The 41,201-nt window shown below is 57.0% G+C and carries 48 protein-coding genes, 1 tRNA gene and 6 pseudogenes; 29 read left to right on the forward strand and 26 right to left on the reverse strand.

The window, feature by feature from the left end:
• Window positions 1-140: pseudogene (locus D6877_RS29890) on the forward strand (SPOR domain-containing protein); the annotation flags it as partial.
• Between the two features lie 82 nt (window positions 141-222).
• On the opposite strand, the gene D6877_RS13160 reads toward D6877_RS29890, so the two are convergent.
• The 3 genes from D6877_RS13160 to D6877_RS13170 form a co-directional block, all read right to left on the reverse strand.
• The gene (locus D6877_RS13160) at window positions 223-912 is read right to left on the reverse strand and encodes an endonuclease I family protein (RefSeq protein WP_130911073.1); all 690 of its coding nucleotides are present in this window, start codon (window positions 910-912) and stop codon (window positions 223-225) included.
• 4 nt (window positions 913-916) lie between these two features.
• Window positions 917-1,186: a DUF1654 domain-containing protein gene (locus D6877_RS13165; RefSeq protein ID WP_016774035.1), complete on the reverse strand. Its 270-nt coding sequence runs from the start codon at window positions 1,184-1,186 to the stop codon at window positions 917-919.
• 197 nt (window positions 1,187-1,383) lie between these two features.
• Window positions 1,384-2,472, reverse strand: a complete 1,089-nt coding sequence (locus D6877_RS13170) for an asparaginase (RefSeq protein WP_130911074.1) — start codon at window positions 2,470-2,472, stop codon at window positions 1,384-1,386.
• Window positions 2,473-2,807: 335 nt separating this feature from the next.
• Here D6877_RS13170 and D6877_RS13175 point away from each other — a divergent pair, with 335 nt between their 5' ends.
• The 8 genes from D6877_RS13175 to D6877_RS13210 all read left to right on the forward strand — a co-directional run bounded on the left by D6877_RS13175 (window position 2,808) and on the right by D6877_RS13210 (window position 10,420).
• Window positions 2,808-3,257 carry a hypothetical protein gene (locus D6877_RS13175; protein WP_130911105.1) on the forward strand — a complete coding sequence of 150 codons (450 nt, stop codon included), beginning with the start codon at window positions 2,808-2,810 and terminating at the stop codon, window positions 3,255-3,257.
• Between the two features lie 197 nt (window positions 3,258-3,454).
• Window positions 3,455-4,411: a sugar ABC transporter substrate-binding protein gene (locus tag D6877_RS13180; RefSeq protein WP_130911075.1), complete on the forward strand. Its 957-nt coding sequence runs from the start codon at window positions 3,455-3,457 to the stop codon at window positions 4,409-4,411.
• 55 nt (window positions 4,412-4,466) lie between these two features.
• Window positions 4,467-6,020, forward strand: a complete 1,554-nt coding sequence (locus D6877_RS13185) for a sugar ABC transporter ATP-binding protein (protein ID WP_130911076.1) — start codon at window positions 4,467-4,469, stop codon at window positions 6,018-6,020.
• Window positions 6,017-6,994: an ABC transporter permease gene (locus D6877_RS13190; RefSeq protein WP_130911077.1), complete on the forward strand. Its 978-nt coding sequence runs from the start codon at window positions 6,017-6,019 to the stop codon at window positions 6,992-6,994. Before D6877_RS13185 ends, D6877_RS13190 begins: the two co-directional genes overlap by 4 nt.
• Before the next feature lie 3 nt (window positions 6,995-6,997).
• Window positions 6,998-8,017, forward strand: a complete 1,020-nt coding sequence (locus tag D6877_RS13195; protein WP_071171731.1) for a LacI family DNA-binding transcriptional regulator — start codon at window positions 6,998-7,000, stop codon at window positions 8,015-8,017.
• Window positions 8,018-8,041: 24 nt separating this feature from the next.
• Entirely contained in the window at window positions 8,042-8,959 is a 918-nt protein-coding gene (gene rbsK / locus D6877_RS13200) for a ribokinase (protein ID WP_130911078.1), read from the forward strand.
• Window positions 8,956-9,360, forward strand: coding sequence for a D-ribose pyranase (gene rbsD / locus D6877_RS13205; protein WP_130911079.1), 405 nt, complete (start codon window positions 8,956-8,958; stop codon window positions 9,358-9,360). The genes rbsK and rbsD overlap by 4 nt, the downstream gene beginning before the upstream one ends.
• A gap of 31 nt (window positions 9,361-9,391) precedes the next feature.
• The gene (locus D6877_RS13210) at window positions 9,392-10,420 is read left to right on the forward strand and encodes a nucleoside hydrolase (protein WP_130911080.1); all 1,029 of its coding nucleotides are present in this window, start codon (window positions 9,392-9,394) and stop codon (window positions 10,418-10,420) included.
• A gap of 33 nt (window positions 10,421-10,453) precedes the next feature.
• Here the strand turns inward: D6877_RS13210 and D6877_RS13215 are convergent, their stop codons facing one another.
• Window positions 10,454-10,654 carry a hypothetical protein gene (locus D6877_RS13215; protein ID WP_130911081.1) on the reverse strand — a complete coding sequence of 67 codons (201 nt, stop codon included), beginning with the start codon at window positions 10,652-10,654 and terminating at the stop codon, window positions 10,454-10,456.
• Window positions 10,655-10,785: 131 nt separating this feature from the next.
• Here D6877_RS13215 and D6877_RS13220 point away from each other — a divergent pair, with 131 nt between their 5' ends.
• The gene (locus D6877_RS13220) at window positions 10,786-11,088 is read left to right on the forward strand and encodes a hypothetical protein (protein ID WP_130911082.1); all 303 of its coding nucleotides are present in this window, start codon (window positions 10,786-10,788) and stop codon (window positions 11,086-11,088) included.
• A 166-nt stretch (window positions 11,089-11,254) separates the two neighbouring features.
• Window positions 11,255-11,572, forward strand: coding sequence for an I78 family peptidase inhibitor (locus tag D6877_RS13225; RefSeq protein WP_130902656.1), 318 nt, complete (start codon window positions 11,255-11,257; stop codon window positions 11,570-11,572).
• A 64-nt stretch (window positions 11,573-11,636) separates the two neighbouring features.
• On the opposite strand, the gene D6877_RS13230 is transcribed toward D6877_RS13225, so the two are convergent.
• Entirely contained in the window at window positions 11,637-11,849 is a 213-nt protein-coding gene (locus tag D6877_RS13230) for a cold-shock protein (RefSeq protein WP_003179963.1), read from the reverse strand.
• 290 nt (window positions 11,850-12,139) lie between these two features.
• Window positions 12,140-12,442 carry a hypothetical protein gene (locus D6877_RS13235; protein ID WP_130911083.1) on the reverse strand — a complete coding sequence of 101 codons (303 nt, stop codon included), beginning with the start codon at window positions 12,440-12,442 and terminating at the stop codon, window positions 12,140-12,142.
• Between the two features lie 369 nt (window positions 12,443-12,811).
• On the opposite strand from D6877_RS13235, the gene thrS reads away from it, so the two are divergent.
• The 9 genes from thrS (at window position 12,812) to D6877_RS13280 (ending at window position 20,264) form a co-directional block, all read left to right on the forward strand.
• Window positions 12,812-14,734, forward strand: coding sequence for a threonine--tRNA ligase (thrS, locus tag D6877_RS13240; protein WP_130911084.1), 1,923 nt, complete (start codon window positions 12,812-12,814; stop codon window positions 14,732-14,734).
• A complete protein-coding gene (gene infC, locus D6877_RS13245; protein ID WP_169432615.1) occupies window positions 14,734-15,285 on the forward strand; it encodes a translation initiation factor IF-3 in 552 nt (183 codons plus the stop codon). Before thrS ends, infC begins: the two co-directional genes overlap by 1 nt.
• Before the next feature lie 60 nt (window positions 15,286-15,345).
• Window positions 15,346-15,540, forward strand: coding sequence for a 50S ribosomal protein L35 (rpmI, locus tag D6877_RS13250; protein ID WP_002553160.1), 195 nt, complete (start codon window positions 15,346-15,348; stop codon window positions 15,538-15,540).
• Between the two features lie 27 nt (window positions 15,541-15,567).
• The gene (rplT, locus tag D6877_RS13255) at window positions 15,568-15,924 is read left to right on the forward strand and encodes a 50S ribosomal protein L20 (protein WP_002553161.1); all 357 of its coding nucleotides are present in this window, start codon (window positions 15,568-15,570) and stop codon (window positions 15,922-15,924) included.
• Window positions 15,925-16,033: 109 nt separating this feature from the next.
• Window positions 16,034-17,050 carry a phenylalanine--tRNA ligase subunit alpha gene (gene pheS / locus D6877_RS13260; RefSeq protein WP_003226365.1) on the forward strand — a complete coding sequence of 339 codons (1,017 nt, stop codon included), beginning with the start codon at window positions 16,034-16,036 and terminating at the stop codon, window positions 17,048-17,050.
• 26 nt (window positions 17,051-17,076) lie between these two features.
• Entirely contained in the window at window positions 17,077-19,455 is a 2,379-nt protein-coding gene (gene pheT / locus D6877_RS13265) for a phenylalanine--tRNA ligase subunit beta (protein WP_130911085.1), read from the forward strand.
• Window positions 19,456-19,458: 3 nt separating this feature from the next.
• Window positions 19,459-19,761: an integration host factor subunit alpha gene (ihfA, locus tag D6877_RS13270; RefSeq protein WP_002553164.1), complete on the forward strand. Its 303-nt coding sequence runs from the start codon at window positions 19,459-19,461 to the stop codon at window positions 19,759-19,761.
• The gene (locus D6877_RS13275; protein ID WP_003179985.1) at window positions 19,742-20,098 is read left to right on the forward strand and encodes a MerR family transcriptional regulator; all 357 of its coding nucleotides are present in this window, start codon (window positions 19,742-19,744) and stop codon (window positions 20,096-20,098) included. Before ihfA ends, D6877_RS13275 begins: the two co-directional genes overlap by 20 nt.
• A gap of 89 nt (window positions 20,099-20,187) precedes the next feature.
• A tRNA-Pro gene (locus D6877_RS13280) sits at window positions 20,188-20,264 on the forward strand.
• A 69-nt stretch (window positions 20,265-20,333) separates the two neighbouring features.
• On the opposite strand, the gene D6877_RS13285 is transcribed toward D6877_RS13280, so the two are convergent.
• The 8 genes from D6877_RS13285 to D6877_RS13320 form a co-directional block, all read right to left on the reverse strand.
• Complete coding sequence (locus tag D6877_RS13285) at window positions 20,334-21,044, reverse strand: hypothetical protein (protein WP_130911086.1); 711 nt, start codon at window positions 21,042-21,044, stop codon at window positions 20,334-20,336.
• Window positions 20,957-21,328, reverse strand: coding sequence for a hypothetical protein (locus D6877_RS13290; protein ID WP_130911087.1), 372 nt, complete (start codon window positions 21,326-21,328; stop codon window positions 20,957-20,959). Before D6877_RS13290 ends, D6877_RS13285 begins: the two co-directional genes overlap by 88 nt.
• 46 nt (window positions 21,329-21,374) lie before the next feature.
• Window positions 21,375-21,707, reverse strand: coding sequence for a hypothetical protein (locus D6877_RS13295; RefSeq protein WP_130911088.1), 333 nt, complete (start codon window positions 21,705-21,707; stop codon window positions 21,375-21,377).
• 30 nt (window positions 21,708-21,737) lie between these two features.
• The gene (locus D6877_RS13300; protein ID WP_130911089.1) at window positions 21,738-21,965 is read right to left on the reverse strand and encodes a hypothetical protein; all 228 of its coding nucleotides are present in this window, start codon (window positions 21,963-21,965) and stop codon (window positions 21,738-21,740) included.
• Between the two features lie 354 nt (window positions 21,966-22,319).
• A complete protein-coding gene (locus D6877_RS13305; protein WP_130911090.1) occupies window positions 22,320-23,048 on the reverse strand; it encodes a hypothetical protein in 729 nt (242 codons plus the stop codon).
• Entirely contained in the window at window positions 23,045-23,389 is a 345-nt protein-coding gene (locus D6877_RS13310) for an HNH endonuclease (protein WP_130911091.1), read from the reverse strand. Before D6877_RS13310 ends, D6877_RS13305 begins: the two co-directional genes overlap by 4 nt.
• A gap of 146 nt (window positions 23,390-23,535) precedes the next feature.
• On the reverse strand, window positions 23,536-24,279 hold the full coding sequence (locus D6877_RS13315) for an HNH endonuclease (protein ID WP_130911092.1): 744 nt from the start codon (window positions 24,277-24,279) through the stop codon (window positions 23,536-23,538).
• 238 nt (window positions 24,280-24,517) lie between these two features.
• The gene (locus tag D6877_RS13320) at window positions 24,518-25,048 is read right to left on the reverse strand and encodes a hypothetical protein (protein WP_178083678.1); all 531 of its coding nucleotides are present in this window, start codon (window positions 25,046-25,048) and stop codon (window positions 24,518-24,520) included.
• A gap of 45 nt (window positions 25,049-25,093) precedes the next feature.
• Here D6877_RS13320 and D6877_RS13325 point away from each other — a divergent pair, with 45 nt between their 5' ends.
• The gene (locus tag D6877_RS13325; protein ID WP_130911093.1) at window positions 25,094-25,747 is read left to right on the forward strand and encodes a hypothetical protein; all 654 of its coding nucleotides are present in this window, start codon (window positions 25,094-25,096) and stop codon (window positions 25,745-25,747) included.
• 40 nt (window positions 25,748-25,787) lie between these two features.
• Here the strand turns inward: D6877_RS13325 and D6877_RS13330 are convergent.
• Window positions 25,788-26,712, reverse strand: a pseudogene (locus tag D6877_RS13330) (DNA cytosine methyltransferase).
• A 49-nt stretch (window positions 26,713-26,761) separates the two neighbouring features.
• Here D6877_RS13330 and D6877_RS13335 point away from each other — a divergent pair.
• Window positions 26,762-27,442, forward strand: coding sequence for an SLATT domain-containing protein (locus tag D6877_RS13335; protein ID WP_130911094.1), 681 nt, complete (start codon window positions 26,762-26,764; stop codon window positions 27,440-27,442).
• Here the strand turns inward: D6877_RS13335 and D6877_RS13340 are convergent.
• Both D6877_RS13340 and D6877_RS29895 read right to left on the reverse strand, forming a co-directional pair.
• Window positions 27,406-28,074 carry a hypothetical protein gene (locus D6877_RS13340; RefSeq protein WP_241662896.1) on the reverse strand — a complete coding sequence of 223 codons (669 nt, stop codon included), beginning with the start codon at window positions 28,072-28,074 and terminating at the stop codon, window positions 27,406-27,408. The two genes, D6877_RS13335 and D6877_RS13340, sit on opposite strands and share 37 nt — an antisense overlap.
• Window positions 28,071-28,268, reverse strand: coding sequence for a hypothetical protein (locus D6877_RS29895; protein WP_241662897.1), 198 nt, complete (start codon window positions 28,266-28,268; stop codon window positions 28,071-28,073). The genes D6877_RS13340 and D6877_RS29895 overlap by 4 nt, the downstream gene beginning before the upstream one ends.
• Before the next feature lie 100 nt (window positions 28,269-28,368).
• On the opposite strand from D6877_RS29895, the gene D6877_RS13345 reads away from it, so the two are divergent.
• Window positions 28,369-28,911, forward strand: coding sequence for a hypothetical protein (locus D6877_RS13345; protein ID WP_130911095.1), 543 nt, complete (start codon window positions 28,369-28,371; stop codon window positions 28,909-28,911).
• On the opposite strand, the pseudogene D6877_RS13350 reads toward D6877_RS13345, so the two are convergent.
• The 4 genes and pseudogenes from D6877_RS13350 to rtcR form a co-directional block, all read right to left on the reverse strand.
• Window positions 28,908-29,287 (reverse strand): annotated as a pseudogene (locus tag D6877_RS13350) (hypothetical protein). The gene D6877_RS13345 and the pseudogene D6877_RS13350 overlap by 4 nt on opposite strands.
• 75 nt (window positions 29,288-29,362) lie before the next feature.
• Window positions 29,363-29,825, reverse strand: a pseudogene (locus D6877_RS13355) (hypothetical protein).
• Window positions 29,822-30,057, reverse strand: a pseudogene (locus D6877_RS29900) (hypothetical protein). Before D6877_RS29900 ends, D6877_RS13355 begins: the two co-directional pseudogenes overlap by 4 nt.
• Before the next feature lie 760 nt (window positions 30,058-30,817).
• A complete protein-coding gene (gene rtcR, locus D6877_RS13370; RefSeq protein ID WP_130911106.1) occupies window positions 30,818-32,416 on the reverse strand; it encodes an RNA repair transcriptional activator RtcR in 1,599 nt (532 codons plus the stop codon).
• Between the two features lie 195 nt (window positions 32,417-32,611).
• Between rtcR and D6877_RS13375 the strand changes: the two genes are divergently transcribed.
• The 4 genes and pseudogenes from D6877_RS13375 to D6877_RS13390 all read left to right on the forward strand — a co-directional run bounded on the left by D6877_RS13375 (window position 32,612) and on the right by D6877_RS13390 (window position 35,496).
• Window positions 32,612-33,838 carry an RtcB family protein gene (locus tag D6877_RS13375; RefSeq protein ID WP_130911097.1) on the forward strand — a complete coding sequence of 409 codons (1,227 nt, stop codon included), beginning with the start codon at window positions 32,612-32,614 and terminating at the stop codon, window positions 33,836-33,838.
• Between the two features lie 34 nt (window positions 33,839-33,872).
• Window positions 33,873-33,956: pseudogene (locus D6877_RS29905) on the forward strand (nucleotidyltransferase); the annotation flags it as partial.
• Window positions 33,957-34,010: 54 nt separating this feature from the next.
• Window positions 34,011-35,036, forward strand: a complete 1,026-nt coding sequence (rtcA, locus tag D6877_RS13385) for an RNA 3'-terminal phosphate cyclase (protein WP_130911098.1) — start codon at window positions 34,011-34,013, stop codon at window positions 35,034-35,036.
• Between the two features lie 172 nt (window positions 35,037-35,208).
• Entirely contained in the window at window positions 35,209-35,496 is a 288-nt protein-coding gene (locus D6877_RS13390; protein WP_130902651.1) for a hypothetical protein, read from the forward strand.
• A gap of 80 nt (window positions 35,497-35,576) precedes the next feature.
• Here D6877_RS13390 and D6877_RS13395 read toward each other — a convergent pair whose 3' ends face one another.
• The gene (locus D6877_RS13395) at window positions 35,577-35,792 is read right to left on the reverse strand and encodes a hypothetical protein (protein ID WP_016774063.1); all 216 of its coding nucleotides are present in this window, start codon (window positions 35,790-35,792) and stop codon (window positions 35,577-35,579) included.
• A 127-nt stretch (window positions 35,793-35,919) separates the two neighbouring features.
• Entirely contained in the window at window positions 35,920-36,195 is a 276-nt protein-coding gene (locus D6877_RS13400; RefSeq protein WP_130911099.1) for a hypothetical protein, read from the reverse strand.
• A 186-nt stretch (window positions 36,196-36,381) separates the two neighbouring features.
• Here D6877_RS13400 and D6877_RS13405 point away from each other — a divergent pair, with 186 nt between their 5' ends.
• Window positions 36,382-36,711, forward strand: a complete 330-nt coding sequence (locus D6877_RS13405; protein ID WP_130911100.1) for a hypothetical protein — start codon at window positions 36,382-36,384, stop codon at window positions 36,709-36,711.
• A gap of 29 nt (window positions 36,712-36,740) precedes the next feature.
• On the opposite strand, the gene D6877_RS13410 is transcribed toward D6877_RS13405, so the two are convergent.
• From D6877_RS13410 to D6877_RS13420, 3 genes are all read right to left on the reverse strand, one after another.
• Window positions 36,741-37,685, reverse strand: a complete 945-nt coding sequence (locus D6877_RS13410; protein ID WP_130911101.1) for an alpha/beta hydrolase — start codon at window positions 37,683-37,685, stop codon at window positions 36,741-36,743.
• A 113-nt stretch (window positions 37,686-37,798) separates the two neighbouring features.
• Window positions 37,799-38,797: an NAD(P)H-quinone oxidoreductase gene (locus D6877_RS13415; protein WP_130911102.1), complete on the reverse strand. Its 999-nt coding sequence runs from the start codon at window positions 38,795-38,797 to the stop codon at window positions 37,799-37,801.
• A gap of 61 nt (window positions 38,798-38,858) precedes the next feature.
• Window positions 38,859-40,058 (reverse strand): YbfB/YjiJ family MFS transporter, encoded by a 1,200-nt coding sequence (locus D6877_RS13420; protein WP_130911103.1) that lies wholly within the window; start codon window positions 40,056-40,058, stop codon window positions 38,859-38,861.
• 112 nt (window positions 40,059-40,170) lie between these two features.
• Here D6877_RS13420 and D6877_RS13425 point away from each other — a divergent pair, with 112 nt between their 5' ends.
• Entirely contained in the window at window positions 40,171-41,046 is an 876-nt protein-coding gene (locus tag D6877_RS13425) for a LysR family transcriptional regulator (RefSeq protein ID WP_130911104.1), read from the forward strand.
• Window positions 41,047-41,201: the final 155 nt, after the last annotated feature.

Here is a 41,201-nt window from a genome sequence, read left to right on the forward strand (position 1 = left end):
GTAAAACACGAATTCTGATCGGTCCGTTCAATTCCCAAGCTGACGCCGAGGCGCGAAAGGTGCAGGTCGATGCAGCGCTGGTAAAAGCCAAGAAACAAAATATCGAATCAGTGGTGATCGAGCATCCGCTCACGCCATAAGCGAAGCGCCTTCAAAACAGGTTGAAGAGACATGAAAAAGGCCTCGAGCATAACGCTCGAGGCCTTTTTATTTATGCTGCAATCAGCCGCAGGCTTTCAGATTCACCGAGCCGACAAATTCGTTGCCGCGCCCCATCACACACGCCACGCTTTGGTTGCGCTGACGCTCCCAGTCCTGCACCGGATAGGTCTTGTCCCACGCCTCGTACAACTGTCGATCCTGTTTGGACAGGCGCAGTCCGTATTGTTTGCTCATATAAAAATATGTGCGGGCGATCATGCCGCGAATCGAAGGGCGGGGCATGACCTTCTTCGCCTTGAAGTCGACCTGCGTCAGGCAGGAACCGTACTGACCGGACTGCACCGGCAACCAGCCGTAACTGAAGTTGCTGCGGTCACCGTTGACTTCACCGATGCTCGGTACCAGGTTATGCAAGTCAGCTTCGGCCTTTTGATACACCGGATCGTAGCGTGTGCAATTCTTGCGTCCGCCTTGCTGCCAGCACTGTCGCTGATGTCCGATCTGCCACGCCGGCACGATGTGCTCCCACTCGATTCTCGACGCACGCTTGGCGTTTTTGCGCGGCACATAACCACAAGCCTTCAGATCGACTTTGTTGCCGGTGTATTTGCAGCCGCAGTAAAACTCGGTGGACTGCGGCGCGTAGAGTTTCCACGCGGCTTTCTTGGCTTCGGAAAAGGTTCGTGGCGCGCCAGCCTGGGCGCTCACAGCGAAAATCAGCAACAGCAAAGCAATACACCGGACACTCATTGAATCAATCTTCCTTCGGCACAACCCAAAAAATCTGCACGCCGCCGTCATCGCGATAAGCGAGGGTAACGTTGTCGTTCTCGTCGATTTCCTCAAGCAGGCGCTCCCAGTCATCCATCGGCTCATCCGGCAAACGGAAAATAAGTGCGGCCTTGGCTTTTTGTGCGGTGGGGGAATTGATGATTTTCTGAACGCGCATACCCATGCGTTCGTAGGCGTCAGGAGCAGCAGGAGAGGTGGCCACGAGGTTATCCTTATTAAGCTGTACGTGCATACAGTATTTAACTGTAAGCGATTTCGCAACTGCTTAAAATTCAAGAAAATCCTCTGACAGCGGGTTTCCGGTTTTGGTGTAGGGCTTGTCGAGATTTTTGTGGGAAAAGTATTGGAAGGGTGTAAGCGGGGCACCACCTGCCAAGCTGACAGGTGATGCGCAATTGCCTGATCGAGAAGTGATCAGGCGATGTTCAATCAGTATTCCCAGAACATCCGTTGCAGTTCTTTGCTGTCGTTGGTCTTGGTCAGCGCGACCATCGCCAGGATGCGGGCTTTTTGCGGGTTCAGATCGTGAGCGACAACCCAGTCGTATTTGTCGTCAGGCTGTTCGGCGTTACGCAGGACAAAACCTCCGGCGTTGACGTGGGACGAGCGAATGATCTGCACGCCATCCTTGCGCAACGCTTGCAGCGATGGAACCACGCGGGACGATACCGAACCGTTGCCGGTGCCGGCGTGGATGATCGCTTTGGCGCCGGCTTGCGCCAGTGCCTTGTAGGCGGTATCGCCGACGTTGCCGTAGGAATAGGCGATTTCTACATCAGGCAGGCTCTTGATGTCCTTGATGTCGAATTCCGAATCCATGGTGTGACGCTTGGCTGGCAGGCGGAACCAGTAGGATTTGCCTTCGACAACCATGCCCAGTGGACCCCAGGCGCTTTTGAACGCTTCGGTCTTGATGTTGATCATTTTGCTGACGTCGCGACCGGACTGGATCTCGTCGTTCATGGTGACCAGCACACCTTTGCCGCGTGCTTCTTTGCTGCTCGCCACGGCGACGGCGTTGTACAGGTTGAGCATGCCGTCTGCCGACATGGCAGTGCCCGGACGCATCGAACCTACGACGATGATCGGCTTGTCGGTCTTCTCGACCAGGTTCAGGAAGTAAGCGGTTTCTTCGAGGGTGTCGGTGCCGTGGGTGATAACGATGCCGTCAACGTCCTTGCTGTCAGCCAGTTCGGAAACGCGACGACCCAATTGCAGCAGGTTGTCGTTGGTAATGCTTTCCGAAGCGATCTGCATGACTTGTTCGCCACGCACGTTAGCCAGTTTGCTCAACTCGGGGATGCCGGCGATAAGTTGTTCGATACCGACTTTCGCTGCCTGGTAAGTGGCACTGTTTGCGGCACTGGCGCCAGCGCCGGCGATGGTACCGCCCGTGGCGAGAACAACGACGTTGGCCAGTTTGGTCTGGGTTTCGACTTCTTTTGCCTGAGCGGCGCTCGGCAGGAGCAGGAGGAGGGCCAATGCGCCCGGAATCAAGGTATTGAAAGCAGATTTCATTATTTTTCTCTCTAGTCGTGAGACGGTGCTGATGCAGGTTCATCTAGATGCGCCCCAAGCCGATCTGAATGCTTGAGGTGCAAGGAGGGGAGCAGGATTCATACCATGCGTAATGTGCCCACGGAAAATGTTTAAGCCGATGATTTAAATCAATATTTGTCGATAGTCGAAGTATTGTTTCCGCCTTGCCCATCCGGGATTCCGAACGACAGGCGGATTCTCGTTCGGCTCACCGATGGCGATTTTTTGAAATGCCGACCCGTGACAAATCCCCGCTAAAGAAATGTGCTTTCAGGCCGATGCGTCCTCAAGGAAACCAAATCTTAGGAGTTCACATGTCACTGACGGTCGGTTTTGCCAATCCCGCTGCAGTCACCATCGGCGGTAAAACAGCAGCGACTATCAACACCCTGAACGACGCGACCAATGAGGCATCGGCGCAGGCGCTGGGTACCGAGAAGACTGAGAAGAATCAGGTCAGAACCGGTGGTGGTCCTGTGCAGGAAAACAGTGAAACGGAGGCTGACAGCAATCTCAGCATCACCGTCAAGACGTTGCTCAAGCGGATGAAGGAATTGCAAAAGCAACTCCAGGAGCAGCAACAGCAACTGGCTGCCGCTCAGGCTGCTAGCTATCCGACGCCTGAAGCGAAAACCCAGGCAGTAATGTCGATCCAGGGCCAGATTGCGCAAACCAGCGCGGCACTGGCGGAAGTAGCGGGTGCATTGGTCAAGGAAATGTCGAAAAGCGCTACCAGCGGGGGCTTGGTCAACACGACCGCCTGAAGCGTCAGATGGCCAACTCAGCGATTCGGCCTACAACAAAAGACGATTTCTGATTGTTGACAAATGTCGGCGGTATTCTCATAGTTCGATCTACGCAAACGTTTGCGCGGCTTGAAGGGCATCTGGTCCCGAAGCCGTGACGTAGGTTACGTCAGCGCAAACGTTGCTCACAATAATCATAAGATCGGAGTGAACCCATGAAGCTGCCCTTCGCCGCACGTCTTCTTGCTGTCGCTATGCTGGCTGCCACAGCCGCCGCACTACCTGTCTCCTCGGCGTTCGCCGAATCCGCAGAAAAACCCAAAGTCGCGCTGGTCATGAAATCTTTGGCCAACGAATTCTTCCTGACCATGGAAGACGGCGCCAAAGCCTACCAGAAAGAACACTCCGCCGATTTCGATCTGATCTCCAACGGCATCAAGGACGAAACCGACACCGCTGGCCAGACTCGCATCGTCGAACAGATGATTCTGGCCAAGGTGAATGCGCTGGTGATCGCGCCTTCTGACTCCAAGGCCATGGTGCCAGTGATCAAGAAGGCCGTAGACGCCGGTATCACGGTGATCAACATCGATAACCAGCTCGATCCTGCTGTGGTCAAAAGCAAAAACATCAACGTGCCTTTCGTAGGTCCGGACAACCGCAAGGGCGCACGTCTGGTGGGCGAATACCTGGCCAAGCAACTGAAGGCGGGCGACGAGGTCGGCATCATCGAAGGCGTGTCCACCACCACCAACGCGCAGGCGCGTACGGCCGGCTTCAAGGACGCGATGGAAGCCGCACAGATCAAAGTGGTCTCGCTGCAATCCGGTGACTGGGAAATCGACAAGGGCAACAAGGTTGCCGCTTCGATCCTCAGTGAATACCCGGATGTCAAAGCACTGCTGGCTGGTAACGACAGCATGGCGGTCGGTGCCGTTTCCGCAGTCCGTGCCGCTGGTAAGGCAGGGCAGGTGAAAGTCGTCGGTTACGACAATATCAACGCGATCAAGCCAATGCTCAAGGACGGCCGCGTACTGGCGACGGCTGACCAGTTTGCAGCCAGGCAGGCCGTGTTCGGCATCGAAACCGCGCTGAAGATCATCAAAGGCGAGAAAGTCGACAGCGGTGCCAACGGCGTGATCGAAACACCGGTCGAGCTGGTCACCCAGTAAGTCATCTGGCGACACAACGGCGCTCGTCCGTCCGGGCGAGCGCGTGGAGATTCCTATGTCAGTTTCCGCTCCGAACGCTGTCCTCTCGGTCAGCGGTATCGGCAAGACCTATGCGCAACCGGTGCTCACCGGCATCGATCTGACGCTGATGCGCGGTGAAGTACTGGCGCTGACCGGCGAAAATGGTGCCGGCAAAAGTACCCTGTCGAAGATCATTGGTGGTCTGGTGACGCCGACCACCGGCCAGATGCAATTCCAGGGCAAGGACTATCGTCCGGGCAGCCGTACCCAAGCCGAAGAGCTTGGCGTGCGCATGGTCATGCAAGAACTCAATCTGTTGCCGACGCTGTCGGTGGCGGAAAACCTGTTTCTGGATAATCTGCCGAGCAGCGCGGGCTGGATCAGCCGCAAGCAATTGCGCAAGGCGGCGATCGAAGCCATGGCGCAGGTCGGCCTCGATGCGATCGACCCGGACACGCTGGTCGGCGAGTTGGGCATCGGTCATCAGCAAATGGTCGAAATCGCGCGCAACCTGATCGGCGATTGCCACGTATTGATCCTCGATGAGCCGACCGCGATGCTCACCGCGCGCGAAGTCGAAATGCTCTTCGAGCAGATCACGCGACTGCAGGCTCGCGGCGTTTCCATCATTTATATCTCTCACCGCCTCGAAGAACTGGCGCGTGTGGCGCAACGCATTGCTGTGCTGCGTGACGGCAATCTGGTCTGCGTCGAGCCGATGGCCAACTACAACAGCGAGCAACTGGTCACCTTGATGGTCGGTCGCGAACTGGGCGAACACATCGACATGGGGCCGCGCAAGATCGGCGCTCCGGCGCTGACGGTCAACGGCCTGACGCGTTCTGACAAGGTCCGCGATGTTTCCTTCGAGGTGCGCGCCGGCGAGATTTACGGCATTTCCGGATTGATCGGGGCAGGGCGCACGGAGTTGCTGCGGCTGATCTTCGGTGCCGATGTTGCCGACAGCGGCACCATCGCGCTCGGCTCGCCGGCCAAGGTTGTGAGTGTTCGCTCGCCTGTCGATGCGGTACGCAACGGCATTGCGCTGATCACCGAGGATCGCAAGGGCGAAGGGCTGCTGCTCAGTCAGTCGATCAGCGCCAACATCGCCTTGGGCAACATGCCGGAAATCTCCAGTGGCGGTTTCGTCAACAACGGCGACGAAATTTCCTTGGCGCAACGTCAGATCGAGGCCATGCGCATCCGCAGCTCGAGCCCTACGCAGTTGGTTTCGGAGCTGTCCGGCGGCAATCAGCAGAAGGTCGTGATCGGTCGTTGGCTGGAGCGCGACTGTTCAGTGCTGCTGTTCGACGAGCCCACTCGCGGAATTGATGTCGGTGCCAAGTTCGACATTTACGGTTTGCTCGGCGAGCTGACCCGTCAGGGCAAGGCGCTGGTGGTGGTGTCCAGCGACTTGCGCGAGTTGATGCTGATCTGTGATCGGATCGGCGTGCTCTCGGCGGGGCGGCTGATCGACACCTTCGAGCGCGACAGCTGGACCCAGGATGATTTGCTTGCCGCCGCATTCGCCGGCTACCAAAAACGTGATGCGTTGCTCAATGAAGCAGCGCCTAGGGATCTCCCATGAAAACTGCATCTTCTGCCAGTAAACGTAGTGGCAATTTCTTCGGTCTGGGTACTTATCTGGGCCTGGCCGGTGCGTTGCTGGCGATGATTGCGCTGTTCTCGATCCTGAGCAGCCATTTTCTCTCGTACAACACTTTCAGCACCCTGGCCAACCAGATTCCCGATCTGATGGTCCTGGCGGTAGGCATGACCTTTGTGCTGATCATCGGCGGTATTGATTTGTCCGTCGGCTCGGTGCTGGCGCTGGCCGCATCGACGGTCAGCGTTGCGATTCTCGGCTGGGGCTGGAGCGTTTTGCCGGCGGCCCTGCTCGGCATGGCGGTGGCGGCTCTGGCGGGCACCATCACTGGCTCGATCACCGTGGCCTGGCGGATTCCGTCGTTCATCGTCTCCCTCGGCGTGCTGGAAATGGCCCGTGGTGTGGCATATCAGATGACCGGGTCGCGTACTGCGTACATTGGCGATGCGTTCGCCTGGCTGTCGAATCCGATCGCGTTCGGCATTTCCCCGTCGTTCATCATCGCTTTGCTGGTGATCTTCATTGCGCAGGCGGTTCTGACCCGCACGGTTTTTGGTCGTTATCTGATCGGCATCGGCACCAACGAAGAGGCCGTGCGTCTGGCCGGGATCAATCCCAAGCCCTACAAGATTCTGGTGTTCAGCCTGATGGGGCTGCTGGCAGGTATCGCTGCGCTGTTTCAGATTTCCCGTCTGGAAGCAGCGGACCCGAACGCAGGTTCCGGACTGGAACTGCAAGTGATCGCGGCCGTGGTTATCGGCGGCACCAGCCTGATGGGCGGGCGCGGTTCGGTGATCAGTACTTTCTTTGGCGTGTTGATCATTTCCGTGCTCGCGGCCGGTCTCGCGCAGATTGGGGCGACGGAGCCGACCAAGCGCATCATCACCGGCGCGGTAATCGTTATCGCTGTGGTGCTCGACACCTATCGCAGTCAACGCGCCAGTCGCCGGGGCTGAACCATGGCAACGATCAAGGATGTAGCGGCGCTTGCGGGTATTTCCTACACGACCGTGTCGCACGTGGTGAATAACACCCGCCCGGTGAGTCAAGAAGTGCGGCGCAAAGTCGAGGCGGCGATCAAGAGCCTCGACTACGTTCCCAGTGCCGTGGCGCGCTCGCTGAAAGCCAAGACCACTGCGACCATCGGTTTGCTGGTACCTAATAGTCTCAACCCGTACTTCGCTGAATTGGCGCGGGGAATCGAGGATTACTGCGAGCGCAACGGTTACTGCGTGATTCTCTGTAACTCCGACGACAATCCGGACAAGCAGCGCAGTTATCTGCGCGTGTTGCTGGAAAAACGCATCGACGGTTTGATCGTCGCCTCTGCTGGCGGTGACAGTGGTCTGGCGCAAGGGCTGGCAGGCGTGAAGACGCCGATGGTCATCGTCGACCGGGGCCTGGAAGGTGTGAATGCCGATCTGGTGCGCATCGACCACGAATACGGCGCTTATCTGGCAACCCGCCACCTGCTCGAGTTGGGGCATCGCGACATCGCCACGATCGGCGGTCCAGCCAGTACCAGCGTGGCGCAAATGCGTCAGGCCGGTTATTGCCGAGCGCTGCAAGAGGCGGGAATCGAGGTGCGCGAAGAGCGCATGCTGGAAAGCGACTTCACCAGCACCGGTGGTTACAACGCCGCGGCCCGGCTGCTTGAAAGCAATCCGCCCAGCGCGATTTTTGCCGGCAACGACATGATTGGTATCGGTGTGCTGCGTGCGGCGGCGGAACGGAATGTCAGGGTGCCGGCTGAATTGTCCGTGATCGGCTTCGATGACATCCAGATGAGCCGTTATGTCTATCCGGCGCTGACCACGGTCGGCCAGTCGATCCTGCAACTGGGCGAGATGGCCGCCGAAGTGCTGTTGCGCAGAATTGCTGCGCCGGACTCGGGCACCGATCAACGCATCGTGACCCCGAGCATTGTCCTGCGCGAATCGACCGCGCCGCTGTCCGGCGTGTTTACCGAATATCGCTGAAACCGAATTGATGAGTAGTGATGTATGCCAGCAAATGTAGTGGTAATAGGCAGCCTGAACATGGACCTGGTCACCCGGGCGCCACGACTGCCGCGCGGCGGTGAAACGCTGATTGGTCATTCCTTTGCCACGGTGTCGGGCGGCAAGGGCGCCAATCAGGCAGTTGCCGCTGCTCGTCTGGGCGCGCAGGTGGCAATGATCGGCTGCGTGGGCCATGACGACTACGGCGTGCGATTACGCGATGCCTTGCTCGCCGAGGATATCGACTGCCAGGCTGTCAGTGTCGTAGAGGATTCCAGTGGCGTCGCGCTGATTGTGGTGGATGACAACAGCCAGAACGCCATCGTGATTGTCGCTGGTGCCAACGGCGCGATGACGCCGGCGGTAATCGAGCGCTTTGACGCGATTTTGCAGGCCGCCGATGTAGTGATCTGTCAGCTCGAGATTCCCGATGCGACGGTCGGGCATGCGCTCAAGCGTGCACGTGAACTGGGCAAAACCGTGATTCTTAACCCGGCGCCAGTCAGTCGCCCTTTGCCGGCAGACTGGTTTGCCGCGATCGACTACCTGATCCCCAACGAGAGCGAAGCCGCTGCATTGAGCGGGCTCGCTGTCGACTCGCTGCAGTCGGCAGAAACGGCTGCCAGCCAATTGATCGCCATGGGTGCCGGTAAAGTCATCGTCACCTTGGGCGCGCAGGGTTCTTTGTTCGCCAATGGCAAGGGATTCGAACACTTCCCCGCGCCGACCGTGAAGGCGCTGGATACCACGGCGGCGGGTGACACCTTTGTCGGCGGCTTCGCCGCAGCGCTGGCCAATGGCAAATCCGAAGCCGAGGCGATCCGCTACGGTCAGATCGCTGCGGCACTGTCGGTTACCCGTGCCGGTGCACAACCGTCGATTCCAACCATGTCCGAAGTACAGGCGTTCAGACCCGCATGAAAAAGACTCCATTACTCAACGTCGCGCTGTCGCGACTGATCGCTTCTCTTGGCCACGGTGACATGGTCGTGATTGGCGATGCCGGTTTGCCCGTGCCGCCGGGTGTCGAATTGATTGATCTGGCGCTGACCCATGGCGTCCCTGATTTCGTCAGCACGCTGAAAGTCGTGCTCAGCGAGATGCAGGTGGAAAGCCATGTGCTGGCCAAGGAGATCTTCGACAAGCAACCCACGGCGCTGGCCGATCTGGACGCGTTGAACGAAGAGGGCGCGCTGGGCCGTAGGGATCTGCTCACTCATGAGCAGTTCAAGGTGCTTAGCCGACAGGCCAGGGCGATCATTCGTACAGGAGAATGTCAGCCGTACTGCAACATCGTTCTGGTCGCCGGAGTTACATTCTGATTTCCGATTTCACCTGCACAAGGAATGCGCTATGCAACGCTATGCTGAAAAACTCCATCAACTGCTTCGGGGTCTGCTGCTTTTGTCCGTGATTACTGCGACCGGCGCACAGGCGGCGGAAAAGATCGACCTGATCATCGACACCGATCCAGGCGCTGACGACGTGGTCGCCTTGCTCTTTGCCCTGGCTTCGCCGGATGAATTGAATATCCGTGCCTTGACCACCGTCGCGGGCAATGTGCGCCTGGACAAGACCTCGCGCAACGCGCGGCTGGCTCGCGAATGGGCAGGGCGCGAAGACGTGCCGGTTTACGCTGGCGCACCGAGGCCGCTGATGCGCACGCCGATCTACGCCGAGAATATTCATGGCAAGGAAGGCCTGTCGGGCGTGACGGTTCACGAACCGAAGAAAGGCCTGGCGAAAGGCAATGCGGTCAATTATCTGATCGACACTCTTAAATCGGCCAAACCGCACAGCATCACCATCGCCATGCTCGGCCCGCAGACCAACCTGGCTCTGGCGTTGATCCAGGAACCGGAAATCGTTCAGGGCATCAAGGAAGTGGTGATCATGGGCGGGGCGCATTTCAACGGTGGCAACATTACCCCTGTCGCTGAATTCAACCTGTTCGCTGATCCGCAGGCTGCCGAGGTGGTGCTCAAGAGCGGGGTGAAACTCACCTATCTGCCGCTGGACGTGACCCACAAGATCCTGACCAGCGATGCACGCCTGAAGCAGATCGCCGCGCTGAACAACAATGCGAGCAAAATCGTCGGCGACATTCTCAACGAATACATCAAGGGCGATATGGAGCACTACGGCATTCCCGGCGGCCCGGTGCATGACGCGACCGTTGTGGCATACCTGCTCAAGCCTGAGCTATTCACCGGCCGTGCGGTCAACGTCGTGGTGGATAGCCGTGAAGGACCGACATTCGGCCAGACCATCGTTGACTGGTACGACGGTTTGAAAGCACCAAAAAACGCGTTCTGGGTCGAAAATGGCGATGCCCAGGGATTCTTTGATCTGCTGACCGAGCGCTTGAAGCGTCTGAAATAAGTCGTCAACCCGCAGGCTGTTGTCTGCGGGTTTTCACTGTGCCTGTTCGGCCTGACCGATCGGATAGCGTTCGAATACCTGATTGATGAAATGTTGCGCCGCTTCTATTCCCAACTCCTTGACCAGTAAATCGATGCCGATCAACGCCAGTTCTTCCGTCGTGCCGGGGCTGTAAGAGCTGTGTCCTTCGGCCCATCTGGCGTTGATGGCGGCGTCGATGCTTACACTGGTCATGAGGAGGCTCGAAAGGTCAGGATGTCTGTTTTTCGAGTTAACCATTTTGCGCGGCGTTTGGCACTGCGACTTAGGCATGAGCGGAGTGCTATGCGACACTTGGTCTTTTCCGGCTTGCCAAGGACCCTGTTGTGCACATCGATCTGAATAGCCCTGACGGCCTCACACTCGAAGCAGTGCGCCAATTGCTCGCCTCGGCCAGTGACGACGTACACAACCAATTGCGCGTGACCAAAGACGGCATCGCCTATCTGTCCACCGTGACCGGTGGGCAGGATATCGACGGTCTTCTTTTTCGCCTGGAAACCTGGGCAAAGGGCTCCGGCTATGTGGGTAACGTCGCAGCCAGCGATGAAGTCTGGGTGATGCAGATTTACAACGCGCTCAGGGACAACTGGCCGAATCCGCCTTATGACTACATCGACGTTTATTGATGTCGTTAATATTCAGTCACGATTGTTTGCTGAGTCGCTGCGCGCAGCTCAGGCACACTCGGCATTTTTCCGCTCGTGGGCCAGGGCATGGCTTGAGCCTTGAAACCAAACGCCGCATTGGCGGTCGCACGATCTCTGCTTAAACATTTGAAAACAAGGAGGCTTCATGCCTTTGAAGTTCGCGACACTGGGTGCACTTATGGCCGCTGCGCTATTGGCTGGTTGCAGCACAACCTCCAGCGAGTCGGCAAAGGAGCCCGTGGCGGCTGAATCGGGAAGCAGCCGCTGCGAAGCATCGGCAGCGCAATTCGCCATCGGCAAGAAGGCATCCCCTGAATTGCTGGATCAGGCACGTGCCAAGGCTGGGGCGCAAAATGCGCGCTTCCTCAAGCCAAACGACATGATCACCCTGGAATACCGCTCCGATCGCCTGAATCTGAACACCGACAACAACCTGGTGGTTACCCGCGTCAATTGCGGCTGAACACTTTGTTCAAGACATAAAAAACCCCGTCACTTGGACGGGGTTTTTTTAGTGCGCCGAGAAATTACTCTGGGCGAACCTGTGCAGCTTGCATACCCTTTTGGCCTTTCTCAGCCACGAAAGAGACGGTCTGGCCTTCTTTCAGGCTTTTGAAACCGTCGGATTCGATAGCTTTGAAGTGTACGAACAGGTCGTCACCGCCACCTTGAGGAGTGATGAAGCCGAAGCCTTTTTCATCGTTGAACCATTTAACGGTGCCGGTTTGGCGATTAGACATGGTGTATCTCCAAGAAACATATATTTTCAGTAGTACTGTGCTGCTCAGGCCAACTGGGCACACCCGGGTATCATAGTCGAAATGTTCGCTTTGGGAGCCCCCCGGACGTGCTGTTTGCCAATCAGTCGTGTTTTCTTTACCACCCGTTTCTGCTGAAAGCCCCGGATTGAAAGGCTTTCAGCGAAACGTAAAGACGATAAAAAAACCTGTAAAACCTGCATAAATCGTCTGAAAAGGCTCATTTCCAGCACTTTTTTCCGTCTTTCAGCCGATGTTAATACCCGGTTTTCTTATTTTTTCGGGGCGGTATTTGCCTTGCATTTGGCGATCTGGCCAAGGGCTTTCTGTTGCAATTCAGGAGTCGCCTTGTTGTCCATCAGCGCCTGAATGTCGCTGGCCGGATAGGACTTGATGGCGTCAGCACCACAAGCGCAGTGGGATTTCGCTGCGGCAGCACCAATTTGCTGGGTGGCAGCCTGAGTGCACTGGGCCATGTACTTCTCGCGCTCGCCTTTCGGCCAGTCGGCATGGGCGCTCAATGGCAGCAGCATAACGACGGGGGCGACGACGGCGAATAAGCTTTTCAGACGCATGCGAGGATGCTCCTTGTGGGTCAATGTCTTGTTATCTGAGGGCGCAACGGCCTATCAAGTTCAGCACTCTGGCATAAAAACGGACATTTCGCCTTCTGCCAAATCAGGGCGTAAGCGACCGCTCATCTGTGCTAGCATGCCGGGCTCAAGCGTTCTCAGGCTTCGGATGACCTTCAGTCCCGAAGCGGTCGGCGTGCGAATTTTCCGATTTGAATCCCAGTCACTCTGGTTCGGTTTTCCGGTTGGCCGCAAGGCTCCTGCCGCTGTAAGGCAGGCGTTCGTCATTGAATGGCCTGGATCGGATCTTGTACTGGCTCATCCCAACCCACGTGACCTTTGGTAGGGGTCACCACTAGGAGAGGAGGCGCCATGCCAACTATTACTCTTCCCGACGGCAGTCAACGTTCATTCGATCACCCGGTTTCCGTAGCCGAGGTCGCCGCATCCATTGGTGCAGGTCTGGCCAAGGCGACGCTCGCGGGCAAGGTCAATGGCCAACTGGTCGACGCCAGCGACATCATCAGCAGCGACGCGACCCTGCAAATCATTACGCCAAAGGATGAAGAGGGGCTGGAGATCATTCGCCACTCTTGCGCGCACCTGGTTGGCCACGCGGTCAAACAGCTGTACCCGACCGCGAAGATGGTCATCGGCCCGGTCATCGACGAAGGCTTCTATTACGACATCGCCTACGAGCGTCCTTTCACGCCGGAAGACATGGCGGCCATCGAACAGCGCATGCAGCAGCTGATCGAGAAGGATTACGACGTCGTCAAGAAAGTCACTCCGCGCGCCGAAGTGATCGAAGTGTTCAAGGCCCGCGGCGAAGACTACAAGCTGCGTCTGGTCGAAGATATGCCGAACGAGCAGGCCATGGGTCTGTACTATCACGAAGAGTACGTCGACATGTGCCGCGGTCCGCACGTGCCGAACACGCGTTTCCTGAAATCCTTCAAGCTGACCAAGCTGTCGGGCGCCTACTGGCGTGGCGACGCCAAGAACGAGCAATTGCAGCGCGTCTACGGCACCGCCTGGGCGGACAAGAAACAGCTGGCGGCGTACATCCAGCGCATCGAAGAAGCCGAGAAGCGCGATCACCGCAAGATCGGCAAGCGCCTGGGCCTGTTCCACACTCAGGAAGAGTCGCCGGGCATGGTGTTCTGGCACCCGAATGGCTGGACTCTGTACCAGGTGCTCGAGCAGTACATGCGCAAGATCCAGCGCGACAACGGCTACCTTGAGATCAAGACTCCTCAAGTCGTCGACCGCAGCCTGTGGGAGAAATCCGGGCACTGGGCCAACTATGCCGACAACATGTTCACCACTCAGTCGGAAAACCGCGACTACGCCATCAAGCCGATGAACTGCCCGTGCCACGTGCAGGTGTTCAATCAGGGCCTGAAAAGCTACCGCGAGTTGCCGATGCGTCTGGCCGAGTTCGGTGCCTGCCACCGTAACGAACCGTCGGGTGCGTTGCACGGCATCATGCGTGTGCGAGCGTTCACCCAGGACGACGCGCACATTTTCTGCACCGAAGAGCAGATGCAGGCCGAGTCCGCTGCGTTCATCAAGCTGACCATGGACGTCTATCGCGATTTCGGCTTTACCGAAGTCGAGATGAAGCTGTCCACTCGTCCGGAAAAACGTGTCGGCTCCGATGAGCTGTGGGATCGCGCTGAAGCAGCATTGGCTGCAGCCCTTGATTCTGCTGGCCTGCCGTACGATCTGCAGCCGGGCGAGGGTGCTTTCTACGGGCCGAAGATCGAGTTCTCGCTGAAAGATTGTCTCGGTCGCGTCTGGCAGTGTGGTACCTTGCAGCTCGATTTTAACCTGCCTGTCCGTTTGGGCGCTGAATACGTCTCTGAAGACAACAGCCGCAAACACCCTGTGATGTTGCACCGAGCGATCCTCGGTTCTTTCGAGCGTTTCGTCGGGATTCTGATCGAGCACTACGAAGGTGCTTTCCCTGCGTGGCTCGCGCCGACCCAGGCGGTGATCATGAATATCACTGATAAACAGGCAGATTTTGTTGCAGAGGTTGAAAAAACTCTCAACGAAAGCGGATTTCGTGCCAAGTCCGACTTGAGAAATGAAAAGATCGGCTTTAAAATCCGCGAGCATACTTTGCTCAAGGTTCCCTATCTTTTGGTTATCGGAGATAAGGAAGTCGAGATGCAGACTGTCGCTGTGCGTACTCGTGAAGGTGCTGACCTGGGCTCGATGCCCGTCGCCCAGTTCGCTGAGTTTCTCGCGCAAGCGGTTTCCCGGCGTGGTCGCCCAGATTCGGAGTAATTATTATTAAGCGTGAAATGAGACAAGATAAACGAGCTGCACCGAAAGCCCCGATCAACGAGAATATCTCGGCACGCGAGGTTCGGTTAATTGGCGCTGATGGCGAGCAGATTGGCATCGTCTCGATTGATGAAGCGCTTCGTATCGCTGAAGAAGCAAAGCTTGATCTGGTGGAAATTTCCGCCGATGCAGTCCCGCCTGTTTGCCGGGTGATGGACTACGGCAAGTCGATCTTCGAGAAGAAGAAGCAGATTGCCGCGGCGAAGAAAAACCAGAAGCAGATTCAGGTTAAAGAAATCAAGTTTCGTCCAGGGACGGAGGAAGGGGATTACCAGGTAAAACTGCGCAACCTGGTACGTTTCCTGAGTGACGGGGACAGGGCCAAGGTATCCTTGCGATTCCGCGGCCGTGAGATGGCCCACCAGGAGCTGGGGATGGAACTCCTCAAGCGGGTTGAACAAGACCTGCTCGAGTACGGTTCGGTCGAACAGCATCCTAAGATGGAAGGACGCCAGCTGATCATGGTCATCGCCCCGAAAAAGAAGAAGTAATCAACAGGGCACGGCAGGCCTTCTGATTATGTTTATCAACTGAATGCGGAGTATCCGAACATGCCAAAAATGAAAACCAAAAGTGGTGCTGCCAAGCGGTTTCTGAAAACTGCTAACGGCATCAAGCACAAGCACGCTTTCAAGAGCCACATCCTGACTAAAATGTCGACCAAGCGTAAGCGTCAACTGCGCGGTAGCAGCTTGCTGCATCCGTCTGACGTGGCAAAAGTCGAGCGCATGCTGCGCCTTCGTTAATTTAGTCAAGAATAGAGGAAGTAACTCATGGCTCGTGTAAAGCGTGGCGTCATTGCCCGTAAGCGTCACAAAAAAATTCTGAAACTTGCTAAAGGCTACTACGGCGCACGCTCCCGCGTATTCCGTGTTGCCAAGCAAGCGGTAATCAAGGCAGGCCAGTACGCCTACCGTGACCGTCGTCAGAAAAAACGTCAGTTCCGCGCTCTGTGGATCGCTCGTATCAACGCTGGTGCTCGTGTTAACGGTCTGTCCTACAGCCGTTTCATCGCTGGCCTGAAAAAAGCGTCCATCGAGATCGACCGCAAGGTTCTGGCTGATCTGGCAGTGAACGAAAAAGCGGCGTTTGCTGCGATTGTCGAGAAAGCTAAAGCCACCTTGGCTTAAGTACCCCCGACAGTCACCCGGCCTCACCTCTGTGGGGCCAGGTGTTAAACGTCATAAATAGGGGAAGAGCCTTCAAGCTCTTCCCCTATTTTGTATCTGGAGTCTGTACATGGAAAACCTGGATGCGCTGGTCTCTCAAGCACTAGAGGCTGTGCAAAGCGCTGAAGATATCAATGCCCTGGAGCAAATCCGGGTTCAATACCTTGGCAAAAAGGGCGAATTGACTCAGGTGATGAAGACCCTGGGGAATCTGCCGGCAGAAGAGCGTCCGCAAGTCGGCGCGCTGATCAACGTTGCCAAGGAACGTGTTACAGGCGTTCTCAATGCGCGCATGGCATTGTTTGAAGAAGCCGAACTGGCTGCCAAACTGTCTGCCGAATCCATCGACGTGACGTTGCCGGGCCGTGGCCAGACCTCTGGCGGTCTGCATCCGGTCACCCGGACTCTGGAGCGCGTTGAGCAGTTCTTCACCCGCATTGGCTACGGCATTGCCGAAGGCCCAGAGGTCGAAGACGACTACCACAACTTTGAAGCGCTCAACATCCCAGGCCATCACCCGGCCCGGTCGATGCATGACACCTTTTATTTCAATGCCAACATGTTGCTGCGCACCCATACCTCGCCCGTCCAGGTCCGCACCATGGAATCCAAGCAGCCGCCGATCCGCATCGTCTGCCCGGGCCGCGTCTATCGCAGCGACTCCGATATCACCCATTCGCCGATGTTCCACCAGGTCGAAGGCCTGCTGGTCGATCGCGATATCAATTTTGCCGATCTCAAAGGCACCATCGAAGAATTCCTGCGGGTGTTCTTCGAGAAAGAACTGGCCGTGCGTTTCCGTCCTTCGTACTTCCCGTTCACCGAGCCATCCGCCGAAGTCGACATGGAATGCGTGATGTGCAGCGGTAAAGGCTGCCGCGTCTGCAAACAGACTGGCTGGCTGGAAGTGATGGGCTGCGGCATGGTTCACCCGAACGTGCTGCGCATGTCCGGCATCGACCCGGAAGAGTTCTCCGGCTTTGCCTTCGGCATGGGCGTCGAGCGTCTGGCCATGCTCCGTTACGGCGTGAACGACTTGCGTCTGTTCTTCGACAACGACTTGCGGTTCCTCGCGCAATTTCGCTAGTCGTAACGAATTCTTAGGAGAGCAGGATGAAATTCAGTGAACAATGGCTGCGTGGCTGGGTTAGCCCGCAGGTAGAGCGCGACGAGCTGGTTGCCCGTCTGTCGATGGCCGGTCTTGAGGTCGATAGCGTTACGCCGGCCGCCGGTGTATTCAGCGGCGTGGTTGTGGGTGAGGTGCTGAGCACCGAGCAGCATCCGGATGCCGACAAGTTGCGCGTGTGCCAGGTCAGCAATGGCGCGGAAACCTTCCAGGTCGTGTGCGGAGCGCCAAACGTGCGCCCGGGCCTGAAGATTCCTTTCGCCATGATCGGCGCAGAACTGCCGGGCGACTTCAAGATCAAGAAAGCCAAGCTGCGCGGCGTCGAGTCGAACGGCATGCTGTGCTCGCAAGCCGAGTTGCAGGTCGGTGAAGGCAACGACGGTCTGATGGAACTGCCGGCCGATGCGCCGGTGGGCGAAGACTTCCGTGTGTACCTGGATCTGGAAGACGCCAGCATCGAGGTCGACCTGACCCCGAACCGTGGTGACTGCCTGTCCCTGGCCGGTCTGGCCCGTGAAGTCGGCGCGCTGTACGCCGTGCCGGTAACCCGTCCTGTGGTGGCTGCGGTTGCAGCGGTACACGACGAAGTCCGTTCGGTCGAGGTGCTGGCCCCAGCGGCCTGCCCACGTTATCTGGGCCGGGTCATCCGTAACGTCGACCTGTCCAAGCCAACCCCGCTGTGGATGGTTGAGCGTCTGCGTCGCGCCGACGTGCGCAGCATCGACGCTGCCGTCGACATCACCAACTACGTGATGCTCGAGCTCGGCCAGCCACTGCACGCTTTCGATCTCGCCGAAATCCATGGCGGCATTCGTGTGCGCATGGCTGAAGAGGGCGAGAAGCTGGTTCTGCTTGATGGTCAGGAAGTCAGCCTGCGTAGCGATACGCTGGTCATCGCTGACCACACTCGTGCACTGGCGATCGCCGGCGTCATGGGTGGCGAGCACAGCGGTGTTTCCGCGACCACGCGCGATGTGTTCCTGGAATCTGCGTTCTTTGATCAGATTGCTGTTGCCGGCAAGGCACGTTCCTACGGCTTGCACACCGACGCTTCGCATCGCTACGAGCGTGGCGTTGACTGGCAGCTGGCCCGTGAAGCCATGGAGCGCGCCACTGGCCTGCTGCTGGAAATCACTGGTGGCGAAGCTGGCCCGATCATCGAGACCGTCAGCGAGCAACACCTGCCATCGATTGCACCGATCACTTTGCGTGCTCAGCGCATCGCGCAGATGCTAGGCATGGAGATGGATTCGGCACAGGTCGAGCGTCTGCTCAGTGCCTTGGGCCTGAGCATTACCGCTGACGGCGAAGGTCAATGGCGCGTTGAAGTGCCAAGCCACCGCTTTGATATCAGTCTGGAAGTCGACCTGATCGAAGAGCTGGCTCGTCTGTACGGTTACAACCGTCTGCCGGTTCGCTACCCGCAAGCGCGTCTGGCACCCCAAGCCAAGGCCGAAGCGCGTAGTGATCTGCCTGAGCTGCGTCGTCTGCTGGTTGCTCGTGGTTATCAGGAAGCGATCACTTACAGCTTCATCGATCCGCGTCAGTTCGAATTGTTCAATCCAGGCGTCGAGCCGCTGTTGCTGGCCAATCCGATCTCCAACGATATGGCAGCCATGCGCTCGTCGCTGTGGCCAGGTCTGGTCAAGGCGTTGCAGCACAACCTCAATCGTCAGCAGGATCGCGTGCGTCTGTTCGAGAGCGGCCTGCGCTTCGTTGGTCAGCTTGAAGGCCTGAAGCAAGAGCCGATGTTGTCCGGCGTTGTTTGCGGCAGCCGCTTGCCGGAAGGCTGGGCTCAGGGCCGCGACACCGTCGACTTCTTCGACGTCAAGGCTGACGTGGAAGCGGTATTGGGTTTTGCCGGTGCCTTGGATTCGTTCACGTTTGCTCCGGGCAAACACCCAGCGCTACATCCGGGCCAGACCGCGCGCATCGAGCGTGATGGTCGCGAAGTGGGCTTCATCGGTGCAATTCACCCTGAGCTGTCGAAGGCGCTGGGGCTGGATCGTCCGGTGTTCGTCTTCGAGCTGGTTCTGGCGGAAGTGGCGCTCGGTAAAATGCCGAAATTCCACGAGTTGTCGCGCTTTCCTGAAGTGCGTCGTGACCTTGCACTGATCGCGCACAAAGACGTCGCGGCCTCGGCTGTGCTGGACGTAATCCGTGAAAATGCAGGCGAATGGCTCACAGAGCTCAGGCTGTTTGACGTGTATCAGGGTAAAGGTATTGATCCTGATAGAAAAAGCCTTGCAGTTGGCTTGACCTGGCAGCATCCATCGCGCACTCTTAATGACGATGAGGTGAATTCGACGACGCAAAATATCCTCACCTCGCTCGAACAAAGGTTGAACGCCACGTTAAGGAAGTGACGTATGGGGGCTTTGACGAAAGCTGAGATGGCGGAACGTCTGTATGAAGAGCTGGGCCTGAACAAGCGGGAAGCCAAGGAATTGGTAGAACTGTTTTTCGAGGAAATCAGGCACGCTCTTGAAGACAACGAGCAGGTCAAATTGTCCGGTTTCGGCAATTTCGACCTTCGGGACAAACGCCAGCGGCCTGGCCGCAACCCGAAAACGGGGGAAGAAATCCCGATCACGGCTCGCCGTGTGGTCACCTTTCGTCCAGGGCAGAAGTTGAAGGCCCGAGTTGAGGCTTATGCTGGAACCAAGTCATAACGACGAACTACCCGTCATCCCGGGCAAACGCTACTTCACCATTGGTGAAGTCAGCGAGCTGTGTGCCGTAAAGCCACACGTGCTGCGCTATTGGGAGCAGGAGTTTCCTCAGCTCAACCCCGTCAAACGCCGCGGGAACCGCCGGTATTATCAGCGCCAGGACGTGCTGATGATCCGGCAGATCCGCGCGCTCCTTTACGATCAGGGTTTCACCATCGGCGGCGCACGTCTGCGTCTGTCCGGCGACGAAGCCAAAGACGATACCACCCAGTACAAACAGATGATTCGGCAGATGATTGCCGAATTGGAAGATGTCCTGGTGGTGCTCAAGAAATAAAAAGCGGCGTTTGAATACTTCCAGTTTTCAAAAGCTTGCGATATATTCTTGAGCGTTCTTCGAGGTGAAGAACGAGATGCAACATCAGTCGGGGCGTAGCGCAGTCCGGTAGCGCACTAGCATGGGGTGCTAGGGGTCGAGTGTTCGAATCACTCCGTCCCGACCATATTTTTCAATGACTTAGCCCAACTCTAGCCAGTTGGGCTTTTTCATTGGTGGGGAGTTTTTCAGGACTTCATCCAATTTTCCTTTTCAAGATCGTCAGCACCGGTCCGCGTGAGTCTGTTGCTGATACCATATTCGCAGCCTCAATCAGATGCCCGAGCTCAGCGCCCGACGGAATCGTTTGCAGGTGAGCCGGCAACTCTCCGAAAAGTATCGACTGCTCCTCCCATGTCATGGGGTAGGGCTCGCGAACCTTCTTCTTCAAATCCAGCTTGGCCAGCATTGGCACCGAATCAAGCCAAGGCCTGCGCTCCTCGTCCCGCCACTTCCTTGCGCAAAGCGATAGAACCCGAATCACCCGCTCGATTGAAATGTTTATCGTGCGCGGCGCTACCGGCTTCAACTGCTTGCCGCACGGCAACACCATTCCCTTCAAACGATCCTTTACGAACGGCTCAAGCGCCTGGTCATCGATGTGCGTCAATGGCAGGTCTTTGAGATAAGGGTGCAATTGCTTCAAGTGGTGCGCCGTCAGCTTGATTGATGGCTGATCCTTGCGCTCAATTAGAAACTTCGTCGCCGCTTCTTCCCACGTTCTGGTTCGGCGTACGCCATATACCTTTTGCTGCCGAAGCTGCTCAAGGCGATGAATCAGGTACTGCTCTGCTTCTTGCCTGTCACCAGTTCCAGTGCTTACTCGAAGTCGCTCACCTCGGAAAACCTTGTCGATTTGCCAGACTCCACCTTTCTGGTAGAGACCGGAGATCGCTTTTCTCGCCATGGTTTGCCTCCTTTGGCTTCACACTGGCGTTCGCTGCAGGGGTGATTGTTGTCCTGATTCGCTGCCTTTTCAACCGACTTGCTTTCGACGTAGGCGTCAGCCCACTCATCGAGCTCTATTCGGTCGAAGGCCACCCCCTGTTTCCTAATCGGGAATTCTCGAACGCTTGGGCGCACCGTTTTGTTGAATTCGTCCCGGCACATGCCGAGATAGCCAGGAGCATCGCCAAACCTGATGAAGCGCGGTTGAATGCTGATGGCCTTTGCCGCTGTGGCGTTTGCCATGAGGTGATGCTCCATGCCGCGCGTGGCGGCAGAAGTTGGTGATGGGCTACAGGCTGGCGCGGAGGGCGCTGATCCAGGCATTACGTTGCTCAGTCCGAGCAACCTCTTCTGAATATCCTTTCTTGTGGTAGGCCATGCTTGTGATGGTCTTTTCCTTCGCCGCTTCCAGCCATTCAAGGTCAAACAGCACAGGTGTTGGCTTGGCGTAATAGCTGATGTCGCAGTCCCATCTGATGGAGTCCGTGATCTGCTGAATCATGAATTCCTTCAGGCCGACATGCTCTTCGGTCGGCGGAACCCAAGATTGTGCGCACTTCAGCATTTCTTCGTAGCTCTGGCGCAAGGCGTTGCGCTCTTTGATCCACTCAAGGCGCTGCACTTCCGACGCGGTGTGCTCTGATGCAGCCTTCTATTCGCATGCGGCCAAAGTCATCGACTCAAGTGCGGCCAGTTTCTCCCGGTCCGAATTCAGTGCCTTGGAGTGATAGCTGTCTGGCTCGAATCGCTGTGGGATTTTGTCGCCACCGCCCGACTCATCTCGAAGGGTGATGGTTGCGCCAAATTCGCGAGCGCAGTTCATGGCAAAGGTGGAAAAGCTGATGCCATTTTTTATTTCGTCTGTATATGCGGTAGGCATAGGGAATCCTCGCCCGCCGTACACCGGCAGGATTTGTGGATTTAAGGGAAAGGTCTACGGTTATTGCATTCGAGCCAAAGTGATGAGGATGTTTTTATGCGTGAGACGATAGATCTGGAATTCGAAGGGAAGACCTACAGAGTCTGGTACTCAGTGGAAAAGGGCATGATCAATGTAGGGTGTGACTTCGACTCGAAATGGGCTTCGCTTGGTGCATTGCCCCCCGAAGTTCTTGCGCGAATGATTGGGTTAGAGTTGTTAACGGACGCGAAGAGGAAGGGGCAGTTGTATTAACGGTTGTTTATCGCCTCGGCCCCTTGTAACAGTACACGTAGGCGAACCAGGCGAGGGCGATCATGGCGTCACCCTTTTGAACTCAACGTCCCAGACCCACGGGTCCGCGTCCCAGTCTCCGCCGTTGGCGTTCCACAAGTTGGCGAACGCCCAGCGCGGTGTCCCAAGGCATTCCTCATGGCTGGTGGTTTTGTCCCAGGCCCAGCCGGTGCGCTGCCGATGGCCTACCTGCGCTGGACAGATGCCTACGTCTTTCCAGCCAGTGCCACCGTGAAAGCACTCCTGGCCGTAATCGGTGAAGAAGCAGCCTTCAGCCTTGGCCTGGTCTTCGCTGATATCCTGCAACCGCTCCACGCGCACGTTGGTGATCTCCAGCAAGATGCGGCTGGTCCAACGCGGCATGTGTATAGAGGGGCGGCCTTTCCCTGGCGTGATCATCGAGCATCCGGTCTGCCTGACCGCTCCATCTGCCGGGTACTGGATCGGCTCGCCTTGGCTCAGGTCTCGCGGCGCTACCGCATCAACCTGTGCGTCCGCCACCCAGGTCTCGCGCACCCACAGCCGGTCGCCGGGCTTGCCATAGGGGCAGCAGTCTTTGATGAAGTGCTTGGTCACAGGTTTGCCGTGACCGTCCTGGCCGTAGTTGGGGCGTCCTACACAGAAATTGCCACTGGCGTCGATATGCGGCTGAACCTTGACCGGCCGCCGCGTTACCGTCTTCCGGCCATCCGGAATGGCGCGCACCATCGGCGCCGAGAACAGGATCGACCGTTCCTTGATAGCGATCATGGGTTCACCTTTTCGAAGTAGAAGACCACCGGCGCGCCAGTCTCGGCGATCAAGCCGTACGACTTGGCGAGCCGGTAGATGGGGTGGTAGTTGTTGAGGCTGTTGACGTGTCCGGCGATCCACTCGCGCCAGGGTTCCAGCGGCATGGCGTGCTTGCTCGAGTTGCAGGGGACGCAGGCCGGCATCATGTTGGCGAGATTGTGGTTTTCAGGGCTCAGCGCTGGTGCAAGCTTCGCTTCCTTTCCCCAGTTGCGGCGAACTGCTTCGAGGTGATCGGCATGCCAGCGGTCACCCAGCAGCACGCCGCAATACGCGCAATGCCCGCCATACTTCAGCCGCACTTTTCGCGCTCAGCTTTCTTCAGGCGCCTAGGTATCCTTGCCGCTATAGCGGCTGACTTTGAAGGGGGAGGGAGGAAAGCGTTAGATGTTGTTTTAAAGTTGTTTAAGCGTGCTAACGGCACGCTTATTAGCAAGGTTGATTAGTACTAAAAATTCCCTATCACCATTCCTACCTCGCAGCCGTCAGTCATACCTCCACTCATTCGGATTTTTGAGCCTGACGGTCCTGTTATTTCATAGAGTAATGGTGTTACGAAGAAGGTGAACTTTCCAAATCTCATATTGAGAGTTTCTACGATTATTTTATTGGGTGGGTCGACTTTCAGAACTAAATGTGTCTGTCCCTTATTTTCCTTAATGGTTATTTTTCCTCCGATAACAGTTACATCCCAGTTTGTACTTTGTGCAGTCCATTCGTTGTTTTCGATTTCGAGAGATATTCGACCTTGAGAATCGCAAAACATTGCGGACAAGAGAAACGGCCCACCTTCTATTTCTGGTGGTGCGATTTTTATTAGCGGAATGTGAAATAGTTTTATTGGTATTGAACAATTGTAAAACGTTGTACCTCCAAATACTAAAATCGGATGGCCGCCACTAAAATCAAGCATGGATTTGGGATTGCCTGCCTGCTTGCAAAAAGGTTTTTCGTTAGCTTTTCTTACTTTTTCTTTTGACCAGAATTTTCTAGTTACGTTGGCGTGGCATGTTGGACATAGGAGCGTTATCTTATCAGCACTGTGTTCTTCAGCGTCAGCGAATATAGGGTTGACATGTTCGTATTCAATCAGCCCTGATCCGCATATAACGCATCCAAACCCACATCGCTGCCTTACCAGCAGTTTTATGGCTGGTGGTATTTCCCTAGATAGACCATGTTTATTTTGCATCCTACGCCCCCCATTCTCGGTTGATCTCAGTCGTCTCTTAGCATGCCAGAAAAGGATACAAAATTTTTGGGTCTTGAGATGACTGCTTCTAGTTAGCTGCGCAGTTGATGATCAACGTAACGATATCTGGACGGGCAATAAGTCTGGCGACCAATCTCCATAAGATTTATCGTGCCTCCACCTACTGCTCCTGGCTAAGAGCCTGCTGCACCGCTGCGATAATGCGGCACAGGTGATTCTAGGCGGGATTCGGCTCGACGGCTTTCTCGTCCACCAGATGCCACCACTCTGGGCCGAACAAGTTGGTCAGAAGTTCACCCTGCTGGTGTCCCATCGAAATCGACTCAACTCCGCGAAGTTCGTCGATCTGGTCGTAGAGGTCGCGGGCATCTTCCTGATCTAGGCTGTCGCCAAACTCCCAATACCCTTTGCGCATCCGGCGCGGGTCGATTACAGATTTCTTGGCCAAGGCCAATAGCGCGTCATTGGAAAATCTCTGAGACTCGAGCATTGGCTGGAAGTAACCGATGATGTAGTCCTCATCAAGGCGGCAAAAGAACTGCCCGATGGTGAGGCCGTCCCACATGCCGCCCCAGTAGAAGTGCCAGCTCTTGTCGCAGCAGCTGACGGTGATCTTGCCTTTGCGAGGGGCCAGGTCCTCAAGGAACACAGTTATCGGATCGAGGCTTGGCGCGCCGGTGATCACCAGCTTCGTGACTGTCGATCGCTCAACCTTCAATGGCTCGGCCGGTTTGTTTTCTGTGGGCATGGGGGTGTCTCGCCGGTATATTGGCTGTCTTTTTGGGAGGAAAAGATGTCTTTTTGTTTGGCGCTGACAGATGTTGACTGGTCGTTGACCAAAGACGCGTTCTCTATCCTTGGTACGATCGCAAGCGCCTTAGGTATTGGACTAGCTTTTTATGTTGGTATCGAAGGACTTGCAACATGGAAGAGACAGCTCAGAGGGACTACTCATCATGAGCTAGCGCGTAAGGCCTTAATTGAGCTCTATAAGTACAGAGAGTCAGTTGAGCGCGCCCGCTCGCCAGCGATGATGGGTTCTGAGTTGGAGCTAAAGCCTGAAGAGGAAGCAGATCTGACTTTTCGCGAAAAAAGTTACTTACGCAAATGCAGCGGCTACCAAAAAAGGTTCGACGCAATGTTCGCTGCGCGCGCCCCTATTCATGCGACTCTGCTTGAAAGTGAAGCGCTCTGGGGGAAGGAGTTGGGCGAGCTCTTCAAGCCGTTATTTAGTATGCAGCATGATTTCTTGCTATATGTTGAATATTGGCTAATGGCGTCGGATCCTCGGGAAGATGAGGATTATCGCAGAACTTATTGGGACGTTATAAAGGACAAGCCTAAGATCATCTTCGACAAGTTGGGCGATGATGGTGATGAGTTTCGGCAGAGTTTCAATCGCTGCGTTGCAGGCATTGAGCAGTATTTAAAGCCTAAACTCGCATAACCTTTTTGGCCGTCCACTTCGGCGCAACAGGCTTGGGGCATCAAGCAGCATCTTTCAGCGCCTCGATGATCCGCTGGCTAGCAAGCGGCGGAACAGCGTTGCCAGCCATGTGCATGGTCAGCCGGTGGTTGTCGGGACGCAGGGTATCGGCGGGGAACGACATGGCGGCCAGCGCCTCGTTGGCCGACAGCATGCGCATTTCGTTGCCTCGAACCAGCGCCCAGCGATCCAGCGTGGTGATGGTGCCGATCGGGCGGTTGATATCACGACCAGTCAGCCCTGAGCCATTACCGTAGTAGGGCATGATGAACTGATCGCCGAATCGCTCTCGGCCGTTGCGCACCCGGTCCAAAGTGGCCTGGGCGCGCCCTGGCTTTTCGATCGGTGACCAGCGCCCAGCGTTGAACTGGAGGAAGCTGGCGGCGGGAACGTGCTGGCGCCGGTGGAGCTGGAGCATCAGCGGCGACTTGCTGCGGGTGCAGACCAAGAACAGGCGCACTCGGTGCTGCGGCACGCCGAGATCAGCGCAGTCGACTAAGTGCGGCGCGATCATGTAGCCCAGCGCTGCCATGGCTTGCGACCAGGCTGGATACAATGCCCAGTCCGAGAACTCTTCGACGTTCTCGACCAGCACCACTTCGGGCTTGTGGTACTCGGCGGCGGACACAACCGCCCATGCTGTCGACCGGGATGCGTCGTGCTGTGCATTGCCTGACTTCTTGCCCCGGGCTTTCGAATTGCCTTGGCAGCAGGGTGAAGCGAGCATGATGTCGTGAGCGGGCACCTTCGACCAATCCGCCTGATGCAGGTCTTGGCAGATGTGGATGGCTTTTGGGTGGTTGGCGATATGCCATTCGACGGCGACCGGCCAATGGTTGGCCGCCCAGATAACTTCGATGCCGGCATTGCGGGCGCCGGTGGAACCATCCGCCGAGACCGGCGAATAAATCGATTGCTGTGGGCATGAGTGAGCCTCAAGGATAAGATGCGCGCCTGTCTCATGGAGGGTGCGCATTGTCGGGTTCTGATAGCTTTAAAAATCTATACAAAAAAATGGATGCCACCTCGAAGACGAGGTTTCACGCGTCGCGGCGCCTACGGCTCCACGCGAAACTATCGACTTATACTGTCGTGGTTTTGTCACTGGTTCTGATATTAGTTTCACTGATGCAGGCGTACGATCTCGGCGAGAATATCCAAAGAAAGGAGGTGGTTCTTCTCCAAGTTTTCGCATCAATAGCAGTGCTTGTTTATTCGCTTCTCATTGAAAAAAATGACTTCTCGAATAGGTCAGAAAAGATGTATTCCTGCGCCTCTAAGCTAGGTGAGCTAAAGCAAAAAGCTCACCCATTTAAGAAGGAAGGGAGCTTTGATCAGGCGAAGTACGACGCTTGTTGGAAGGACTACCACGACGTACTTAAACTGTATGAAACTCACTCGAACAATGACTTTCGTGGTGATTACCTCCGAGCAAAGCTCGAGATGCCGGAGGACTACACCATTCAGGGCTTCGATAGATTCGCGATGTCAGCGAAGGTGTGGGCGCTCTACACGCTAAATTTCGTAACGTATCCAACAGTTGCTGTCGTGCTGGCCCTCGCGCTTTATTGGACATGGGCCGGTTCATCAGAGAAAGTGAGCGAGCCTAACGCGGTCATTCAGTCACCACAAAAGCAGTCGATATCTTCGGAATAACCAAACGCATCCATCTGTCCCCTATAGTTTTCGGCATACCAGGCTAGGTGTGAGTACTTCGGGAGATCCATGCGAAAGACCTGGCTGAACCTCTCCTCAGCACCCGACCAGAAAATCACCCTTTCTGGCTCGGCCTGAATTGCCTTGAATAACTTGTCCTCACTTTTCTTCCAGCGCAGGTCGCAATTGCCGACGTCTGAGTCCATACCAAGATCAAAGTCTTGCTTCTGCCAGAATTCGGCGACGTCTTCCTTTGTGATGCCTGCGATATAGGAAGGGCAGACGTTGCCCCACCGAGTGCCGCCCTTTGCATTGGTGACCATCATCCGGTGGTAGCGTCCAGCTTCATCCTTGCGGATGCCGATCACACAATCCCATTCGTCGTACCCCAGCGCCCGCATGTGCTTTTCGCCAATTTTGATCTTCAAGTACGCTTTGCACATGTTGTTCGAGAAGTTCGGCAGCACCGGCGGCAGATTCTTCTCTGCTTTCCGGTATGCGGCGTAATATTCGAGCATCATGGTGAAGGGTTCGCCGTTGCGGCTGGCTGTCTCGAAATCCACCAGCCTGTACCAAGGCGCGTCATCCGGCTGGCCGTAGACGCGGCACCACTCCATCCAGACGATGTTCACGTTCCAGCGCTTCGCGATCTGGTTATGAAGACCAGCGTTTCCTCGCGCTCTTTACCGATGATCTGGAAGAGCAGGTGCACGTCTGGCGGCAGAACACCGCCATGCGCTTCCAGGATCTTGTAGACAATGTGCCCGCTGGTGCGACCACCGCTGATGCCGATCTGGGCCGGGCCGGTGATCAGGTAGGGATTCATAATTGCTCCAGACAGCCGATTGCCTCGCCGGCTGGCGTGATTCGTAGAAGTGGGGTATTTGTGTTCGGCCCGGCATGGAGCCGGCTAAAAGGACTAAATCGTGGAACAAGCCCTGTTAATTCCGTTAATTGGCGTATTAGTTGCGGCGGTGATTGCTGCTGTCACCTCACTTGTTGTTTCAATCCTTTCAAAGGATCAGAAAACATCAGAGTTCCGCCAGTCTTGGATTGATGCTTTCAGAGAGGACGCAGCAAATCTTGCGGGGCACTGGTCGACGATGGTTGCCACGCTGGAAAGTAAGAAAGCTGCAAAGGAAGACGCTCTAAAGTTTTTGGAATCACGCCATGACGACGTCATTGACGTTGAAGTGCGCATCACGAGGCTGAGGTTGAGACTCAACCCCAAGGAGCATAAGCACCTGATTAACCTCCTGAATCACCTCGGAAATGGGAAAATGTCTAGCCGTGACGAAATGGACCAGACAATGGAGTCTATTGTTGTAGAGGTACAAAAGGTTTTGAGGTCCGAGTGGAAGCGCGTTAAGCGCGGTGAGCTATCCTTTCGACTCCTAAAGTGGCTTTCATTAATCGCAATTGTTGGGGGGGGCTACGCTGCGTATCAGTTGATGATGCAAACCGTCTAGCGAGTAACTACTTGGTCGTCCGGTTCTGGCGGATCGTCGGCTAGCGACTTCATGCCAGCGGTCTGAATGATGCGCGACACCTTTTCACTAACAATAAAAGGTGTCGTGACACACTTGAGCATCTGGGCCTGCGCTTCGAAGTCGGCCGCGATTAGGTTCATCAGCAGCAACTGGTAAACCTCCTGCTGGTTGTTGATGCCGTGCGCTTCCATGACCCGCTTGAGGTCGGGCTTGAACACCCCGGTCACCTCAACCGTAAACCTCTGACGCCCAATGCAGCGTCCTTTGCTGCAGCCTTCTCGCGCTTCCTTCGCTGCTTGATTGTTTCCGCTGTCGGCTTCGGCTCTTCAGTCGGGAGCTGCTGTTCTTCGGCCATCGCCTACCTCTTCAATTCCGCTGACCGGCAAGTCCAGCCAGGTCTGTCGTTTGCGTTGTTGGGTGCGAAAACATCTCACGCTGCGACCTTCACCTGATGCCAGGCGCCGGCGGCGTAGAACAGCTTCGCGGCTTGGGCTTCGTCCATTGATATCTCGTCGGGAATGGCGATCCAGCCTGAGGGAACCAGATGGTTCGGGTTCGCGCTGTTGCGCAGCTAGGTAGTAATGCTCGATCGCATCGGTCAGGCGCTCGACCTTGTAGATACCCTCGGGCGATATCTCCACCGACTTGATGTACTCGGCACCGCGCTCGTCGCGACACATGGCGGCGATGTAGATCGTCCAGCGGTAGGAGAAGTCGAATATTGCGTTGGCGATCGCCAGACTGCGGATCTGCTTGCAGCTCTACCAGTTCGCCATGATCTGGCTGCCGCTGGGATCGATGTTCACTACCGCGACGTGGTTGGTGCGCAGCAGCGCCCGGCAACTGCGTTCAGCCCGGGCGAAACCGTTGTTGGGCTTGCGTTTCGACTTCATAGCGAGTCCACCATTTTGCGCAGCGTTTGCGTTCGGCCGCCGATATCGGCTTCGGCCGTCGCTTGAGGACCGTTTCAAGGTCTATTTTCTTCGAGCGGGGCGGTGGGAGCGGATTGCGCGGCGGGCTTTTCAGTTGGTCGATCCGCCCGCCGGCGGCCAGGTACTGCGCGATTCGTTCAGAGATCGACTCGGCGTCCGGTCGGTGCTGCTCGGCTGGAACGGAATAAGTGATTTGTCGCCTCGTCGTCGTATGAGGCTTTTTTATGCCCGCTCGTCGAGCAGATCGCACTCCGAGGCTGCGCATTTTCTCTCAATAATAAGCGCAGCCCCTGCGCCACTGACGGGAGAGAATGATGATCGACGACAACAACGGCCCTGAAGCGCCATATCCGGGACCAGGCGAGCAAACCCCTGACTCTGGCGAGGGTCATGATTCCGGACTTGAGCAAGCTGACTCTGAGCCCAAGCAAGGTACCGACGAACGACCAGAGGACTGGAATCCGCCACCCGGGAACCCTGGCTCTGATCAAGATGCCCAAACGGGTCGCGACAACGGCGGCGCGAAATAGACGCATTGAATTCATATCGCGTACGAGACCCGGCCATCGCGCCGGGTTTTTTATTGCCACCGAATCCGCTATCAACGTAGCCGGGATGTATATGGAGACGGTTATCTGGGTTTTAAGGGCGAAGCCGAGCGGCGCCGTCGCCTGAATGATTGATCCAGGCGCCGGCAACAAGCATGTTTACTCGACGATGCAGATCCAGCGATGGTTGTATCGGTATGGCGCGCGAGTGAAATGAACATCTGAAACCATCTTCATTCCGCGCTCTTGAAGCGCTTCGGTCAGTTGTACGAGTGTCTCTGCCTGGATAGTCATTGCTGTCACCTCGTCAGATTTACTGCGTTCATAATTCTTGACCGAGGGATCAGGCGGCTAATTCATTTTTTCTACGGTATTCATTGACGGGGTGTGAGCATGAATGCCGCCTTACTTTGTGCTCGCTACCTCGCCCCATTCAAGTCCGAACCGCCCCAAGTACTTTCTCAAACGATCTGCATCATTGGGTTGCGCCTTGGCCTGCCGGGAAACACCGAACAGCTGTCGGCCGGCGTCGGACAGGCTGTCCGCCTGCTGGCACACCTCAATGACAGCCTTCAACTGCAAGCGGTCGAACAAGTCCATGCTCTGTCCATCTCCCGGCAAATCAGCTGCAGAGGGTTGCGCCAAGCTCCACGCATACCGCAATCGATCGATCTCATCATCTACCTGCGCTTCATCGATGCGGCCGCTGTCGGCCAAAATCGCCATCCGCGTAATCGATGCGGACAGTTCGCGAAAGTTGCCCAGCCAGGCTGCTTCGCGTGAGCTGGCAAAAGCCAGGTAGCGTCGGCGTGCCTCGAGATTGAAACGCACCCGCTCACCCTGTTCGCGAGCATGGCGTTCCAGTTCGAAGTCGATGTTTGGCTCGATATCCTCGCGGCGGCCGGCGAGGCCGGGCAGGTCGAATGTCCAGAGGTTGATCCGTGCGTACAGGTCCTCGCGAAAAAGGCCTTCGGCGACCCGGCTGCGCAGGTCGCGGTGGGTGCCGGCGATGATCAAAAAATCGCTCTCGATCTCCCTGTCCGAGCCCAGCGGGAAGAAGCGTTTCTCTTCGATTGCCTTTAACAGCATCGCTTGTTCGTCTGCGCCGAGCTCGCCGATTTCATCGAGAAACAACATCCCGCCATCGGCGGCGCGCAGCAGGCCATCGCGTGAGTTCTGCGCGCCGGTGAAGGCGCCTTTGACGTGGCCGAACAAGGCCGACATCGCGCCGTCGCCACGCAAAGTGGCGCAGTTGACTTCGACAAAGCGTCCCTGCATTTGATGACGGTTACGTTTGAGTTCGTAGATGCGTCGAGCCAGGAAGGATTTGCCGGCGCCGGTCGGGCCGATCAGCAGCATGGGGGCTTTGGAGCGCAGCGCAACGCGCTCGATCTGTTCAATGGAGCGGTTGAAGGCCGGGTTGCGCGTGGCAATGCCGGACTTGAGAAATTCCAGGCCTTCGAGACGTTTGCTGGCGAAGCGTGAAGCAATCCGATCATAGCGCGACAGATCGAGATCGATCAGCGCATGAGTGCCGCAGGCGGGCTCGTTCTCGCTCTTGCGCTTGGCAGGGGAGGTCTGGATCAGTCGGGCCGGCAGATAGCGCGCCTCGGTGAGCAGGAACCAGCAGATCTGTGCGACGTGGGTGCCGGTGGTGATGTGGACGAGGTAATCCTCGTGCTCGGTGTCAAAATTGTACGCAGTGGTGAAGTCGTGCAGGGCGCCGTACACCTCCTCGAAATCCCAAGGATTGCGCAGCGACATTGGATGCAGGCGCACTTCGGTGCTCGGAGAAATCTGCTGGATGTCCGCTCGGACACGCTCGGCGAGGCTGACGTCGTGCGCGTCGAGGCCGTGAATCAATTCAAGCCGATGGATAGGGAGGTCTGTTTGTTGGCACAGGCCTACGCTTGGTCGCCAATAATTCCAACGGCTGGCACCTTTGCCGACACGATCCAGGGTGGCTCCGATAAATCCGATGGCGACCGTGCGTTTGTTGGGCATGCTTATCTCATAAGATAAATGACGATATGCAATGATAATTTTGCTGGTTGGATTTGTCTTCCATGGATTATCGAGACTCGCCGCATCAGATATAAAAGCTATTAAAATCAAAAAGATAGCAGAAACAACCATAGCCGCATCCAAAGCTGGCACAGCGGCTGCAATGCTGATGGAAACGAACATGGACACCAAGATATGAAAGACCAAACCTACCAGCTTCTCGAAGTCGCCAACGGCAAGCCCATCAAACTCTGGACCGAAGGTGTCCCGGTTGAAAACGAAGCCCGCGCACAGTTGATGAACACGGCAAAAATGCCGTTCATCTTCAAGCATCTGGCGGTCATGCCCGATGTGCACTTGGGCAAGGGCTCGACAATTGGCAGCGTGATTCCAACGGTCGGCGCGATCATTCCGGCGGCGGTGGGTGTCGACATCGGTTGCGGCATGATCGCTGCGCGTACATCGCTGACAGCCGCGGATCTGCCGGACAACCTGCATGGACTGCGCAGCGCCATCGAGCAAGCGGTGCCGCACGGCCGCAGTTCGACTCGTTCGCGGCGAGACAAAGGCGCGTGGGATGAGATTCCTCAGCAAGCCGATCAGGCCTGGGCGGGGTTGCAGCCGCGTTTCAAACTGATCACCGACAAGTATCCGAAACTGGCCAACACCAACAACCGTGGGCATTTGGGGACGCTTGGCAGCGGCAACCACTTCATTGAAGTGTGCCTCGATGAAGCCAATCGAGTCTGGTTCATGTTGCACAGTGGCTCGCGGGGTGTCGGCAACGCCATCGGCAACCTGTTCATCCAGATGGCCCAAGCCGATATGCGTCAGCATATCGCCAACTTGCCAGACCGTGACCTGGCCTACTTCGAAGAAGGCAGCCGACATTTTGATGACTACGTGGAGGCGGTGGGCTGGGCGCAGGATTTTGCCAGACAGAACCGTGAACTGATGATGCGCGCAGTGATTCAGGCTACGCGGCAGATCATCCGCAAACCTTTCGAGGTCGCGCTGGAAGCGGTCAACTGCCATCACAACTACGTGCAGAAGGAGCGGCATTTTGGCCAAGACGTGCTGATTACCCGCAAAGGCGCGGTGTCAGCGAAGAAGGACGAGCTGGGGATTATTCCGGGCTCGATGGGGGCGAAGAGTTTCATTGTGCGCGGTCTGGGCAACGAAGAATCGTTCAGTTCCTGCAGTCATGGCGCCGGGCGCACCATGAGCCGCACGAAGGCCAAGAATACCTTCACCGTCGCCGATCAGATTCGCGCCACCGCCCACGTGGAATGCCGCAAGGACGAAGCGGTGATTGACGAAATTCCGATGGCCTACAAGGACATCGACAAAGTCATGCACGCCCAGCGTGAGCTGGTGGAAGTGCTGCATACCCTGCGTCAGGTGGTGTGCGTTAAAGGATAACGACTGCCGTGCTGGATAGGGCATTTGGAACCTCCGTCGTCCGGCACTGCACCGTTTCATCGCGGCTGAGCTGGACCGCAAAGTCCCGACATTACTCAGAACTCAGCAAGATTCGTGACGGCAGTATCGGTACCTCAGGGATATCGTTGGGCTGTATGCATAAGGATTGGCAATGAAAGAAATAATTGAACTGGACGGCGCCATTGGTGGCGGTCAGGTGTTGCGCAGTGCGCTGAGCCTGTCGATGGTGACAGGCCGGGCGTTTCGTATTAAACAGATCCGCGCCAGACGCAGCCGTCCGGGATTGCTGCGTCAACATCTGACAGCCGTGATGGCGGCGGCCGAGGTTTGCGGCGCACAGATATCGGGTGCGCACTTGGGTTCACAGGCTTTGAGCTTCGAACCGCGCGAAATTCGTGCCGGCGATTTCAGGTTCGCCATCGGCACGGCCGGCAGTTGCACGCTGGTGTTACAGACTTTGTTGCCAGCCCTGTTGCAGGCGCCTCAAACCAGTCGGGTGACGATCTCCGGTGGCACGCACAATCCGCTGGCACCGCCGACGGATTTCCTCTCGCGCAGTTGGCTACCGCTGCTGCGGCGCATGGGCGGCAATGTCGAGCTGGAGTTGCTGCGTCATGGTTTCGTACCGGCTGGCGGTGGCGAGATTGCCGTGACGGTGCAGCCGTCGCGCCTGACGCGACTGGATGTGTGTGAGCGCGGCGAGGCGATTTCACGGCAGGCTCTGGCGCTGACTGCCGGACTTGCGCCTACCGTCGCTCAGCGAGAACTGAGCCAAGTGGCCAAGCGGTTGAACTGGCCAGCGGACGCGCTGCACCAAGTGACGCTTGATCCGGCACGCGGCCCGGGCAATGTGTTATTGCTTGAGTACGTTTTCGAGCACGTCACTGAAGTGTTCAGCGCATTTGGCCAAGTGTCGTTACGCGCTGAGAAAGTAGCGGATGCTGCGATCAATCAGGCTGCTGACTGGCTGCGCAGTGATGCTGCGGTCGCTGAGCACTTGGCCGATCAGTTGCTGTTGCCGATGGCACTGGCCGGCGGTGGATCGTTCACCACGCCGCGCATGACTGATCATTTGCGCAGCAACATTGAAGTCATACAGATGTTTTTGCCCGTCCGTATCGATTGCCAGGAGGAGGGCAGTGATCGCTTGCGTATAGCAGTTTTACAAACTCATTAGCAGCGACCTGCGATCCCGAAGGCAGTCGCAAAACTTCACTGAGAGCGCCGCTAGCCTTGAGCCATTAGCACATCCGACCTAATTGCCCCTGTTCCGGCTCGACCTTAAAGTCCTTTCGCTTGGCAGCTGACTGTCAAATTTTCCGGTACAAAATCAAAAAGGTCGATCTGCAATGAATTCATCAAGGACTATTCCGGTTCTCGCTTTAATCGCAACACTGGTCCTCGCGGTCACGGGATGCCAGACCGTAAAGCCGGGGGAGAGTGATCTCAAGAATCGCGCACAGACCACCATCGGCAAACCCGTGATCAAGGTTTCCAACATTCGCAGCGACTTCAATACAACGTTCTACACCGCTCAAACCGAAAGTGGCGAATATACCTGCGAACTGCCGAGCGGTCCGATGGTAGCCCTGGGTTCCATGGGCATGGGACTGGGCGCTCAGTGCACCAAACAATGACCAGCCAGTCTCTTCGCCGCTAAAAAAAGGCCAATGTCGATGACATTGGCCTTTTCTCTTTAACGAATACTCGGCGCAGATCAGTTGGTTTTCGAGTTCAACTTGCGCAGTTCTTCATAGGTCGCCGATTGCACGAACCAGAAGCCGGAGACGATGCACCAGCCCAGGGTGCCGCCTACGAACATACCGAGACCCGAGAGAAAGCTCTGGCTCATCATGAAGAGGGAAACGATCAGGATGACCGCCAGTGCGATGTAGAGAACGATGTTGTTGACGCCGATGACGAAATCTTTCATTTGCATTCCTTGGATGTATTTTCCTCTGGTCGCCCTCTATGGCGGCCAGTGCGCGCATCATATTGATATCACCCGGTGTTGCGCTAGTTTCGGTGTCGGATTTTCGTTACCAAAAGCGAATCCACTCTTACTGAGCCGGTTTTTTATCCAGGTCGTTGGAATCGCTCGACGTCGCGGCATCCTTTTCTGTCTCATGCGGCTGGGAGCCTGCGTTGGCGCCTGACGACTCTTCGCCTTTCTTGTTCGCCTTCTCATCATGATCGCGAGAGCTTTCTGCATGATTGACGCCGGGCAGGGCGGTGGCGGGGGTGGCGGCGCCCGCCGTGGATTCGGCTGCCGAAACGTGAATTGGGCCGATCAGGCACAGGCTGAAAAACGACAAGGCGAAAATTTTCTTGTTCATCACGTGGGCCTTCTGCGAGGTGGAATGTACAGCGTTGGATAGGCCTGTCTGGCGAAGGTGCGCGGTACTGGACGAACGGCGAATTTCACCCTGATGAAAAAAATCCTGACAGCAGGCAAATTGCTGGCCCCCAGAGACATTTCGCCCCGGCAAAATCGCCTTTTTTCAAAAGGTTAGGTTGGCTATATGCGGACGATTGTCATCACCGTTGCGACGCTTTCCCTGGCTTTGATCGCTTCGGGAGTGCAGGCAAAAGAGTTAAGCAAGGGCCATCGCTTTGCCTGCGCCTGGGGCTCGGACATTGCTGCCGGTGCGCAGCAATCCAAGCTGTCCGGAGTCTCGCTGTATGGCGCGCGCAAGCAATTGCAGGTTCGCCGGTTCCAGCAACCCTGGATGCGCATGACCGCGATGGGAATTACCGAGCAGACCTATAACAGCAGTTCGAAACTCAAACCGGCAGCGGTCAAGCAGACCTATTATGAGCAATGCGTACGGCACGAATTGGCCCGGCGTTGAGGCAGGTTGACCAAGGCTGACCGGACAACTCAGGAGTCTCGAGAGCCCTTGGCGACTGTCGGCCCGGCCACCCGCGGCGCCGCTTTGGTCTGCATCAGTGCATCCAGAGCCTTGCGATAACCCTGACCGCCCAGCGCCATGCTGTTGTTGTGCGTTGCTCCGGGCACCAGCAGCAGACGCTTGGGCTGCTCAGCGGCATTGAACAGCTGCTCGCTGAAGCGCGGCGGCACGAAGGCATCAGCCAGGCCATGCACCACCAAAAGCGGCATATGAATATCGGCGATCTTGTCGATGGAATCGAATTTCTGCGAAAGCAGCCAGCGCACTGGAAGTGAGGTGTTGGCCACGGCAGCAGCTACGTCGGCCAGCGATGTGAATGTCGACTCGATCACCAGACCGCGTACCGGCAGAGGTGTGTGGTTGCGCGCCGCGTTCTGTCCCAGTTCGGCCGCCAGATCAATCGCCACCGCGCCACCGAGAGAGTGGCCGTAGATCAGGCGCTTGTTCGGGTCCGGTTGCAGCAACTGGAAGCGCTCCCACGCCACGCGGGCATCTTCATAAACGCTGCTTTCGGATGGTAGATCACCCTTGCTTTGCCCGAACCCTCGATAATCGATGGCCAGCACCGAATAGCCCGCCGCGCGTAGTTGCTCTATGCGGAACAACTGTCCGGTGAGGTTCCAGCGCACGCCATGCAAGTAAAGGATTGCCGGGGCATTGGCACGTTCCGCCGGCCACCACCAGGCATGGATGTTCTGCCCGGCCTTGAAACTCTTCGGATGCAGATCGAGTTCCTGAACGCTGCCGGGCAGTCCGCGATACCAGCCGGCAGTGCCCGGCTCAATGCGAAAAAGCAGTTTGCGCTCGGTGTGTTCCAGCACCGCACAACTCGTCGGCACGCCAATGATCAGCGCGGCCATCATGGCGAATGCCAGGCGGCGGCGTCGCAGACGAGTCAGCAAGGACAGGAACATTAATCGTTTCACCACGGCGCAGACAAAGAACGCTTTTTACCAGATGCCTCGGTCTGCGCGTGATTATTTTCGACCACCGTGCATGTGCAACGATTACAAGATGCTGCAATCGCTCACGCGACTTGCAGGACGATCTTGCCGATATGATCGCCGCCCTCCATGCGGGCGTGGGCCTGAGCCGCGTCAGCCATCGGGTAAACCTTGTCGATGATCGGTAGGCAGCGCCCGGCGCTGAGAGCAGGCCAAACGTGTTCATGCAGTTGATCGGCGATGGCGGCTTTCTCCGCAGCGGTGCGCGCGCGTAGCAGCGAACCGGTGACCACCGCGCGTTTGCCGAGGATCGCCAACAAATCCACATCGTTGGCGCGGGCGCCGCCGAGGAAGCCGAGCATCACCAGTCGCCCATCCATTGCCAGTGCGCTGATATTTCCGTTGAGGTACGAGCCGCCCATGATGTCGAGAATCACGTTCACGCCTTGATTTGCGGTCTTCTCGGCAATGACCTTGGCAAAATCTTCTTCCCGATAGTTGATCGGCTGCCCGCCAAGTTTACTGATTGCGGCGCATTTTTCAGGACTGCCGGCGGTGGCGAACGCTTCGATACCGAATTCACGGCAGAGCATCAGCGCGGTGGTGCCGATACCGCTGGTGCCGCCGTGAATCAGCACGCGCTGGCCGGCCTTGGCACCGCCGAGGCCGAACAGGTTGGCCCAGACGGTGAAAAACGTTTCCGGAATCGCGGCGGCCTGGACCCAATCGACTCCATCCGGCACAGGCAAAGTCTGGCCGGCTGGTACCGCGCAATACTCGGCGTATCCGCCGCCATTGGTCAGTGCGCACACACGATCGCCCACAGCGAACCGCGTAACTCCGGGACCCAGTGCAACCACTTCGCCAGCCACTTCCAGGCCGGGAATCGGGTCCATCCCGGGTTTCATCGGATATTTGCCGGCGCGCTGCAAGGCATCCGGACGATTGATGCCGGCAGCGTGAACGCGGATAAGCACTTGGCCTTCGGCAACGGTCGGCAGAGGCACGCGCCTGGCTTGCAATACTTCAGGGCCGCCGGGTTCGGTGATTTCAATACGGGTCATTTCGTTGGGCAGTGACATTGTCGATTCCTATGAAAAAGGTCGTGTAGATGGGAACGCTGGCAGCGCGCAATGATTCCCTTCAGTTCGCCGCGCAACGTGGTTCAGTTGTAGAGGGCAGCCAGCGCATGGCTTGCTCCAGCAGTAGAGCGACGACGATCGCGCCAGCGGCGATCACAAACAGCAGCGTGTGCTGGCCGCCCGAGGCATTGAACAATGCCGAATAGGCAAACCCGGCCAGCGCCTGAAAGGTTGCGAATGACACAGTGGCACGGCTCCAGGCGATCTGCTGGCAGTGATGCGACGGCACCAGTTCATGCACCCGGGCCAGGGCCAGCGGCACGATGCCCGGCGGGAACGAGCCGAGAATCACCGCCAGTAAAGCCAGCGCCAGAAACGAATGGAAGACGGCGAGCAAACCGAGAGCGACGGCTTGCACTACCAACACCACTCGAATACCAGTGCGCGCACCAAGCTGGTCGGCCAGGAAGCCGTAAGTCACCGGCCCGACAATCGCCCCCAGGCCATACATGACCCAGACCATTGCGCCGATATGCGCCCCGGCACCCAATCCACGCGCTACGTAATCCACCAGAAACACCATGGCAGGCACCAGCCCGGCAGCCATGAACGCATATTGAGCGAACAACAGGTAAACGCCCGGCGGTGTTCGCTCATCAGCCGACGTTGCGTGCGCAGCCACGACATGCGCTGTATCTGCAGGCCAGCCGAACCAGCTCAATGCGGTCAGCAGCATCGCCAGCGCGCCCAGCCCGAGCCACGTTGCCTGCAAGCCAAGAGTCAGCAGCGGCGGCACGATAGTCCCGGAGCCGGCGATTCCGAGGCCGATGCCAAGGAAGATTGCGCCACTGGCCAAGCCTCTTCGTGACGCAGGAACATGTGGCAGCACGGTTGCCGCAACCAGCACCATGATCGCGCCGCCAGCAACACCTGACAGCAAACGCCAGCCGAAAAACCAGCTCACCGACAGCGGATAAGCACAGGCAAAAAATGCCGCCGTGACCGCCAGCATCATCAGGCGCAAGGCGTTGCGGTTGCCTGTTTGGTGAGCCATGGGCCGACCGAGCAGGGCGCCGATCAAATAGCCGACCAGATTGGCCGCGCCGAGATAGACGACATCATTGGCCGAAAACCACTGCGCCTGAATCAGCGAAGGGATCAATGGCGTGTAAGCGAAACGCGCCAGACCAATGCTGACCAGACTGGCGCAAAGTCCGGCGAAGATCGGCAGCCAGATGCCGGTAGAGTGTGCAGTACGCATGATGGCGATCTCACAAGAGGTGTATGGCGCTCAGCTTATCGGCTATCGTATGCTGCGCATACGCAGCGATTAAGCGGCACACTGATGCAAAAATGCTTCGAAGAGGATCAGCATGAATTGGGATGATGCCCGAGTGTTTCTGGCGGTCTGTCGCGAGTCGACATTGCGTGGGGCTGCGCGGGTTCTGGGCGTGGACCAGGCCACGGTCGGACGGCGTGTCGCCGCGCTGGAGAAGTCTTTGAGCGCGACGCTGTTCCTGCGCACCTCTGATGGCTACGCGCTGACTGCAGTCGGTGAAGCGGCGCTCAGAAGCGTGGAAAAAATGGAGCATTCGGCGCTGGAACTGGAGCGGCACATCCATGGGCTGGATGATCGTCTGACCGGTAACGTACGCGTCAGCACCACCGACTCGCTGGCCATCGACTTCATCATCCCGGCGATGGCACGCCTGCATGATCAGCATCCGGATGTGCAGATCCAGCTGGATGCGTCGACGCAAATCCTCAGTCTGGCCAAGCGCGAAGCCGATATCGCGGTGCGCAATACTCGGCCGGATAACCCGGATCTCATCGCCCGGCGAATCGCCCGCTGGCCTGTAGGACTTTTCGCAGCGCAGGCCTATGTTGACCGCAACGGCGAACCGCAGCCCGGCAGTGCATTCGAGGGCCATGATCTGGTGGTCTATCAGCCGTATTTGCAGAGCAAAAAGGATTTGACCCTGGTCTCCGAACCGTTGAACAGAGGGCGCATCGTGGCGACGCTCAGTTCAAGCCTGTTGGTGCGTCGCTCACTTGCCGCCGGCCTGGGTGTAGGGGAAATTCCGGTGTACATGGGCGAACGCGACGGCCTGGTCAGGCTCTGGCCGGAGCGCGCCCGGCCGCTGCCGTATGAAGTCTGGCTGGTCACCCACGCCGACCTGCGTCACACCGCGCGGGTACGGGCGGTCATCGAGCAGATCGTTGAGGCTTTTGCGCTGGAAAACCAATAATGGGTGCAGGGTTTTGCAGAGGCTACAAGGTCTGACGAAACAGCCTACGTCCGAGGCAGAATGGGCCGGCTTGTCGTAAGCAATGATGAGTTCTATTGTCACTGCAGCTCGATGCGAACCTCAGTTACGCATCGAAAGGAAGAGCCAGGGAAGGC

The sequence above is a fragment of the Pseudomonas sp. Sample_9 genome (assembly GCF_004307535.1).
Classification (GTDB): domain Bacteria; phylum Pseudomonadota; class Gammaproteobacteria; order Pseudomonadales; family Pseudomonadaceae; genus Aquipseudomonas; species Aquipseudomonas mercuritolerans.

Bases quoted from the DNA above. Each gene is read 5' to 3' on its own strand.
- D6877_RS13160 (WP_130911073.1), bottom strand. From the start codon at position 912: ATGAGTGTCCGGTGTATTGCTTTGCTGTTGCTGATTTTCGCTGTGAGC.
- D6877_RS13165 (WP_016774035.1), bottom strand. From the start codon at position 1,186: ATGCACGTACAGCTTAATAAGGATAACCTCGTGGCCACCTCTCCTGCT.
- D6877_RS13170 (WP_130911074.1), bottom strand. From the start codon at position 2,472: ATGAAATCTGCTTTCAATACCTTGATTCCGGGCGCATTGGCCCTCCTC.
- D6877_RS13175 (WP_130911105.1), top strand. From the start codon at position 2,808: ATGTCACTGACGGTCGGTTTTGCCAATCCCGCTGCAGTCACCATCGGC.
- D6877_RS13180 (WP_130911075.1), top strand. From the start codon at position 3,455: ATGAAGCTGCCCTTCGCCGCACGTCTTCTTGCTGTCGCTATGCTGGCT.
- D6877_RS13185 (WP_130911076.1), top strand. From the start codon at position 4,467: ATGTCAGTTTCCGCTCCGAACGCTGTCCTCTCGGTCAGCGGTATCGGC.
- D6877_RS13190 (WP_130911077.1), top strand. From the start codon at position 6,017: ATGAAAACTGCATCTTCTGCCAGTAAACGTAGTGGCAATTTCTTCGGT.
- D6877_RS13195 (WP_071171731.1), top strand. From the start codon at position 6,998: ATGGCAACGATCAAGGATGTAGCGGCGCTTGCGGGTATTTCCTACACG.
- rbsK (WP_130911078.1), top strand. From the start codon at position 8,042: ATGCCAGCAAATGTAGTGGTAATAGGCAGCCTGAACATGGACCTGGTC.
- rbsD (WP_130911079.1), top strand. From the start codon at position 8,956: ATGAAAAAGACTCCATTACTCAACGTCGCGCTGTCGCGACTGATCGCT.
- D6877_RS13210 (WP_130911080.1), top strand. From the start codon at position 9,392: ATGCAACGCTATGCTGAAAAACTCCATCAACTGCTTCGGGGTCTGCTG.
- D6877_RS13215 (WP_130911081.1), bottom strand. From the start codon at position 10,654: ATGACCAGTGTAAGCATCGACGCCGCCATCAACGCCAGATGGGCCGAA.
- D6877_RS13225 (WP_130902656.1), top strand. From the start codon at position 11,255: ATGCCTTTGAAGTTCGCGACACTGGGTGCACTTATGGCCGCTGCGCTA.
- D6877_RS13230 (WP_003179963.1), bottom strand. From the start codon at position 11,849: ATGTCTAATCGCCAAACCGGCACCGTTAAATGGTTCAACGATGAAAAA.
- D6877_RS13235 (WP_130911083.1), bottom strand. From the start codon at position 12,442: ATGCGTCTGAAAAGCTTATTCGCCGTCGTCGCCCCCGTCGTTATGCTG.
- thrS (WP_130911084.1), top strand. From the start codon at position 12,812: ATGCCAACTATTACTCTTCCCGACGGCAGTCAACGTTCATTCGATCAC.
- rpmI (WP_002553160.1), top strand. From the start codon at position 15,346: ATGCCAAAAATGAAAACCAAAAGTGGTGCTGCCAAGCGGTTTCTGAAA.
- rplT (WP_002553161.1), top strand. From the start codon at position 15,568: ATGGCTCGTGTAAAGCGTGGCGTCATTGCCCGTAAGCGTCACAAAAAA.
- pheS (WP_003226365.1), top strand. From the start codon at position 16,034: ATGGAAAACCTGGATGCGCTGGTCTCTCAAGCACTAGAGGCTGTGCAA.
- pheT (WP_130911085.1), top strand. From the start codon at position 17,077: ATGAAATTCAGTGAACAATGGCTGCGTGGCTGGGTTAGCCCGCAGGTA.
- ihfA (WP_002553164.1), top strand. From the start codon at position 19,459: ATGGGGGCTTTGACGAAAGCTGAGATGGCGGAACGTCTGTATGAAGAG.
- D6877_RS13275 (WP_003179985.1), top strand. From the start codon at position 19,742: ATGCTGGAACCAAGTCATAACGACGAACTACCCGTCATCCCGGGCAAA.
- D6877_RS13285 (WP_130911086.1), bottom strand. From the start codon at position 21,044: ATGGCGAGAAAAGCGATCTCCGGTCTCTACCAGAAAGGTGGAGTCTGG.
- D6877_RS13290 (WP_130911087.1), bottom strand. From the start codon at position 21,328: ATGGCAAACGCCACAGCGGCAAAGGCCATCAGCATTCAACCGCGCTTC.
- D6877_RS13300 (WP_130911089.1), bottom strand. From the start codon at position 21,965: ATGCCTACCGCATATACAGACGAAATAAAAAATGGCATCAGCTTTTCC.
- D6877_RS13305 (WP_130911090.1), bottom strand. From the start codon at position 23,048: ATGATCGCTATCAAGGAACGGTCGATCCTGTTCTCGGCGCCGATGGTG.
- D6877_RS13315 (WP_130911092.1), bottom strand. From the start codon at position 24,279: ATGCAAAATAAACATGGTCTATCTAGGGAAATACCACCAGCCATAAAA.
- D6877_RS13320 (WP_178083678.1), bottom strand. From the start codon at position 25,048: ATGCCCACAGAAAACAAACCGGCCGAGCCATTGAAGGTTGAGCGATCG.
- D6877_RS13325 (WP_130911093.1), top strand. From the start codon at position 25,094: ATGTCTTTTTGTTTGGCGCTGACAGATGTTGACTGGTCGTTGACCAAA.
- D6877_RS29895 (WP_241662897.1), bottom strand. From the start codon at position 28,268: ATGAATCCCTACCTGATCACCGGCCCGGCCCAGATCGGCATCAGCGGT.
- rtcR (WP_130911106.1), bottom strand. From the start codon at position 32,416: ATGCCCAACAAACGCACGGTCGCCATCGGATTTATCGGAGCCACCCTG.
- D6877_RS13375 (WP_130911097.1), top strand. From the start codon at position 32,612: ATGAAAGACCAAACCTACCAGCTTCTCGAAGTCGCCAACGGCAAGCCC.
- rtcA (WP_130911098.1), top strand. From the start codon at position 34,011: ATGAAAGAAATAATTGAACTGGACGGCGCCATTGGTGGCGGTCAGGTG.
- D6877_RS13390 (WP_130902651.1), top strand. From the start codon at position 35,209: ATGAATTCATCAAGGACTATTCCGGTTCTCGCTTTAATCGCAACACTG.
- D6877_RS13395 (WP_016774063.1), bottom strand. From the start codon at position 35,792: ATGAAAGATTTCGTCATCGGCGTCAACAACATCGTTCTCTACATCGCA.
- D6877_RS13400 (WP_130911099.1), bottom strand. From the start codon at position 36,195: ATGAACAAGAAAATTTTCGCCTTGTCGTTTTTCAGCCTGTGCCTGATC.
- D6877_RS13405 (WP_130911100.1), top strand. From the start codon at position 36,382: ATGCGGACGATTGTCATCACCGTTGCGACGCTTTCCCTGGCTTTGATC.
- D6877_RS13410 (WP_130911101.1), bottom strand. From the start codon at position 37,685: ATGTTCCTGTCCTTGCTGACTCGTCTGCGACGCCGCCGCCTGGCATTC.
- D6877_RS13415 (WP_130911102.1), bottom strand. From the start codon at position 38,797: ATGTCACTGCCCAACGAAATGACCCGTATTGAAATCACCGAACCCGGC.
- D6877_RS13420 (WP_130911103.1), bottom strand. From the start codon at position 40,058: ATGCGTACTGCACACTCTACCGGCATCTGGCTGCCGATCTTCGCCGGA.
- D6877_RS13425 (WP_130911104.1), top strand. From the start codon at position 40,171: ATGAATTGGGATGATGCCCGAGTGTTTCTGGCGGTCTGTCGCGAGTCG.